At 67.7% G+C, this 57,008-nt stretch carries 49 protein-coding genes (1 of these 49 only partly in view); 39 read left to right on the plus strand and 10 right to left on the minus strand.

Annotated features, from left to right (window positions below; all coding sequences use genetic code 11):
* Positions 1-160: 160 nt before the first annotated feature.
* The 5 genes from cls (at position 161) to AC5P57_RS11390 (ending at position 6,280) form a co-directional block, all read left to right on the plus strand.
* The gene (gene cls / locus AC5P57_RS11370; protein ID WP_180880149.1) at positions 161-1,579 is read left to right on the plus strand and encodes a cardiolipin synthase; all 1,419 of its coding nucleotides are present in this window, start codon (positions 161-163) and stop codon (positions 1,577-1,579) included.
* A 45-nt stretch (positions 1,580-1,624) separates the two neighbouring features.
* Entirely contained in the window at positions 1,625-3,046 is a 1,422-nt protein-coding gene (locus tag AC5P57_RS11375) for an FAD/NAD(P)-binding protein (RefSeq protein WP_262235548.1), read from the plus strand.
* A gap of 9 nt (positions 3,047-3,055) precedes the next feature.
* A complete protein-coding gene (uvrD, locus tag AC5P57_RS11380) occupies positions 3,056-5,248 on the plus strand; it encodes a DNA helicase II (RefSeq protein WP_099551787.1) in 2,193 nt (730 codons plus the stop codon).
* A 66-nt stretch (positions 5,249-5,314) separates the two neighbouring features.
* Complete coding sequence (locus AC5P57_RS11385; RefSeq protein ID WP_099551786.1) at positions 5,315-5,641, plus strand: low molecular weight protein tyrosine phosphatase family protein; 327 nt, start codon at positions 5,315-5,317, stop codon at positions 5,639-5,641.
* A gap of 84 nt (positions 5,642-5,725) precedes the next feature.
* On the plus strand, positions 5,726-6,280 hold the full coding sequence (locus tag AC5P57_RS11390) for a hypothetical protein (RefSeq protein ID WP_099551785.1): 555 nt from the start codon (positions 5,726-5,728) through the stop codon (positions 6,278-6,280).
* Between the two features lie 119 nt (positions 6,281-6,399).
* Here the strand turns inward: AC5P57_RS11390 and AC5P57_RS11395 are convergent, their stop codons facing one another.
* Positions 6,400-6,732 carry a hypothetical protein gene (locus AC5P57_RS11395; protein ID WP_262235547.1) on the minus strand — a complete coding sequence of 111 codons (333 nt, stop codon included), beginning with the start codon at positions 6,730-6,732 and terminating at the stop codon, positions 6,400-6,402.
* On the opposite strand from AC5P57_RS11395, the gene AC5P57_RS11400 reads away from it, so the two are divergent.
* The 3 genes from AC5P57_RS11400 (at position 6,731) to AC5P57_RS11410 (ending at position 14,747) form a co-directional block, all read left to right on the plus strand.
* Positions 6,731-7,177, plus strand: coding sequence for a universal stress protein (locus AC5P57_RS11400; RefSeq protein WP_005411629.1), 447 nt, complete (start codon positions 6,731-6,733; stop codon positions 7,175-7,177). The genes AC5P57_RS11395 and AC5P57_RS11400 overlap by 2 nt on opposite strands.
* Positions 7,178-7,547: 370 nt before the next feature.
* Complete coding sequence (locus AC5P57_RS11405) at positions 7,548-9,206, plus strand: ShlB/FhaC/HecB family hemolysin secretion/activation protein (protein ID WP_428999717.1); 1,659 nt, start codon at positions 7,548-7,550, stop codon at positions 9,204-9,206.
* Between the two features lie 9 nt (positions 9,207-9,215).
* A complete protein-coding gene (locus AC5P57_RS11410) occupies positions 9,216-14,747 on the plus strand; it encodes a two-partner secretion domain-containing protein (RefSeq protein ID WP_262235546.1) in 5,532 nt (1,843 codons plus the stop codon).
* A 53-nt stretch (positions 14,748-14,800) separates the two neighbouring features.
* Here AC5P57_RS11410 and AC5P57_RS11415 read toward each other — a convergent pair whose 3' ends face one another.
* Entirely contained in the window at positions 14,801-15,085 is a 285-nt protein-coding gene (locus AC5P57_RS11415; protein WP_005411628.1) for a DUF2782 domain-containing protein, read from the minus strand.
* A 98-nt stretch (positions 15,086-15,183) separates the two neighbouring features.
* Here AC5P57_RS11415 and polA point away from each other — a divergent pair, with 98 nt between their 5' ends.
* Complete coding sequence (polA, locus tag AC5P57_RS11420) at positions 15,184-17,958, plus strand: DNA polymerase I (protein ID WP_262235545.1); 2,775 nt, start codon at positions 15,184-15,186, stop codon at positions 17,956-17,958.
* A gap of 328 nt (positions 17,959-18,286) precedes the next feature.
* Positions 18,287-18,766 (plus strand): DUF421 domain-containing protein, encoded by a 480-nt coding sequence (locus AC5P57_RS11425; RefSeq protein WP_099551782.1) that lies wholly within the window; start codon positions 18,287-18,289, stop codon positions 18,764-18,766.
* Between the two features lie 57 nt (positions 18,767-18,823).
* On the opposite strand, the gene AC5P57_RS11430 is transcribed toward AC5P57_RS11425, so the two are convergent.
* The 8 genes from AC5P57_RS11430 to AC5P57_RS11465 all read right to left on the minus strand — a co-directional run bounded on the left by AC5P57_RS11430 (position 18,824) and on the right by AC5P57_RS11465 (position 28,994).
* Positions 18,824-20,344: a hypothetical protein gene (locus AC5P57_RS11430; RefSeq protein ID WP_262235544.1), complete on the minus strand. Its 1,521-nt coding sequence runs from the start codon at positions 20,342-20,344 to the stop codon at positions 18,824-18,826.
* Between the two features lie 96 nt (positions 20,345-20,440).
* Positions 20,441-21,337 carry an oxygen-dependent coproporphyrinogen oxidase gene (gene hemF / locus AC5P57_RS11435; RefSeq protein ID WP_262235543.1) on the minus strand — a complete coding sequence of 299 codons (897 nt, stop codon included), beginning with the start codon at positions 21,335-21,337 and terminating at the stop codon, positions 20,441-20,443.
* A 74-nt stretch (positions 21,338-21,411) separates the two neighbouring features.
* A complete protein-coding gene (locus AC5P57_RS11440) occupies positions 21,412-22,374 on the minus strand; it encodes a hypothetical protein (RefSeq protein ID WP_143567572.1) in 963 nt (320 codons plus the stop codon).
* Positions 22,375-22,809: 435 nt separating this feature from the next.
* The gene (locus AC5P57_RS11445) at positions 22,810-24,426 is read right to left on the minus strand and encodes a hypothetical protein (protein WP_099551778.1); all 1,617 of its coding nucleotides are present in this window, start codon (positions 24,424-24,426) and stop codon (positions 22,810-22,812) included.
* A gap of 37 nt (positions 24,427-24,463) precedes the next feature.
* Positions 24,464-25,585: a hypothetical protein gene (locus AC5P57_RS11450; RefSeq protein ID WP_099551777.1), complete on the minus strand. Its 1,122-nt coding sequence runs from the start codon at positions 25,583-25,585 to the stop codon at positions 24,464-24,466.
* A 35-nt stretch (positions 25,586-25,620) separates the two neighbouring features.
* Positions 25,621-26,178, minus strand: coding sequence for a hypothetical protein (locus AC5P57_RS11455; RefSeq protein ID WP_099551776.1), 558 nt, complete (start codon positions 26,176-26,178; stop codon positions 25,621-25,623).
* 30 nt (positions 26,179-26,208) lie between these two features.
* A complete protein-coding gene (locus AC5P57_RS11460) occupies positions 26,209-26,628 on the minus strand; it encodes an NUDIX hydrolase (RefSeq protein ID WP_099551775.1) in 420 nt (139 codons plus the stop codon).
* The gene (locus tag AC5P57_RS11465; protein WP_099551774.1) at positions 26,625-28,994 is read right to left on the minus strand and encodes a S9 family peptidase; all 2,370 of its coding nucleotides are present in this window, start codon (positions 28,992-28,994) and stop codon (positions 26,625-26,627) included. The genes AC5P57_RS11460 and AC5P57_RS11465 overlap by 4 nt, the downstream gene beginning before the upstream one ends.
* Before the next feature lie 167 nt (positions 28,995-29,161).
* On the opposite strand from AC5P57_RS11465, the gene AC5P57_RS11470 reads away from it, so the two are divergent.
* The 29 genes from AC5P57_RS11470 to AC5P57_RS11610 form a co-directional block, all read left to right on the plus strand.
* Positions 29,162-29,491, plus strand: coding sequence for a hypothetical protein (locus AC5P57_RS11470; protein ID WP_099551773.1), 330 nt, complete (start codon positions 29,162-29,164; stop codon positions 29,489-29,491).
* A 37-nt stretch (positions 29,492-29,528) separates the two neighbouring features.
* Entirely contained in the window at positions 29,529-30,182 is a 654-nt protein-coding gene (locus AC5P57_RS11475; protein ID WP_262235542.1) for an RNA polymerase sigma factor, read from the plus strand.
* Positions 30,179-30,394 (plus strand): hypothetical protein, encoded by a 216-nt coding sequence (locus AC5P57_RS11480; RefSeq protein WP_099551771.1) that lies wholly within the window; start codon positions 30,179-30,181, stop codon positions 30,392-30,394. The genes AC5P57_RS11475 and AC5P57_RS11480 overlap by 4 nt, the downstream gene beginning before the upstream one ends.
* A gap of 314 nt (positions 30,395-30,708) precedes the next feature.
* On the plus strand, positions 30,709-32,004 hold the full coding sequence (locus AC5P57_RS11485) for an ABC transporter permease (RefSeq protein ID WP_239503691.1): 1,296 nt from the start codon (positions 30,709-30,711) through the stop codon (positions 32,002-32,004).
* 1 nt (position 32,005) lies between these two features.
* The gene (locus AC5P57_RS11490; RefSeq protein ID WP_495219581.1) at positions 32,006-33,205 is read left to right on the plus strand and encodes an ABC transporter permease; all 1,200 of its coding nucleotides are present in this window, start codon (positions 32,006-32,008) and stop codon (positions 33,203-33,205) included.
* A 129-nt stretch (positions 33,206-33,334) separates the two neighbouring features.
* Positions 33,335-34,732: a cytochrome ubiquinol oxidase subunit I gene (locus AC5P57_RS11495; protein WP_099551768.1), complete on the plus strand. Its 1,398-nt coding sequence runs from the start codon at positions 33,335-33,337 to the stop codon at positions 34,730-34,732.
* Position 34,733: 1 nt separating this feature from the next.
* Positions 34,734-35,747: a cytochrome d ubiquinol oxidase subunit II gene (gene cydB / locus AC5P57_RS11500; protein WP_262235538.1), complete on the plus strand. Its 1,014-nt coding sequence runs from the start codon at positions 34,734-34,736 to the stop codon at positions 35,745-35,747.
* Positions 35,748-35,963: 216 nt separating this feature from the next.
* Positions 35,964-36,707, plus strand: a complete 744-nt coding sequence (locus tag AC5P57_RS11505) for a beta-ketoacyl synthase chain length factor (RefSeq protein ID WP_262235536.1) — start codon at positions 35,964-35,966, stop codon at positions 36,705-36,707.
* A complete protein-coding gene (locus tag AC5P57_RS11510) occupies positions 36,700-37,497 on the plus strand; it encodes a lysophospholipid acyltransferase family protein (RefSeq protein WP_099551766.1) in 798 nt (265 codons plus the stop codon). The genes AC5P57_RS11505 and AC5P57_RS11510 overlap by 8 nt, the downstream gene beginning before the upstream one ends.
* Positions 37,484-37,741: a phosphopantetheine-binding protein gene (locus AC5P57_RS11515; protein WP_005411610.1), complete on the plus strand. Its 258-nt coding sequence runs from the start codon at positions 37,484-37,486 to the stop codon at positions 37,739-37,741. The genes AC5P57_RS11510 and AC5P57_RS11515 overlap by 14 nt, the downstream gene beginning before the upstream one ends.
* A gap of 17 nt (positions 37,742-37,758) precedes the next feature.
* A complete protein-coding gene (locus AC5P57_RS11520) occupies positions 37,759-38,016 on the plus strand; it encodes an acyl carrier protein (protein WP_005411609.1) in 258 nt (85 codons plus the stop codon).
* A 22-nt stretch (positions 38,017-38,038) separates the two neighbouring features.
* A complete protein-coding gene (locus tag AC5P57_RS11525; protein ID WP_049431675.1) occupies positions 38,039-38,590 on the plus strand; it encodes a COG4648 family protein in 552 nt (183 codons plus the stop codon).
* The gene (locus tag AC5P57_RS11530; RefSeq protein ID WP_262235535.1) at positions 38,583-40,268 is read left to right on the plus strand and encodes an ApeI family dehydratase; all 1,686 of its coding nucleotides are present in this window, start codon (positions 38,583-38,585) and stop codon (positions 40,266-40,268) included. The genes AC5P57_RS11525 and AC5P57_RS11530 overlap by 8 nt, the downstream gene beginning before the upstream one ends.
* Positions 40,258-41,028, plus strand: coding sequence for a glycosyltransferase family 2 protein (locus AC5P57_RS11535; protein WP_262235534.1), 771 nt, complete (start codon positions 40,258-40,260; stop codon positions 41,026-41,028). The genes AC5P57_RS11530 and AC5P57_RS11535 overlap by 11 nt, the downstream gene beginning before the upstream one ends.
* A gap of 1 nt (position 41,029) precedes the next feature.
* Positions 41,030-41,971: a lysophospholipid acyltransferase family protein gene (locus tag AC5P57_RS11540; RefSeq protein ID WP_262235533.1), complete on the plus strand. Its 942-nt coding sequence runs from the start codon at positions 41,030-41,032 to the stop codon at positions 41,969-41,971.
* Positions 41,961-43,511, plus strand: coding sequence for an HAL/PAL/TAL family ammonia-lyase (locus tag AC5P57_RS11545; protein WP_262235532.1), 1,551 nt, complete (start codon positions 41,961-41,963; stop codon positions 43,509-43,511). Before AC5P57_RS11540 ends, AC5P57_RS11545 begins: the two co-directional genes overlap by 11 nt.
* A complete protein-coding gene (locus AC5P57_RS11550) occupies positions 43,498-43,929 on the plus strand; it encodes an acyl-CoA thioesterase (RefSeq protein WP_019336783.1) in 432 nt (143 codons plus the stop codon). Before AC5P57_RS11545 ends, AC5P57_RS11550 begins: the two co-directional genes overlap by 14 nt.
* A gap of 2 nt (positions 43,930-43,931) precedes the next feature.
* Entirely contained in the window at positions 43,932-44,555 is a 624-nt protein-coding gene (locus tag AC5P57_RS11555; RefSeq protein WP_197577831.1) for a LolA family protein, read from the plus strand.
* Entirely contained in the window at positions 44,527-46,902 is a 2,376-nt protein-coding gene (locus AC5P57_RS11560) for an MMPL family transporter (RefSeq protein ID WP_262235531.1), read from the plus strand. The genes AC5P57_RS11555 and AC5P57_RS11560 overlap by 29 nt, the downstream gene beginning before the upstream one ends.
* Before the next feature lie 53 nt (positions 46,903-46,955).
* Positions 46,956-48,206 (plus strand): NAD(P)/FAD-dependent oxidoreductase, encoded by a 1,251-nt coding sequence (locus AC5P57_RS11565; protein ID WP_099551759.1) that lies wholly within the window; start codon positions 46,956-46,958, stop codon positions 48,204-48,206.
* A complete protein-coding gene (locus AC5P57_RS11570) occupies positions 48,194-48,751 on the plus strand; it encodes a DUF3261 domain-containing protein (protein ID WP_099551758.1) in 558 nt (185 codons plus the stop codon). Before AC5P57_RS11565 ends, AC5P57_RS11570 begins: the two co-directional genes overlap by 13 nt.
* Entirely contained in the window at positions 48,748-49,932 is a 1,185-nt protein-coding gene (locus tag AC5P57_RS11575) for a beta-ketoacyl-[acyl-carrier-protein] synthase family protein (protein WP_262235530.1), read from the plus strand. Before AC5P57_RS11570 ends, AC5P57_RS11575 begins: the two co-directional genes overlap by 4 nt.
* Positions 49,929-50,384 carry a hotdog family protein gene (locus tag AC5P57_RS11580; protein ID WP_262235529.1) on the plus strand — a complete coding sequence of 152 codons (456 nt, stop codon included), beginning with the start codon at positions 49,929-49,931 and terminating at the stop codon, positions 50,382-50,384. Before AC5P57_RS11575 ends, AC5P57_RS11580 begins: the two co-directional genes overlap by 4 nt.
* Complete coding sequence (locus tag AC5P57_RS11585; protein WP_099551755.1) at positions 50,381-51,112, plus strand: 3-ketoacyl-ACP reductase FabG2; 732 nt, start codon at positions 50,381-50,383, stop codon at positions 51,110-51,112. Before AC5P57_RS11580 ends, AC5P57_RS11585 begins: the two co-directional genes overlap by 4 nt.
* Entirely contained in the window at positions 51,112-52,350 is a 1,239-nt protein-coding gene (locus AC5P57_RS11590) for a beta-ketoacyl-ACP synthase (protein ID WP_099551754.1), read from the plus strand. The genes AC5P57_RS11585 and AC5P57_RS11590 overlap by 1 nt, the downstream gene beginning before the upstream one ends.
* A gap of 62 nt (positions 52,351-52,412) precedes the next feature.
* Positions 52,413-52,853: an excinuclease ATPase subunit gene (locus AC5P57_RS11595; protein WP_099551753.1), complete on the plus strand. Its 441-nt coding sequence runs from the start codon at positions 52,413-52,415 to the stop codon at positions 52,851-52,853.
* A gap of 63 nt (positions 52,854-52,916) precedes the next feature.
* Positions 52,917-53,420, plus strand: a complete 504-nt coding sequence (locus tag AC5P57_RS11600; RefSeq protein WP_262235528.1) for a hypothetical protein — start codon at positions 52,917-52,919, stop codon at positions 53,418-53,420.
* 150 nt (positions 53,421-53,570) lie between these two features.
* Entirely contained in the window at positions 53,571-53,831 is a 261-nt protein-coding gene (locus tag AC5P57_RS11605) for a YcgL domain-containing protein (protein ID WP_049431711.1), read from the plus strand.
* A protein-coding gene (locus AC5P57_RS11610; protein WP_495219582.1) for an ankyrin repeat domain-containing protein crosses the window boundary here: on the plus strand, positions 53,824-57,008 show its 5' portion. It continues 154 nt past the right edge of the window; only the first 3,185 of its 3,339 coding nucleotides appear in the window; the start codon lies at positions 53,824-53,826; its stop codon lies beyond the right edge, outside the window. The genes AC5P57_RS11605 and AC5P57_RS11610 overlap by 8 nt, the downstream gene beginning before the upstream one ends.

Raw genomic sequence — 57,008 nt, forward strand, 5'->3', positions numbered from 1 at the left:
CTCCGCCATTGCCGTGGTGGGTGCTGACCGTTGGTCGGCACGCTGTCCGCCCGGTACGTATCGACCTTGGTCGACACGCTGGTTCAAGGCAGTCGAGCGCGGCTCGACTCTACACACCCCGCTGGGCAGAATGGCCCATCACCTCCCGACGGGCGACACGATGCTGTTCGAGTGGTTGCTGGGTTCCTACCTGCTGCTGATCGACTGGCTGATCCGGCTGGTCGCGCTGTGCTGGATCCCCACCCGCACCACGCCGGGTGCGGCGCGCAGCTGGCTGCTGCTGGTCGGCTTCGTGCCCCTGCTGGGCCTGCCGCTGTACCTGCTGTTCGGCCACCCGTGGCTGTCGCGCGAGCGTATTCGCCGCCAGGCCGAGGCCTCGCAGGTCATCCGCGAGGAACAGGCGCTGCAGCATCGCCTGCGCTGGACCCCGCAGCCGGACACCGCCAGCGCCGAGATCGTGCCGCTGGTGCAGCGCCAGGGCGACTTCATGCCGGTGCACGGCAACGCCGTCGATCTGCTGACCGATTACGACGAATCGCTGCATACGCTGATCGCCGACATCGACCAGGCCGAAGACCGCGTGCACCTGCTGTACTACCTGATGTTCGACGACGCGGTGGGCGAGGCCATTGTCGAGGCACTGCAGCGTGCGGCTGCACGGGGCGTGCAGTGCCGCGTGCTGCTCGACGCGGTAGGTGCCAAGCGCGGCCTGCGCGCCTACCGCAAGCGCCTGCAAGCACGCGACATCGAAGTGCGCGCGATGCTGCCGGGTGGCCTGCGCTGGCGCCGCAGCGGGCGCATGGACCTGCGCAACCATCGAAAGATCGCGGTGATCGACAACGAAGTGGCCTATGTCGGTTCGCAGAACCTGGCCGGCCCGCAGTTCGTGCCTGGCCACCCGAACCGCGAACTGGTGGCGCGCGTGCGCGGCCCGGCGGTGGCGCATCTGGAGGCGGTGTTCGCCAGCGACTGGTACATGGAGACCGGCCAGCGCCTGGACGTGATCGCCGATGTGCCCGAGTGCAGCGACGACATCGCCACCCAGCTGCTGCCCAGCGGCCCGGCCTATCCGTACAGCAACGCGCGCGACGCGGTGGCGGCGCTGATCCACCTCGCACGACGCCGGCTGGTGATGGTCACCCCGTACTTCGTGCCTGACGAAGCCACGCTCAGCGCGCTGCGCATCGCGGCGTTGTCCGGCGTGGAAGTGCAGCTGATCCTGTCGGCCAGCAACAACCAGCGGCTGACCTCGTGGGCACAGGAGGCCTACTACGACGAGCTGCTGCGCTGTGGCGTGCGCATCGCGCTGTACGAGCCGCAGTTCCTGCACGCCAAGCACATGAGCGTGGATGAGGACATCGCCGTGCTCGGTTCGATCAACATGGATATCCGCTCGTTCGCGCTGAATGCCGAAATCGGCCTGATCTGCTACGACCGCGCGCTGGTGCAGCAGCTGTGCGCGATCGAGGATGGCTACCTGCGCGAGTCGCGGCAGCTGGATCTGCAGCAGTGGCGCAGCCGCCCCACGTGGCGGCGCAGCCGCGAGGGCATCGCACGGCTGGCCGACGCGTTGATGTAAGGCAATGCCGGCCGCCCATTTCGGCAATCCGGCCTGTCATCGCCGATGGCCTACAATCGGCACATGACTGATTCACCGCGTAATGGCGAACTGGACCTGGCAATCATCGGTGGTGGTGCGGCCGGGGTGCTGGTGGCGATCCAGGTATTGCGCCAGGCGAAGGCGCCGCTGGCGCTGGCCATTTTCGAACCGGCCTCGCAGCTGGCCCAGGGCATCGCCTATGCCACGCCGTGGCCGGAGCACCTGCTGAACGTGCCGGCGGCGAAGATGAGTGCGTTTGCCGACCAGCCCGGCGATTTCCTCGATTACCTGATGGCCACCAACGCCTACCCGGGCGAGGCGCGCGAGGTGCTGGGCGAGCGTTACGTGTGCCGCCACTACTTTGCGGCTTATCTGCAGCAGCGCCTGCAGGAGGCCGCCGCCGCCAGCCCGGCGCAGCTGCAGGTGATCGCACAGCCGGTGCTGGGCCTGCAGCCGGACGACCACGGCTACCAGCTGGCACTCGGCGATGGCCACACGCTGCACGCCGCGCAGGCGGTGCTGGCCACTGGCAACAGCATGCGCCCGCTGCCGGTGGCCGGCGCCGATGCGCTGCCCGCCGATGACGTGATCGAGGCCTGGGACTACGACGGTGTGCGCACCCTTGCCGGCGAACAGGCCGTGGCCATCGTCGGCTCCGGCCTGAGCATGGCCGACACCGTGCTGGCGCTGGTTGCCGCCGGCCACACCGGCCCGCTGCATGTGATCTCGCGCCACGGCCTGCTGCCGCTGCCGCACGCACACGGGGGCCTACCCACGTTCGACCCGGCCACGCTGCTGCCGATGAACCTGCGTCAGCGCCTGCGCGCGTTGCGCGGGTTCGCTCGCCAGGCACAGGCCGACGGCCTGCCATGGCAGGGCGTGATGGACCGCATCCGCCCGCACGGGCAGGCGCTGTGGTGCAGCCTCGATGAGGCCGACCAGCGCCGCTTCCTGCGCCATGCGGTGCGCTACTGGGATGTGCATCGCCACCGCATCGCCGAAGAGGTGGATGTTCAGCTGCAGGCGTTGATCGACAGCGGCCAGCTGCGCGTCCACCGCGCCCGCCTGCAACGCACCTGGCGTGATGGCGATGCCGTGCAGTTGTCCGGCCGGGATGCCTCGGGCGAGGAACAGCAGTGGATGATCGGCGGCGTGATCAACGCCACCGGCGTCGAAACCCGCGCCAGTGCGCTGCGCAATCCGTTGCTGCAACAGCTGCAGGCCGATGGGCTGGCGCGCCCCGGCCCGCATGGGCTGGGCCTGGACAGCTCGGTGCCGGGCGATCGCCTGTGTGCCTCCGGTGGCCAGCCGCAGGCACGGCTGGGCGTGCTGGGCAGCCTGCGCATCGGCAGCCTGTGGGAAAGCCTGGCGGTGCCTGAACTGCGTCAGCAGGCGCACGCACTGGCCACCCAGGTGGTCGCAGGAGCCGCGACGGCGATGCCGTAAAATGGGGGCATGGATGTCTCCCACCTGCTTGATGGCCTGAACCCGGCCCAGCGCGAAGCCGTCTCCGCTCCCCCCGGCCACCACCTGGTGCTGGCCGGTGCCGGTTCCGGCAAGACCCGCGTACTTACCCACCGCATTGCCTGGCTGCATGAAGTCGATGGCGTGCCGACCCACGGCATTTTCGCGGTGACCTTCACCAACAAGGCGGCCGGCGAGATGCGCCACCGCATCGACGCACAGCTGCCCAATGGCAGCCGTGGCATGTGGATCGGTACCTTCCACGGCCTGGCCAACCGCCTGCTGCGCCTGCACTGGCAGGACGCGAAGCTGCCCGAAGGCTTCCAGGTGATGGACTCGGACGATCAACTGCGGCTGGTCAAGCGCGTGGTGCAGGCGCTGGAACTGGACGACGGCAAATACCCGGCCAAGCAGATCGCGTGGTGGATCAACGCGCAGAAGGACGAAGGCCGCCGCCCGCAGCACATCCAGCCCGAACCGCACGACGCGTGGCTGGAAACCATGCGCCAGGCCTACATCGAGTACCAGGCGCGCTGCGACCGCGCCGGCCTGGTCGACTTCGCCGAACTGCTGCTGCGCGCGCACGAACTGCTGCGTGACAACCCGGCCCTGCTGGCGCACTACCGCGCGCGCTTCCGCGAAATCCTGGTGGACGAGTTCCAGGACACCAATGCCATCCAGTACGCCTTCGTGCGCGTGCTGGCCGGCGATTCCGGCCACGTGTTCGTGGTTGGCGACGATGACCAGGCCATCTACGGTTGGCGCGGTGCCAAGGTCGAGAACGTGCAGGGCTTCCTGCGCGACTTCCCGGGCGCGCAGACCATCCGCCTGGAACAGAACTACCGCTCCACCGCCAACATCCTCGGTGCCGCCAATGCGGTGATCGCGCACAACCCGGATCGCATCGGCAAGCAGCTGTGGACCGACAGCGGCGACGGCGAGCCGATCGACCTGTACGCCGCGTACAACGAGATGGACGAGGCGCGCTACATCGTCGAGCGTGCCCGCCAATGGGTGCGCGATGGTGGCAGCTACACCGAAGTGGCCGTGCTCTACCGCAGCAACGCGCAGTCGCGCGCGCTGGAAGAAGCGCTGCTGAGCGAACAGGTGCCGTACCGCGTGTACGGTGGCATGCGCTTCTTCGAGCGTGCCGAAATCAAGGACGCACTGGCCTACCTGCGCCTGCTGTCCAACCGCAACGATGACGCCGCCTTCGAGCGCGCGGTCAACACGCCCACCCGTGGCATCGGCGACCGCACGCTGGACGAAGTGCGCCGCGAGGCACGCGCGCAGGGCATCTCGCTGTGGGAAGCGACCATGCTGGTCACCCAGGGCAGCGCGCTGGCCGCACGTGCGCGCAATGCACTGGCCGGCTTCCTGGTGCTGGTCAACGAGCTGCAGGCGCAGACCCTGCACATGACCCTGGCCGAGCGCGTGGACCACGTGCTGGCGCGCTCGCAGCTGCGCGAGCACTGGAGCAAGGAAAGCCGCAACGCGCTGGATTCGGAATCGCGTACCGACAACCTCGACGAACTGGTCTCGGTGGCATCGCGCTTCGTGCGCCGCGCCGACGACATCGAGGAAGTGGGCGAGGACATGGACGAGCTGGTCGCATTCCTGGCCTACGCCGCGCTGGAGGCCGGCGAGGGCCAGGCGCAGGCGGGCGAGGACGGCGTGCAGCTGATGACCCTGCACTCGGCCAAGGGCCTGGAGTTTCCGCTGGTGTTCCTGGCCGGCCTGGAAGAAGGCCTGTTCCCCAGTGCGCGCTCGCTGGAGGAAAGCGGGCGGCTTGAAGAAGAGCGCCGCCTGGCCTACGTCGGCATCACCCGCGCGCGCCAGAAGCTGGTGCTGAGCTATGCCGAGTCGCGCCGCATCCACGGCCAGGACAACTACAGCCTGCCGTCGCGCTTCCTGCGCGAAATCCCGCGCGAACTGCTGCACGAAGTGCGCCCGAAGGTGCAGGTCTCGCGGCCGGCATCGCTGGGCAGCAGCCGGGTGATGGGCCATGCCTCCATCGAGGCACCGCCGCTGAAGCTGGGCGCGCTGGTCACCCATCCCAAGTTCGGCGAAGGCATGGTGACCGACTACGAAGGCAGCGGCGCCCATGCCCGCGTGCAGGTCGAGTTCGCCGACGCCGGCAGCAAGTGGCTGGTGATGGCGTACGCCAACCTGACGGTGATCTGATCACCGTTCAGGGGTCGGATCCCTTTTCCGTTGGAAAAGGGATCCGACCCCGATTAGGCTGCGCTCATGACCCGCAACGTGCTCTTCCTCTGCAGTCAGAACCGCCTGCGCAGCCCGACGGCCGAGCAGGTGTTCGCCGAGTGGCCGGGCATCGAAACCGCATCGGCCGGGTTGCTGGCCGACGCGGATGAAGTGCTCAGCCCGGAGCTGCTGCAGTGGGCGGACCTGGTGTTCGTGATGGAGAAGGCGCACCGCAACCGGTTATCCAGCCGCTACAAGGCATGGCTGAACGGCAAGCGGGTGATCTGCCTGGATATCCCCGATGACTACGACTACATGGACCCGGTGCTGGTGGAGCTGCTGAAGCGCAAGGTCACGCCATTCCTGCGTTGACAGGCTGTTGTAGAGCCGAGGGCAGCGGCTCCTGCCGCTACCTTCGACTCTACAATGGGGCCTGACTTCTTCCAGGAACGCCCCATGACCGAACCCACGCTGCACGTCACCGTGAAGTTGAACGCCCGGCTGCAGCCGGAGCATCGCCACGAACTGTTCGAGGATCCGCTCGACGCATTGATGCAGGCCGCCGAGATCGGCGAGATCGTCGGCGGCGGTACCGCGATCTCCGATCTGGGCGAGGTCGAATACGGCGATATCGAAGTGGCGCTGGTCGATGCCGATGGCGTGCCGAAGCTGATCGACCTGCTGGAACAGCTGGGTGCGCCGAAGGGTTCGCAGTTGCAGGGGGCGGGCGAGGCCGACCGCAGCTTCGGCGTCACCGAGGGCCTGGGCATCTACCTGGATGGCCTGACCCTGCCGGACGAAGTCTACGAGCAGTGCGATTCCAACCACGTGTTCGAGCAGCTGTCCGAGAACATCGACGGCCTGGGCGAGATCTGCAGCTGGTGGCAGGGCCCGACCGAAACCGCGCTGTACATGTATGGCGAATCGTTCGAGGCGATGCGCGATGCGATCGCCGGGTTCGTGGCCAGTTATCCGCTGTGCCAGAACGCACGCGTGGTGCAGATCGCCTGAGAGCAGGCCTGATGTGGAGCCGAAGGTAGCGGCAGGAGCCGCTGCCAACGTCGCTTGCGATGGCCCGAAGGGTGCCGGTCAGGACGACCGGCATCGCAATGCTCGGCTACAGGAGCAGGTTATCGGCCGGCTGCCTGCCGCGCGTTGTCGCGCAGCGCCATGTCCTTGCCGACCTGGTAGCCGCCGAAAAGCACAGCCAAGGCGACGATCACGGCGACCAGGATGGATTTCCGGGAACTCCAGACGGGCGGTTTGTTGTCCTGCATGTCGGTCATCGTTGAGCGCGGCGGTGCGCCCCCGCCGAGCATGCGCCGCAGTGTCCGGGTACGCAAGCCGACGGTGCGCACACGCCGCTGCGCGGCGCCGGATTGATCCTGCTCAAGGCGCGGCCTGCACATCCGGTGTGCAATGGTGTCGTTCCCATCTGGCAGATCGCTACGGAGCCCCACCATGTACAAGCGCATCCTGATTGCCACCGACGGGTCCGAGCTGGCCGACAAGGGCCTGGCCAAGGGCCTGGAGCTGGCCAAGGACCTCAATGCCGAGGTTGATATCGTGACCGTTTCCGAGCCGTGGGCCGTCGGCATGTACGACGCCATGGGCTGGAGCGTGGGCTACATGAACAGCCCGGAGTACAAGGCAGACCGCGAGGAAGGCGCGCAGAAGGTCCTTCAGCCCGCGCTGGCCAAGGCCGCCGAGCAGGGCATTACCGCCAATCCGGTGCATGTGCTGGACCGCTATGCGGCCGATGGCATCATCGAGACGGCGGGCGAGCGCAACAGCGACCTGATCGTGATGACCTCGCACGGCCGCCGTGGCGTGACCCGCGTGCTGCTGGGCAGCCAGACCGCGGAAGTGCTGGCGCGCAGCACCCTGCCGGTGCTGGTCATCCGCTGATCCACACCCACTGATTCAAGCGTTCCCGGGGAGGGGACCCGACGCCGGCCGCAGGATGCGCGCCGGCGTCATCTTTTGTGGGCCCTGAGCGGCGCACATGCATTCAGATCGATCCATGTGCCGAAGCCATCGGCCATGCACAGATACGTCCGACGAACGGTTACGAACGGCACGCGTGGCCGTTCATTCTTTGTGGCATCCTCCGCGCGGGGTTGTTGAGGTGCACGCATGTCTGGGCAGTGGGCGAATCGCCTGCTGGATGCCAGCGCGTCCTGCTGCGCCTGTCTCTTTCATGCGCTCCGCCCGGGGACTGGCGGGTGCTGTCCATTGTCTTGGACATCCGTCGTCATTGGAGGACACATTCGTGCCATTGAATCGATCGTCGTTCGCACTGCTGCTGTCTGCGGCCCTGCCAGTAGTCGCTGCCGCGCAGCAGGCCGATGCGCCATCCACGGTTGACCTGCCCGGCATGGCCGCGCGCACCGGCAGCCAAACCCTGCAGGTACGCGGTTTCCGCGCCAGCGACGTCGGGGACCATCCGCAACGTGGTATCACGCCTGCACAGGTACAGGCAGTGCTGGATGCCTACTTCGCCAGTCTGGCGCACGGCGCGGACGTGATCTCGCTGGACTTCGCCCAGTTGCAGGGGGCGGCGGATGCAGTGACGGCGGCCTATCGCAAGGCAGGCTTCCTGGTCAGCGTTGCCTATCTGCCTCCGCAGAAACTCGATGCCGAAGGACGCATCGAAGTGCGCGTGCTGGAAGGTCGCATCGGCAAGGTGGTGGTGCAAGGGAACCAGCGCTATCGCACGCATGTGCTCAGCAACGTCGCCGAGCGCCTGCGCGGGCAACCGCTGCGCCAGGCCGACATCGACAGCGCGTTGCTGTATGCACGTGACCTGCCCGGTGTATCCGTGTCCTCGGTGCTGCAGCCTGGCGAGAACGTAGGGGAAACCGATCTTGTACTGGTCGCACGCGAAAGCGGCCGGCCGTACGAAATCAGTACGAGCGTGGACAACCACGGCACCGAGCTGACCGGTCGCGGGCGCGCCCAGTTGGGCGTCACCTGGAACAGTCCGCTGGGACTGGGCGATGTATTTGCGGCCAGTGGCACGTATGCGTTCGATCCGCAGGCCAGTCGCGCTGGCGCGCTGTCCTACAGCGTGCCGTTGCAGGTGGTGCAGGGGCTGTCGGTGCTGGCCGGTGCCAACCGCAGTGAACTGGAGGTGGACGACGGCATCCTGCGTGGCTTCAAGCTCAAGGGCCCCGCCTCGCAGGCCTATGCCGGTGCCGACTGGAAGTTCATCAACCGTCCCGACCTGCAGATGACCAGCTCGATGCGCTACATCCGCGAGAGCTCACGCTTTGAAGCGCTGGGCCTGGTGCTGTCCAAACAGAAGTACGACGTGGCCGAAGTGGGCGCGAGCCTGCGCCACAACGATGCGCGCCTGCATGGCATCAACCTGGCGCAGTTGAGCGTGCGCCAGTCGCTGCATGATCGCTCGGCCGACTTCGATGCGATCAACCCGACCCGCGACAGCCGCTTCACCGTAGTGCGCCTGGGCCTGCTGCGGCTGCAGTATCTCAGCCGCAGCCAGCGCCTGCTGTTCAAGTTCAATGGCCAGTACAGCAACAACTCGCTGCCGGCGCTGGAGCAGTTCCAGGTGGGTGGCAACGACAGCGTGCGGGGTTATGCGCAGGGCGAGACGCTGGGCGATCGTGGCTGGTACGGAGCGCTGGAGTACCACGTCGATGCGCCGGGTTTCGGCGACGTGGTCTCGCCGTTCCGCGGGGTGCCGTGGCGCGAAGTGCTGGAGCTGGACGTGTTCGCTGACCAGGCGCGCGTGTTCGATATCGATGGTGTGGAGGCACCGGCCGATCTGGCATCGGTGGGCATGGGCGCGACTTTCCGCCTGCGCCAGTGGAAGAACCTCGAACTGCGTGTGGCGGCGGCCAAGCCGACCAGCGCCCTGCGACCGGGTGACGGCCGCGATGTCCGCGTGTATGCGCGGCTTGGCCTGACCTTCTGAGGAGCGACCATGAACCGTATCTACCGACTCGTCTTCAATCCTTCGCTGGGCCAGGTGCAGGTCGCCGCAGAACTCGCACGCGGGCCGCGCCGCTGTGCGCCACAACGCACGTGCCGCACGCTGTGGCTGGCGCCGCTGACGGCGGCGCTGCTGCTGACCGGCAGCCTGCCTGCCATGGCGCAGGTTGTCCTGCCACAGAACGGCAGCATCATCGCAGGCTCCGGGGCGATCAACACCAACGGCAACGTGATGACCGTCACCCAGGCCAGCCAGTCCGCGCTCATCCAGTGGAGCAGCTTCAGCATCGGCACCGGCGATGTAGTGCAGTTCAACATGCAACAGGGCTCGCAATCGACGGCCATCAACCTGGTCACCGGCAGTTCGGCCAGCATCATCAGTGGCCAGCTGCTGTCATCCGGCCAGGTGTTCCTGATCAACCCGGCGGGCATCACCTTCACCGGCACTGCCAGCGTCAATGTTGGCGGACTGCTGGCCAGTACCCTGATGCCGGGTACGCCGGGACTGCCGATGGATGGTGGTCCGCTGCCGGCCGCCTTCCAGCTGGCTGGCGGTGGCAGTACTGGCGTGGTCAGCAATCTGGGTGGCACGCTGCGCGCTGCGGCCGGTGGCATCAGCCTGATTGGTGGCGCGGTCTCCAACAGCGGGTCCATCTACGCGGCCAACGGCAATATCGATCTGGTGGCCGCCGGTGCAGCCACGGTGGTGAGCGGCGTGTCCCCGGACGGCATGTCGCGCCTGGCATTTGCCGCCACTGCACCCAGCACCGTGGCCGGTACCGGCGTCAGCAATGTCGGCGTCCTCGATGCACGCAGCATCAGCATGACCGCGTTGATGGGCCCGGGTTTGTCCAGCACAGGCATCAATGCTGGCGGTACGATCACCGCCAATGCGATCGACGCCGGTGATGGCAGTCTCACCATCCACAGCACGGCCCCGGTGGTGACCAGCAATGCCGCCATCACCGCCGATACGGTGGCGGTGGTCGGCAACGCAGTCGGCGGCCCCGTTGCGATCCAGATCGATGGTGGCCGTCTCCAGGCCGGCTCCGTCGCGCTCAATGGCGGAGCCAACGGTGACGTCATGCTGAACGGTGACGTCAAGGCCGACTCGATCAACGTTGCAGCGAACAATGTCGTGCAGGCCAGCGGCGCGCTGGAGGGGGCACTGACCCTGGCCCTCCAGGGCGGCGCAACCCTGGGGCAGAGCAGCAACCGCATCGGAAGCATCGGCGGCAGCGTGGGCTCCGACCTGACGCTGGCCACGTCCATCGGTCTGTCCAACGGCGATGCCTTGTCGGTCGGCGGCTTCACCGCGCTTGACGCCGGCACCGGCAACATCACCTTGACCCATTCCGGAAACAGCTTCGGCAACCGGGTCAGTGCCAATGGCGGTGGTATCGCGCTGGTCAGCAGCGGCACACTCGGGTTGGGCAACATCAACGCCCGCAGCCTGGCCGCGCAGGGCAGCACCATCGACCTGAGCGGCACGATCATCACCACCGGTGATCAGACCTATCAGTCACCGGTGATACTGCGGGGCAACTCGACGCTGCAGGGCAGTACGGTCCAGTTCGATGGCAGTGTCGATGGCAGCTACCATCTGGCGGTTGAATCCAGCGGGCTGACGACCTTCTCCCGTGCCATCGGTGGCAACACCGCTCTGCAGAGCCTGTCCGTCACCACCGGTACCGGCGCTCGCCTGTTCGGCGATGTCAGTGCCACCGGCATGCTCGCTTTCGATGGTCCGGTGCAGGTGTTCGGTTCGCGCAACCTGTCATCCGTGGGTGGCAGCCTGCGCTTCGGTGGCACACTCGATGGCGATGGCGGCTCGCTGAACCTGAGCGCTCGCCAGCTCACGCTGGGTGGCGCAGTGGGGACCCGCGGCGCATTCGATCGCATCTACGGCGGTGCCGACACCCTCACACTGGGCAGCCGCATCGTCGCCAATGGTGAAATCCTGCTGCAGGGTGACGTGCGCCTGGCCGGCGCTACCCAACTGGTCAGCACCGGTGGCGGCACCATCACCACCGACGGCATCTCCAGCAATGTCAGCGGCGGCTACAACCTGGCGCTGAGTACCTCCGGCCGGGTCCAGGTCAACGGCAACATCAGTGCCGCCGATGTCAGCATCACCGGACAGCTCTTCAACGGTCGCGGCATCATCAGCAAGGGCAATCTCGACATCGATTCCGTGGCGAGCCTGGTCCAGCTGGGCAGCTACCAGGTCGATGGCCGCGCGCGGTTCAAGAGCCTGGGCGACATCAACCTGGTTGACGGAGGAAACCGCTTCAGCGGCGAGGTCAGCCTCCTGGGCAGGAAAGCCGAACTGCGTGCGGGCAATCTGCAGCTGGGCAACACCATCCTGTCGGACAACCTGCGGCTGAATCTGGGTGGATCGCTCCAGCAGACCGCCGGTAGTGCGCTGGATATCGGTGGGACCACCCACATCGACGCCAGTGGTTCGGTCCTTCTGAACCAGGTGGACAGCATGGGCAGGCCGGTCAACCAGTTTGCCGGCGCGGTGTCGCTGAAGGGCGATACCAGCTACCTCTATGCCAAAGGCACGCTGGCAATTTCCGGTTTCGACGTGGCCAGCCTGTGGACGATCGCCGATGTCGTGCAGCTTCCCGCCAGTGGCAGGAGCATCGGCCTGCAGTACTTCCAGGGCGATGCCGTGCTCACCGGCGACAGCACGCTGAACAGCCAGCTCGGCCAGATCAACTTCCGCGGCCGTATCGATGGGTCGCATGCGTTGACGCTCACGAGCGGACTCGACGTGGTGTTTGCCGGTGACGTGGGCAGTCGCCAGGCGCTTGCCAGCCTGGGCATCAACAGTGCCGGTCCGCTCCAGCTCGGCGGCAGCATCACGACCGACGGCGCGATCCAACTGGGCAACGTCAACCTGGCCGCGAGCACGCCGCGCTGGCTCAGCATCCGCAGCAACAATGGCAATGTGGTGGTCGGTCGCGTCGACGGCAGCGGTGACGGGCTGAGCAGCCTGGCGCTCAACGCGCACGGCACGCTTGAACTGCAATCGGGAGCAGGGACCACCGCTGGCGCCTGGTTGACCGATCTGGAGCTGAAGGGCTCGAGCGTGACCACCAAGGCGATCCGGACGACAGGTCGGCTTGACGTCACCAGCAGCTCCGGCTTCACCCAGGGCGGTGCGTTCACTGTTGGTGGCGACGCCAGCTTCAGCGCAGGCCCCGCCGGCAATCTGGTACTCGATGCCTATCCCAACATCTTCGGCGGCAAGGTTTCCCTGAAGGGCAACCAGGCGCGCATCCAGGCGCTGTCGGGGCTGGCGTTGGACGGCATCGATACCACCACGCTGGACGCCTACAGTGGCGGTGCGATGTCGCTGGCCAATGCCAATGTCGCTGCAGCTGCCAGTCTCAACGCTACATCGCTGCTGTTCGACGGCGCATCCATGGGGGGGCTGCTGCAGGCCACCGCGCGCACTGGTGACATCCGCCAGGGCAGCGGCACCCTGACCTTCGGCAGTAACAGCGATTTGCGGGCCAGCACCGATATCTTGCTGGGCAATACCGGCAACCGGCTGGGCAGTGCACTGCAGGTACAGGGCCGTGACATCACACTGACCAGCAGTACGGCGCTGGACCTGCAGAACCTGCAGGCCATGCGTGACGTGCAGCTCGGTGGCAACGGCGTGCGGTTGGGTGCCACCTCGGTGCTGGGTGCGCTGCAGGTGAACAGCAGCGGTGCGATCACCCAGTCCGATGCGCTGCAGGTCGCAGGCAACAGCCGCTTCCAGGCAGGTTCGGCCATCACCCTGGACCAGTCCGGCAACCGCTTCGACGGCGCGCTCGACCTGGCTGGCGGCGATATCGACGTGGTGGCTGCTTCGCTGTTGCTGGGCAGCGTGAGTGCAGGGGGCAGACTGGCGCTGGCCAGCGCAGGAGGCATCCGCCAGCAGGGCGGCGTGCAGGTGGCAGGCACCACTCGCCTGAACGCCGGCGGTGCCATTGATCTGCAGGCAGGTGGCAACCGTTTCGGCGACGCTGTCACGGTGCAGGGGCGGCAGGTGGCACTGGCCGCCGATGGCAGCCTGCAGCTTCAACGCGTGACAGCGGACAGCCTGGTTGCGCGAAGTGGTGGGCGTTTGGCCCTGGGCACGGTGGACATCGTTGGCAACGTGGTGCTGGACGGACAGCAGCTGCATCTGGGTACGACCCACGTCGGTGGCAACCTGCAGGCCGAGGGCCGCGATGGCATCGATCAGAGTGGCGCACTGCGTGTGGATGGAAGCGCTGACCTGCGCAGCGACGCGGGCATCGCATTGGCACGTTCGGACAATGACCTGCGTGGTGCGGTTGCACTGACCGGCGTCGGCATCGACCTGGCCGCCGCGGGTGACCTGCGCGTGGCCTCACTCGGCAACCGCAATGCGACGGTACGCCTGCAGGCGGGTGGAGCACTGCAGCTGCCCGGCACCCGGATCGATACCGGCAGCGGTGACCTGCAATTGCTCGCGGTCGGTGCCCTGCAGCTTCCGGCGGCACTCCGCGGCAACAACATCACGCTGCACAGCGGCCAGGACCTGCAGCTCGCCCACGATGTGCTGGCGACAGGCGTACTGCAGCTTGGCAGCGCGGCTGCGCTGACCCAGAGCGGTGGCGTGCTGGCCGCACAACGCCTGCAGGGCAGCGCGGGTGGCAACGCCCGCCTGCGCGGCGACAACCGCATTGCGACGCTCGGCGATTTCAGCAGCCAGGGCCTGGAACTGCAGACCCAGCAGGGGCTGCAGGTGACCGGCACTGTGCAGGCCGGCGCACAGGGCCTGCTCGACGTGCGTGGCGGGGATCTGCAGATCGATGGCAGCCTGCAGGCGGGCAGACTCCGGCTGCAGTCGGCCGGTGCGATCCGTTCCAGCGCCAGTGGCCGCCTGTTCGCCGACCAGCTCAGCGGTCGCGCGGTCGGTCCAACGACGCTGGGCAATGCGTCGTTGTTCGTGGCCAATGCCATCGGCAACCTGGGCGATTTCCAGTCGCCTGCGGGCTTCAGCCTGACCAACACCGGCAACCTGACCCTGGCCACCGTCAACGGCAGCGCATTCAGCGTCGACGCCGGCAGCAGTGCGTTCTACCTGAAGGTCCAGGAGGGTGACATCCGCCAGCTGGGCACCACGCCGGTGCTGGCCGGCAGCAGTCGTTGGTGGTCCAGCGGCGGTATCGGCACCCAGCCTGCGCCGATCCATCTGACCAGCACGAGCAGTACTTACGAGGTCGATTTCGTCGGCCGGCCGCCGGCCTATTTCCATGCCGTGGGCGCAGATGGCCGCCCTCTGACAATGGGCGGTGGACCTGATCCTGGCCCTGATCCTGCTGCGATGGGCCCCGGCGTGCGTGCGCAGGGCGCGGTGCTGCCGCGGGCGGTCTACGTCGATGCGGCTGCGGCCACCATCGAGCCGCGTGCGATCGGCATCACGCACCCCGGGATCCGGTTGCCGACGGGGCTGGCGCGAGCCTGTGACGGTGACGCGGCGGGTTGCGTGCAATGACCCGTTGAACCGGGCGGAGCGTGGCCACTCCGCCCGGTTCGATGCCGGTCACATCACCAGCTGTACAGCTTCCAGTACACCGGCGACACACCATCCTTGTCGTTGTCGAAACGGCCATCGCCGTTCTTGTCGTACATGTAGAACGGGGCGCCGCGCGACGGGGTCACCTTGACCATGCGCAGCTGGCCGGACACGCGGTATTCCTCGATGACATCGCCGTTGTCCATGGTGCGCTTGGACACATCCGCGCCCTTGACGTCCACCGGGGGAGCGCCCGCGCCACCCATGCTGGCGCAGCCAGCGAGCAGGAGCAGGGAAGCCAGCATCAGGGTCTTCATCGGCGGGGGCCTTTGCCTGGAATGAGCCTTGATTATGCCCCATCGCCGGGCACCTGCCGTGTCGCCGCGGTGCAGGCACGGGCGCGTAGAATCGACCCATGAGCAGATTAGTCCTGATCGACGGGTCCAGTTACCTGTACCGCGCGTTCCACGCGCTGCCGCCCCTGTCCAATGCACAGGGCGAACCCACCGGCGCGCTGTTCGGCGTGGTCAACATGCTGCGCTCGACACTGAAGGAGCGCCCGGCCTACGTGGCGTTCGTGGTCGATGCGCCAGGCAAGACCTTCCGCGATGACCTGTACGACCAGTACAAGGCCAACCGCCCGCCGATGCCCGATGAACTGCGCAGCCAGGTCGAGCCGATGTGCCGCATCGTCGAAGCACTGGGCATCAGCATCCTGCGCATTCCCGGCGTGGAAGCCGACGATGTGATCGGCACGCTGGCCCTGCAGGGCGTGGCGCAGGACCTGAAGGTGACCATTTCCACCGGCGACAAGGACTTCGCCCAGCTGGTGCGCCCGGGCATCGAGCTGGTCAACACCATGACTGGCAGCCGCATGGATTCGGACGCCGCGGTGATGGAGAAGTTCGGCGTGCGCGCCGACCAGATCATCGACCTGCTGGCGCTGATGGGCGACACCGTCGACAACGTGCCGGGCGTGGAGAAGTGCGGGCCGAAGACCGCCGCCAAGTGGCTGGCCGAGTACCAGCACCTGGACGGCGTGATGGCCGCTGCGCCGACCATGAAGGGCAAGATCGGCGAGAACCTGCGCGCGGCGCTGGAGCGTCTGCCGCTGAACCGCGAACTGGTGACCATCCGCACCGATGTGGAGCTGGATGCCAGCCCGACCACGCTGGCCCTGCGCGAGCAGGACGTGCCGGAGCTGACCGAGCTGTATGCGCGCTACGGCTTCACCCAGGCGCTGAAGGAGCTGGGTGCGCCGCTGCCGGCGCCGACGGCCGCCAGCGAAGCGACGCCGAGCCTGCGCGGTACCGCGGCTGGCTTTGCCCGCGGCAGCGCCGAGGCGCCGGCCGCCGGCACGCTGGATCCGGCGCTGGCGGTACCGGGTGACTACGAGACCGTGTTGACCACCGAACAGCTGCAGGCCTGGGTTGAGCACCTGCAGCAGGCGGACCTGATCAGTTTCGATACCGAGACAGACGCGCTGGACGCGATGCGCGCGCGCCTGGTCGGTGTCAGCCTGGCGGTCGAGCCGGGCAAGGCCGCCTACATCCCGGTTGGCCACGACTATCCTGGCGCACCGGCGCAGCTGCCGCTGCAGCAGGTGCTGGATGCACTGCGCCCGGCGCTGCAGGACCCAGCGAAGAAGAAGCTGGGCCAGCACGGCAAGTACGACCTGCACGTGCTGCGCCGCCATGGCGTGGAGGTGCAGGGCTACCACGACGACACCATGCTTGAGAGCTTCGTGCTCAACTCCACCGCCACCCGCCACGACATGGATTCACTGGCCCTGCGTTACCTGGGCTACAACACCATCAAGTTCGAGGACGTGGCCGGCAAGGGCGCCAAGCAGATTCCGTTCTCGCAGGTGGGCATCGACGAAGCCAGCCGCTATGCGGCCGAGGACGCCGACATCACCCTGCGCCTGCACCACGCGCTGCAGCCGCAGCTGCTGGCCGAGCCGGCGCTGGACAGCGTGTACCGCGACATCGAGATGCCGCTGGTGCCGGTGCTGACCACGATCGAAGCCAACGGCGTGCGGATCGACACCGACGAACTGCGCCGGCAGAGCCAGGACCTGTCCTCGCGCATGCTGGCCGCGCAGCAGAAGGCCACCGAACTGGCCGGGCGCAGCTTCAACCTGGATTCGCCCAAGCAGCTGCAGGCGGTGCTGTTCGATGAGTTGAAGCTGCCGGCGGTGGTGAAGACCCCCAAAGGCCAGCCCAGCACCAATGAAGAGGCGCTGGAGGCGATTGCCGACCAGCACGAGCTGCCGCGGGTGATCCTCGACTACCGCGGCCTGGCCAAGCTGCGCAGCACCTACACCGACAAGCTGCCGGAGATGGTCAACCCGGACACCGGCCGCGTGCATACCAGCTACCACCAGTCCGGTGCCGCCACCGGGCGCCTGTCCTCGTCGGACCCGAACCTGCAGAACATCCCGATCCGCACCGAGGATGGCCGTCGCATCCGCCGCGCGTTCATCGCCCCGGACGGCTTCCAGCTGCTGGCCGCCGACTACTCCCAGATCGAGCTGCGGATCATGGCCCACCTGTCCGGGGACCCGGGCCTGGTGCGTGCCTTCGAGCAGGGCGCCGACGTGCACCGTGCCACCGCTGCCGAGGTGTTCGGGCGTACGCTGGAGGAAGTGACCCCGAACGAGCGCCGCGCTGCCAAGGCGATCAACTTCGGCCTGATGTACGGCATGAGCGCCTTCGGCCTGGCCCGCAACCTGGGCATCGACCGGGGCCAGGCGCAGGACTACGTGGCGCTGTACTTCAGCCGCTACCCGGGCGTGCGCGACTTCATGGAGCGGATGCGCCAGCAGGCCCGCGACCAGGGCTATGTGGAAACCCTGTTCGGCCGCCGCCTGTACCTGAACGACATTCATGCACGTAACCAGGGCCTGCGCGCCGGTGCCGAACGTGCCGCGATCAACGCACCGATGCAGGGGACGGCGGCGGACATCATCAAGCGGGCGATGGTGGACGTGGATCGGTGGCTGCGTGACAGCGGCGCACCGGCGCGGATGATCCTGCAGGTGCACGATGAACTGGTGTTCGAAACCGAAAGCAGTTTCGTCGAGGAGTTGCGTTTGCAGGTGGTCGAGCGCATGTCGCAAGCGGCCAAACTGCGGGTGCCGCTGGTGGTCGATACCGGCATCGGCAACAACTGGGACGAAGCGCACTGAGGGGGGTTCAGGCCGAAAACGACGTGAATTCGTTCATTCGCCAAAGGTTTCTGACTCGATCATGAATGTTGCCCTGAGCGAGGTTCATTAAATTGGGTCCCTTCACGAACCGTTAGTGTTCGGAGTGCTTCTATAACTCTCGACAGGCGCAACGCCTGTTGTGGATCTCTCCCATCCCCTGGAGCAGATCTCGGAACGGGGACTCCTCCCCAAGTGCCCGTTCCCCGGCCCCGTTGACCTCCCCCTGGTCAGCGGGGCTTTTTATTTGTGCCGTTGCCAGACGCCATGGCCTGCGCCACGCTGGGCCACCGCTCCGCAGGGGAAGACAATGCCCGACCTGTTCGCACTGGCAATGCCGTGGTGGGAGTTCATCCTGCGCGCGGTGGTGGTCTACGTGGTGGTGCTGGGCATGGTCCGGCTCAGCGGAAAACGTCCGCTGGGGCAGATCACGCCCTTCGACGTGCTGCTGGTGGTGTTGCTGGGCAACGCGGTACAGAACGCGCTACTGGGTACCGACACCTCCCTGGGGGGCGGCCTGTTGCTGGCGGCGACCCTGATCCTGCTCAACTACGGGGTGGGCTGGGTGAGTACCCGCAGCCGGCGGATCGAGCGCCTGGTGGAAGGAGAACCCGTGGTGATCGCGCGGGATGGGCGCCTGTTCGATGCCGTTCTGCGCCGCGAGCAGGTCACCCGTGCTGATTTCGAGGCCGCCATGCGCCAGCAGGGCTGCCTGGGCGTGGGGGATGTCGAGCTGGCCCTGCTGGAGATCAACGGGCACATCACGATCATCCCCAGGAAGAGCACCTGACCCTGTAGCCGAGCCCATGCTCGGCTGCCTTGCGCCCGGCTCCATGGGTGCCGGGCGTCAGGGGGTGGCTTCGGCCTTCAGTGCCGGCCAGTTGCGGGTGGCGTCCACATCACAGGCCACGTGCGTGCCCTTGCCATCCTTCGCGCAGATCGCCGCCATGGCCTGCGGGATCTTCGGGTCTGCGGTGTGCGAATACACCGCTGCCAATGCCAGGCACCCTTCGCGCACGCCCGCGCCGCACAGCGTCTCGAAGTAGGGCAGCGACGCGGCCCATTTTTCGGACTCGAACAGCGCTTCGCCGGCGACCTTGCAGCCCAGCAGCTTGCCATCGGTGCAGCAGGCCTTTGCGCCGTCCTTGCGGGCCAGGGTCGGGCAATCCAGCGGCAGCGGGATCTCCACGAAGGCCACCGGCGGCGTGCAGGTGGCATTGCCTGTGGCGGGCTTGCGCTCGTAATAGGCAAAGCGGTTGCCGCCGTCGACGCTGGCCAGGTTTCCGTTCTTCAGCGGCTGCAGTACGAAGTCGCTGCCGACATCGCGACGGATGAAGATGCGGCCGTCCTGCAGGCGCGCGCGCAGGCGCTGGTCGCGGCCCTCGGCCTCAACCAGGCCGCCATCGAGGAAGCGCAGCTGCGAGAGCACGCTGTACTCGGCTTCAAAGCTGCCACAGGGCAGCGCGGTGGCCGGCACCGGGGCCAGTGCAGCGGCCGGTGCAGCGGCCAGGCTGGCAAGTGCCTGGGCGCGGCCGCAGGCCACGCCGTCCACGCGCTGCGCGCACGACAGCTGCAGCGCTTCGTGGGCCTGCGAAAGGCGCCCGCCGCTCCACAGCACCTCGGCAACGTCGGCGCAGAAGGTCTCGCCGTGCTGCTGCCGGCACAGTGCGGCCAGCTCATCGAGCTGCGCGGGCAGCAACGCAGGCTCGACCGAATGCTGCAGCCCGAGCAGCGACTTGCCGATCATCTCCAGGCCGATCACCTCGGCGATCGCCCGGCAGCCCTCGGCGTTGAAGGACGCGGAATCCTCCTTGCAGATCTCCGGCTTCGGCGGCTCGGCCCGTGCAGGCGCCGGGGCTGCGTCCTTGGCCTGCTGCTGGTAGGTCTCCAGCAGTCGCATGCAGGCTGCGCCCACGCCCTCGGCACACCAGGCGTGCAGTTTCACGGGTGCGGCCTCGGGCAGCGCCTCCAGGCACTCGGAGGTGTTCATCACGCAACCGTCCTCGACGGGCTCCGGCATCGTCTTGCAGGCGGCGGCGTGCTCACGGGTGAACTCGCGATAGGGCGTGCTGATCGTGCGGTCGTTGTCCGAGAAGTACCAGTTTTCCAGCTGGCCCGTGGACAGGTTGCCGGTACCGAGCACGTCTTCCTGGCGGGCGATGCGCAGCTCCTCGGTGGCCTGGTAGGGGCCGGACAGGAAGCCGTGGCCGTCGCTCTCCAGGGTCAGCGTGGTGTTGCCGCTGCTGTCCTTGTAGGTGCCGCAGGCCATCGACTGCGCGGCGGCCGGCAGGCTGGCCGAGGCCAATGCAAGCAACAGCAGGGCGCGCCAGCCCGCAGCGCGGGGGCGGAGGGAAACAGCAGCAGACATGGGGTCATCCTTGAGGGAAGTGGGGCAGGGCCTGTCCGGCGCGCGGCGCACCACAGGCAGGAGAAAGTGCCACGGGTCAGGCGTGGCGCCGGAAGATCAGAGCCAGTCGCGCGGCACCAGATAGTCGGCCAGGCGCGCCTCGGCGCTGCCCGCTTCCGGACTGAAGCCGTACTCCCAGCGCACCCGCGGCGGCAGGCTCATGAGGATGCTTTCGCTGCGGCCACCGCTCTGCAGACCGAACAGCGTGCCGCGGTCATAGACCAGGTTGAACTCCACATAGCGGCCGCGACGGTACAGCTGGAACTCGCGTTCGCGCTCTCCATAGGCGGCGTTCTTGCGCTGCTGCACGATCGGCAGGTAGGCATCGAGGAAGCCATCACCGACCGCGCGCAGGTAATCGAAATCGTGCTCGAAGTCGCCGTGCAGGTCGTCGAAGAACAGACCGCCGACACCGCGCGTTTCATTGCGGTGGCGCAGGAAGAAGTACTCGTCGCACCAGCGCTTGTGTGCGGCATAGCGTTCTTCGCCGAACGGCATGCACAGGTCGCGCGCAACCCGGTGCCAGTGCTGCACGTCCTCGTCGAACGGATAGAACGGGGTCAGGTCGAAGCCGCCGCCGAACCAGCTGGCCACTACTTCGCCGTCGCGCTGTGCCTGGAAGAAGCGCACGTTGGCATGGGTGGTCGGCACGTAGGGGTTGAGCGGGTGGAACACCAGCGACACGCCGGTGGCGCGCCAGGAGGCGCCGGCCAGTTCCGGGCGGTTGGCCGAAGCCGACGGCGGCAGGCGGCTGCCGGACACATCGGAAAAGCCGATACCGGCCTGCTCGAACACTGCACCATCGCGCAGCACGCGGGTGCGCCCGCCACCGCCCTCGGCCCGCTGCCACAGGTCTTCCTGGAAGCGGGCATGGCCATCGACGGCCTCGATCGCCGCACAGATGCGGTCCTGCAGGTCGGTGAGGTAGGCGCGCACGCGCTCGAATTCGTTCATGGCGCGTACTTTACCGCAACGGCCACGCACCGCCGGAAGGCCCCGTCCCTTGGAGACGTGGCCATCAGCCCCTCCTACTCGGTCGCCCTGAAGTAGTCGAATCCAACGTGCTGTCCGATGCCGAGCAGATCTCCGTTGAGCAGCGGCTGGAAGATCAGCTCTCCAACCCTTGCATGCTTGAGATGGATCCGGTCATTTTCCAGCCGGGCCTGCAGCTGGCCGAAGGGCGCGGAGACACTGCCGTCTTCCGTGAAGGTCAGGAAGCTTATGATCCCGCCCGACGAGACGAACGTTCCTTGCGGAAGCTCCACGCCCTTGGCTGGCTGCAGGTCCGGGCCCAGTCCCCGGAGTGGTTTCAGCAATGCGCAGTCGAGGCTCCGACCACCGGTGCATGCCAGTTCCAGGGCCTCTGTTGCCCGTCCAAGGTCGCCTGCCGAAGCATGCAGATCGGCAACTTTGTGGCAGAACGCACCATCAGGCGTCTTCGTGCAGAAGTCATGCAACGTTTCCCTGTGATCCTTTGGAAGGGTGGCGGTGGCCACAGTGGCTGCATGCAGCCCCAAAGAAGCGGCGACAATCGCGTTCCTGAATGAACTCAATAGCTCGGGTTCTTCCTCGAGCTGAGCCAGACACGCTTGCCCTGAGGTGGTGCTGTCGGGATCCAGGCACTCGGCGGGCAGCGGCATCGCGGCCAGCTGCCTCTCCAGCGTCGCCCGCATTCTGGTGGCCAGTTCCCCCGGCGGAGCAATGGTGCCGGTATCGATCAGACGCTCGATGTACTTCTCCGGCAATGCCATGCACATGTAGGGCACGCCTTCCGCACATGCACTCTCAAGAGCGGTGGTTTCCATGGAATGCCGCATGTCCAAGCATCGCTTGGGATCTGCGAGACAGCTGTCTGCGGGATGCCTAAGTGCGGCCGAGCACTGCGACGGTTCGATCAGCGAGTAGTGCGTTCCATCGTCGTGAAGAGCCTGTCCGCTCTGATCTGCACCCACGGAGCGGGCATAGCCGGTGCTGAGGTTGACGATGATCATGTCGTCCCCGGATTGTTGCAGCGCGAATCGGGAATGACTTCCATCGTGGGAGATTGCATGTCCTCTATCCGGTGCCTCGACAACAAGCTTCGAGCTTCCGTACTCGTTACTGAAGACGCCGCACGCGACCCCGGATGCCAAGGTTGGAAAGGAAAGGAACAGCAGAAGGGCGCCGGTCAGGGGCGACCAGGCAAGCAAGCGCGGAGCAACTAGCGGCATTTCGCCTTCTCGGTACGAATGGAGATGCTGGAGTGCGCATTGGGCGATGACCTGAGCACGCCCGCCAGTTCCAGTGAAATCCATGATAGGGAGCCGCTCGGACGCAGCAGTGATTTCCGTCGGAAACCCTTGCAGGCTGGTGGGAGCAAGTGGACCCGGGTATGTCGATCACGACAATCAGGGCCCGCCCGAAGCTGCGGACAGGCCCTGGCGGGCTCAGCGCTTGCGGTTGGAATTGCGTGGCGCCGGAGCGTCGTCCACGGTCGCCCCGTCAACCGCCTTCTGCAGGGCACCGCCCAGTGTGATCAGCTCCCAGTTCTGGGTTCCGAGCACGTCGCAGGCCACATGCAGGCCGCTGCGGTCGGCCTTGCACAGCTGCTCCAGGAGTGCTCGTGCGCTCACTTCGGCACCGTTGCCCTGCGCGGTGACCAGGTTCTCGCACCCTTCGCGGACGCCGGCACGGCAGACCGTGGTGTAGTGCTCGACGGCCTGCATCCAGTTTCCGGACAGCGCGAGACGGTTGCCAAGAATGTTGCAGCCCTGCAGCTTGCCCTGCGCGCAGCAGGCTTCGGCTCCGTCCTCGTTGGCCAGCGCCAGCGGGCAGTCCTGTGGCAGTGGCAGCACCTTGAACTGCTTCGGTGCACTGCACCGGGTCGGGCCCTCCCCGGTCGGGGCGAACACCTGGAAGCGGGTCCAGTTATCCAGGCCCAGCAACTGGCCGCCGGGCAGCGGGCGCAGCACGAAGTCGCCGTCCCGGTCGTGGCGGATGCGGATGTCGCCTTTTTCGACGCGCGCGCGAAGATGGCTGCTCCAGCCCACACCGACCAGACCGGCGTCACCGAAATCCAGCGTGTCCATCAGGCCGCCGTCGGACCGGTAATTGCCGCAGGGCAGGACCGTTGCCGGCAGCGGTTGCAGCGATGCACCCACCGCCTGCAGCGCCGGAAGGCGGCCGCAGGTGGCGGTGTCATTGCCGGGGGGGCAGGCCGCAGCCAGGGCCTGCACCGCCTGCTGGGGGTCTCCCGCCTCCCAGGACAGCTCAGCCACGCGGGTGCAGAAGCCGCCGTGCGGTACTTCGCGGCACAGCCGCAACAGCTGTTGCCGCCGCTCAGCCGGAATGATCACCGGCACGGTCGGCGCCGTCATCGTCACCATGGCTTCGGTCATGGCTGCCGTCATCGCCGCCTTGACCAGCTGCTCCTGCACTGCGGGATCGGCCTCGAGTGCGGCGGCACACGCCGGGGTTCCCTGTTCGAAGCCACCGTCGTCACAGGCGGCGGGGAGCTTGATGCCGGACAGAGCGGCGTCCAGCGCTGCCTTTGCCAGGGCGGGATCGGCCTCGACCGTGGGTTTGGCCTCCTCGTGCCAACGATCAGCCAGTTGCAGGCACATACCGGGCACGCCTTCCCGGCACCCTGCTTCCAGCGCGGCCGGGCTCGTTTCACGACGGTTGTCCAGGCACGCCGCCGCGTCGGCCAGGCAGCTGCCTTCAGCCGGCGTGGCTGCTGCGGCGCACTGTGCGGGGGCCTGCAAGATGTAGACCGTGCCATCCACCTCGACCGTGCGGCCACGATCGCGCACCTGCAGTGCGCTGGGCAGGCCGTACTCCAGGTTCACCAGTTGCAGCTTTCCGTCGATCTGCTGGAACGCGACCGGAGACGGCGCACTGCCGAAGTGCTTCTGCTCGCCGCGGTTCGGTGAGCTGATGCGCAGCGTGCCGCTGCCTTCGTCGGCCTTGAACAGGCCGCATTGCGGTGACTGTGCGGCGGCCATCGGCGCGGCCAGCAGCAGCGCCCAGGCCAGCCAGGGGCGGCGCGGTGCGGGTGAATGCATGTCGTCTCCTTGACGATCGAACGGGAAACTCCAGGCGCTACGGCGAACCATCGCCCTCGCGCGGGGGCGTGCATTGTGCCGTGCCGGGCACGGGCTGGTAACGCTGATAGCCGGTCTGCGCATCCATGCCAAGCAGGTCGCCATTGCCGAGCCGGCGCAGCACACGGGTTTCGCTGTTCTGCTGCAGATGGATGGCACCGTCATGCAGGCGGGCCCGGCCGCCATCGCCGAAGTCGAGCATGTCGATCACGCCATCGGCGGCCTGGTAGCGGCCGCACGGCACCTGTTGGGCCGGAACCAGGCGCAGGTCAGCACCGAGTGCCTGCAACGGCGCGGTACGTTGGCAGGCACTGATGCGGCCTGAGTCGCAGACCACCTGCAGCGCCTGCACCGCCAACGCAGGGTCCCGTGCGATCAACTGCTGTTCGGCCACTTCGGTGCAGAAGCGGCCATTGCGATGCTGCAGGCACAGCTGCTGCAGATGATTGCGTGCAGCGGCCGGAAGCGACGATTCCAGCGTGTCTTCGTCTTCCCTTTGCAGGCGTTCATCCACCAACTGCATCGCGGCGCCCAGCGCATCGTCAGTCAGCGCTTCGCAGGCCTGCAGGTCATGCCCGGGTGTGTGTTCGCGGCAGACAGGCGGGCGTTCGAAGCGCACGGCGTCGGTGTCATCGCTTCCGCCCGCAGCTACGCCATCGCGCAGTTGCCGCAGCAGTGAAGAGCAGCCCGCGCCGACGCCTTCGCTGCACGCGCGCTGGGCGTGGCCGGGTGAGGCCGTGGGCAGCCGCGCAATGCAGTGGCTGCCGGCGGCGCGACAGCTGCCGTCCATCGCGCTGGGCTCGACGGCGCAGGCACGGGATTGGCGCAGGGTGTAGACCACGACGCCCTCGTCCTCGATGCGCTGGCCATCGGCACTGATCCGGATCGGCTCCGCCACGCCATCGTCGAGCATGACCAGGCGCGTCTGCGCCGCACTGCGATCAACCCACAGCGGCTGCGGCTCGCTGCCGTCGTCGTGGCGGTAGCCGGTGCTGGGGGTGGTGAACACCAGCGCCATGTCGCCATCGGTGCTGCGGTATTCGCCGCAGTGCAACGCGCCGGCGGCAACAGGCAGCGCGGCGAACAGCAGCAGTGCGGGGAGAAGGCTCAGCAAGCGCATGCGACGGTCCTTGTCGTGCGGAAAATGGATGTTGCTCAGTGGAAGCGCAAGCGGATGTCCGGCCGCAGCAGGCGCCAGGCCAGCCAGCCCTGCAGGCCGAGGAACAGGACCGACGTGCCGAGCAGGGTGAAGGTCATCATCCAGCGCCGCGGCTGCAGCGATTGCTCCATGCCCGGATCGTCGGCGAGCAGCACGATCACGTCGCGCATGAACACGTCCAGCCACCAGGTGATCGCGAAATTGGCAAGCGCGCTCAACAGCAGCATCACCACAAAGCTCCACAGGCCCCAGCGGCGCTCGCGCAGCAGGCCCCAGCTGGCCACGGCCGAGGCCAGGCAGAGCAATGCAGCGATCATCGAGGCACCCACCGGGTGCGCCAGCAGCCAGGTCAGGCTGTGCACCTGCCGATGCTGTGCTTCATCGGCCAGCAGTTGCCAGAGTGGAACGTCGTGCAGCGGCCACACCAGCAGCCCCTGCAGTACGAAGTAGCCGGTCAGCAGCGCGGACAGCCAGAAGGAGGCCTGGACCAGTGGTCGAATCCACGCATGGTAGGGCGAGGGCTGCAATGAGGGCGGCGGGAGCGGCACTGACATCCGGTGTCCTTGCATTCGGTGCCCGCGCGGTCAGCGGGCCGTCACCCGTGTGGCGACGGCCGGCAGGATATGGTGTTCGCTCAACGGTGCCAAGGGCTGGCCGTGCGGCGGCTGCAGCGGCACCCAGGCCAGTTCGGCGATCTCGGCACGCGCCTGTGGCGCGCCGTCCACCCGCACCCACCACGCCTGTGCCTGCACGCGATGGCCGGGCTCGTTCACCGCCCAGTCCTCGAACGTGCCCAGCGCGATGGCGGTTTCGGCGCACAGCTGCACACCGAGTTCTTCGTCCAGTTCGCGGGTCAGCGCCTGCAGCGGCGCTTCACCGGGTTCGGGCTTGCCGCCCGGCTGGATGAAGCGGCTGGCGCCGTGCTTGCGCACCACCAGCGCCCGGCCGCGGTCATCCAGGATGACCGCAGCCACGATGCGGATCGTGGCTGCGGCGTTGCTCACTTCAGGTTCTGCTCGAACAGCTTGAGGATGCGCTTGTACTGGTCCAGCCAGGAATCGGCGCGCACATAGCCGTGGCGCTCCAGCGGGTACGGTGCGATCGACCAGTTGTCCTTGTGCAGTTCGATCAGGCGCTGGGTCAGGTTCACCGAGTCCTGGAAGAACACGTTGTCATCCATCATGCCGTGGGCGATCAGCAGGTTGTCCTGCAGGTTCTGCGCGTACTCGATCGGCGAGGACACGCGGTACGCCTCCGGATCGATGTCCGGGGTGTTGAGGATGTTGCTGGTGTAGCCGTGGTTGTACTGGTGCCAGTCGACCACCGGGCGCAGCGCGGCGCCGGCCTTGAACGTGCCCGGCGAGCGGAACAGCGCCATGAAGGTCATGAAGCCGCCGTAGGAACCGCCGTAGATGCCGGCGTGGTCGCGGTCACCCTGCTGGGTGTCGACCAGCCAGTCCAGGCCGTCCTTGTAGTCTTCCAGTTCCGGGTGGCCCATGTTGCGGTAGATCGCCGTACGCCAGTCGCGGCCGTAGCCCTCGCTGCCGCGGTAATCCATGTCCAGCACGATGTAGCCCTTCTGCACCAGCAGGTTGTGGAACATCTGCTCGCGGAAGTAGGCCGGGTAGCGCTGGTGCACGTTCTGCAGGTAGCCGGCGCCGTGCACGAACATCACGATCGGGTACTTCTTCCCCGGTTCCTTGTTTTCCGGCTCGTAGTACTTGGCCCAGACCACGCCGGCACCGTGCTTGGACGGTACCGCCACCAGCTTCGGCTGGATCCACTGGCGTGCCTTGTAGTCGGCGGTGCGGGTGTCGGTCAGTACGCGCGCCTGGCCACCGGCACTGGGCAGCACGGCCAGCTGCGGCGGCAGGTAGGCACCGGAGTAGCGCACCAGCAGCTGCTGGCCGTCCGGCGACAGTGAGAAGTCTTCCACGCCGTTGAGGCTGGTCAGCTCGCGCACCTGGCGGCTGCCGGTATCGACCGCGCAGACTTCATAGTCATGCGGGGCCTGCTGGTTGCACAGGAAATAGAAGCCCTTGCCATCGGCCGACGGCACCGGCGCCGAGGTTTCCCACTTGCCGCTGGTCAGCGCCTGCGGCTTGGCAGTGCCGGCCTGGGTGTACAGGTGCGAGAAGCCCGATTCCTCGGACAGCAGCCACAGCGTGCGGCCATCGGCCATCCAGCCGAAATCGTTGAAGCCCCAGTTGATCCAGGCGTTGTCGGTCAGGCGATGGCGGTTCTGCACGCGGCCGTCGGCGGCGTTGACGCTGATGATCCAGCGGTCCTTGTTGTCGTTGGCACGCAGCATCACTGCGGCCTGCTGGCCGTCGGCGCTCCAGCGGATGCCGCCGCCCATGAAGTCGCTCATCACCTGCACGCTGCGTTCGCCCTTCAGCGCGTCCTTGCCGGCCTTGCGGCGCAGTTCGGCCAGCGGGTCGGTGCTGATGCCCGGCAGGCCAGCCAGCGAGACCTTCTCGGCCTTGCCGGTGCGCACGTCCACGTACCACAGGGTGTGCGGTTCGAAGCCGTTGCGGCCGACGCGGGTGCGGGTGTCCTCGGTTTCCTCGTAGCCCGACTCGGTCACGTACAGCGGCATCTTGCCGCCGCGGCCATCATCGAAGTCCTTCGGCTTGGTCACCACGATCAGGTGGGTCAGGTCGGGCGACAGCACGCTGTCGGCGATCTCCACGTCGGCGCCCAGGTACACCGGGCCCGGTGCGCGGGTCGGGTCGGCCTGGCGCCAGCGCTGGTCCTGGTCCTTCAGTGCTTCGCGCTGGTCGCGGTCGCGGCGCAGGGTTTCCAGCGTGCGCAGCTGCTGGTCGCGCAGCACGTCGGCCTTCGGCGCCGTGCGCGGGTCCTTCTCGGCCTTGAGGCTGGCCACCTGCTGCACGCCGCTGGCGGCGGTCCAGTGGAACCAGTTCTGGCCGACGCGCCAGATCACGCCGTTGTCGGCGGCGAAGTTCACGTTGCCCGCGCGCTCGTTGCTGCGGGTCAGCTGGGTCAGCGCGCCACTGCGCAGGTCGCGCACGAACACATCGCCATTGCGGACGAAGGCGCTGCGGCTGCGGCTGCGGTCGTAGACCGGCTCGGCCACGTCCAGGGTGCCGCGCTGGTCATCGGCCACCTGCGCGGCCACGCCACCGGCCACCGGCTGGCGGAAGGTATCGCGCACCGGGCTGCCGTTGCGCTTGAGCTGGTACTCCACCTGCTGGCTGTTCCACGACCACCAGGCCTTCTCGACCGGCGGGCCGATCCAGTCCGGGTCGGCCATGGCCTGTTCGATGGTGATCGGCGTGGGCGCAGCATGCGCGGCCGGTGCGGCCAGCACGGCCGACAGCAGGAGGGACAGGGGCAGCACTCGGGACATGGGCGGACGGCACCGGAAGGGGAAACCGGGCAAGGGTAGCAGCCGTCCGGGCCCGGGGCAGGGGCCACAGGTCATGGCAGCGGAATCGGCAAAATGCTGCAACCGGTTGCCGTGGCCACGCATCCATTCTCCTGAACCCGCATCATCCACCGAACAGGAGCCCGACCATGCAGGAACTGATCCCGATCACCCTCTTCATCTGCATCGCCTACGCGATCCATGCCATTGCCGATGCCCGCGCGCGCAGCAAGCTGGTGGCCCCGCACGTGCCGGAGGAGGTGATCCGCTCGCTGGCGGTGCTGGAAGAGGAGCGCCGCCGCCAGGGAGCGCTGCGCTGGGGCATCAGCCTGGTCTGCCTGGCCTTGGCCATGGCCCTGCTGGAAGCCATCGGTGCCCGTGACCTGACCTTTGGTGCCGCTGCCGCGCTGGTCGGCAGTGCCGGCCTCGGCCAGCTGCTGGCTTGGCACCTCACCCGTCCTGCCGCACGCAAGGGCTGAGTCAGGACATGCCACGGGCACAGGGGGCGCCCCGCGGATGAGCCTGCTCGGCGAAGCGTTGTCGGCACTGCGGGGCCGTCGCCGCCACGATGCAGCGGCGACGGCAGCCCCCGCCGAACCGCTGGACGCGGACCAGGCCCTGGTGCGGGCCATCATCGATGGCTCGCAGTCGGCCTTCGTGCAGCTGGTGGAGACCCACCAGCGCACCTGCGCGCATGTGATCGGACGCATGGTGGGCGACCGCGATCAGGTCGCTGACCTGCTGCAGGAAACCTTCCTGGCCGTGTTCCGCCAGCTGCACCGGTTCCGTTTTGAATCCTCGCTGCGCACCTGGGTTTCCCGGGTCGCCTACACCACTGCACTGCAGCACCTGCGCCGGCGGCGGTTGGAGGCGCAATGGATGGTGGCGGTGGAGGTGCCGGAGGAACTGGGGATCGGCGATGAAGGCCCCGGACCGGCCGAGTTGAGCGAGGCGCTGCAGGCCGGTCGTCAGCTCGGCGCGGCACTGGAACGGCTGAGTGCACCGCAGCGCCTGATCGTCGGCCTGCACTACCTGGAGGATTTCGATCTGGCCGAGATCGAACAGGTGACCGGGCTGGCACGCGGTACCATCAAGAGCCACCTGCACCGCGCGCGCCAGGTCCTGAAGCAGGAACTGACGCGGCATGCCACCGCCGGAGAGCTGCTGTGAACCCACCGACCGACCCTCGCGATGCGGAAAAGCGCGCGCTGGTGCAGGCGTTGCGTGAGCAGGCGCAGCAGGAAGAAACGCCGGATGTGAGCGAGGCGCTGCAGAAGCGCATTACCGCTGAGTCGAGCGACAGTGGCGTGGGCTATGTGGTGGTGCAGGTGGTGTTGCTGGGAGCGTTGGTGGCGGGGGCTGTCTGGTACTTCTGGGTCTAGGAGAACATTGACGTCTGCACCTGCTTTGGGACGCTTCTTCCTCCAACTCCCGATCAGATCTCCAGGCATCGGGCGTTGTCTCCACGTCGGTAGTTGGCCTTTTCCGTCAGATTCCGTCACGTCGATCTGGTCATCAGTGGCGGTCGCTCTATCCAGGACCCAGGAGCTACGTGTGCTTCCTGAGGAAAGTTGCAAATTCCATGTCTCCGCTTGAGGCGGAGTTTCACAATCAGAGACTCTCAGCTTCCACGGATATGGAGTGAGAATCACATGGACAGGTGCGACAGTAAGCCAACGCCGGATGCAGTTGGATGATGCTCTACTACATCCAGCTTTCGCTTGCCCGATTCAAGCAACGAATCGGCACTCATCTGACAATCGCTCTCATGCTGGGTGCAGGGGTAGGGATCACGACCGTGATGCTCTCCATTGTTCTCCAGGCATCGTCGGATCCCGCGCCAGGCCGGAGCTCGGCATTGTTCCGCCCGTACCTTGACGCGCGTCCAGATGCACTGCGCAGGGGTTCGCCGGATCCGGGCCAGGCACTGACCTGGCCAGACGCGAAGGTGCTTCTGAACCAGGGCCGGACGTGGAAGCAGGCAGCAATGGCGGGGGGGGCGGTGACGCTCTCCCGGCCGGGAGAGTTCAGCGCAAGGCTGCGTGCGAGGTTCGCCACGTCTGAAGTCTTCAGTGTCCTTGGCATTGCCGTTGTTCAAGGGCGGGCATGGACCGCTGAGGAGGGGCATGCTGCGAGTCGGATAGTGGTCCTGTCGCGTGCGCTCGCCGAGCGCGAGTGTGCGCAGGACTGCGTTGGCCATCCGTTGGAACTGGGCAGACGCACCTATACCGTTGTGGGTGTCGCGGAGGATTGGCATCCGGTGCCGATGTTTCAGGGAGATCTCACACGCCGGCCGTTTGTGGAACCTGACGAGATCTACCTGCCGGTTGAAACCGCAATCGCAGACAAGCTGACTGTTGTGGACGGTACGGCGATCTGGGGGGGGGACCAGGACACGGATCTTGCAGGGGCAAACGTTTCATGGCTTCAACTTTGGGCGTGGCTGCCCACCGCAGATGATGTCGCCGCCTACCGCGCGAGTCTGAATGCCTATGCGCAGGCAAAGGGCCTTCGGATCGAACCAGGCACCCAGCAGGTGGCACTCTGGCCGTTGATGGATTGGCTGGACAGGCTGGGATTGGTTCCGGAGCGGGCCAGGATGCAGCTTCGGCTGTCACTGATCCTTCTCGGTGTGTGCATCGTCAACGCGGCGGCGCTGCTGAGCTTCAGCCTGGGGCGCCGTCGGCGGGAGCTCGCGATACGACGTGCACTGGGTGCGCGACGCCGGGACGTGTTCATCCAGCTCATGTGGGAATCCATCGCGGCAGGAGCCGCAAGCAGTGCGCTCGCTGTCGTCACCTATACGCTGGGAATCCGGTTGGTTGCTGCGGGAGACGTTCTGCCCAGCGCGATAACGGCGATGCATGCTGGGGCAATGCTGATGGCCGCTGGCCTGGGAGTCGTCACGACGTTGCTCTGTTCATTGGTCCCATCGTTTGAAATCTGCAGGGTCAGCTCCCTGTCGAGTGCCTTCGCGAAGGGGGCTGCCTGAAATGTTCGACTCGATGAGGGAGACCCGACGACACTTGGGAAGTGCCGCACTGCTTGCAGTCCAGGCAGCGCTTGCAGGCCTGGCATGTGCGTTCGCACTGCAATCCGCGCTGGACAGCTTCGCCAGATTGAACACCGGGAGCATCCGGGAGGCAGGGTCGATTGGTGTGGTCAGGGTCTCGGATGTCGAAGACGGCGCGGATGCAGCAGTGCTGCGGGCAGACCTGTCTGCGATCCGGCTGCCCGGTGTTCAGGACACGGTTGTGAGCGACGCTGTTCCGTTCGGGGGAAGAGCCCATCGATACGGCGTATGCACCAGTGAGTCAGCCATGGCGTACTCGATGAACGCGGGCACGACAGACGTAGCTGGATGTGATCGCATTCCCGTGGCAACTGCAAGCTCTGGCTTGCTGGCGATGTTGGGCGCGGGAATCGTCCTGGGACGGGATGCCACAGAGGACGACATGGCTGAAGGTGTTCCGGTAGTGCTGATCAGCGAAGCGCTGGCTGCTCGTCTGTTCGGAACGGAGAGTGCTGTTGGCCGGCACCTGTATTTCGGCCCCGGCAGCAGCCGGGTCATCGTGGGCGTATTTGCGTCTGTTGCTGGACCGGCACCAGGAGGCAATGAGCGGGACTCGCAGTGGGCGCTGCTTCCAGGCCTTCCCATGGGCGCCAGTCGCTATTATCTGGTGAAGTGGAGGTCGGAGGTTGATCGTTCTTCGCTTGATCGCATTGGCGATGCGCTGCAGCGCCCTTATCGGATCGTGAATCCAGCCGGTGTCGAGACGCTGGCGGGATATCGCGACGCCTACGTCAAAGCTGATCGCTTCGCTACGACCGTGCTCGCGGTCATGACGGCCGTTGTTCTCGGTGTGCTGATGGCCGGAGTTTCCGGAGTTGTAGGTGCATGGCTTGATCAGCGCCGGCACTCCATTGGGGTTCGACGGACATTGGGTGCTCGCGGATCCGTGATCTTTGCCGAAATCATGTTCGAGGTTTCAGTGTTCACCACGCTGGGTACCCTGCTCGGCGCGTTGTCGTTGCAGTGGGTAGGGTCGCCGCAGGACGGCATCACAGGTTCACCGTGGTTCTCGATATCGAGCGCTGTCGTGCTGGTGATGGCGGCCTGCTTGACCGCACTGGTACCCCGGGCCCTGCGAATCGCCAGGGAGCCGCCCTTGACCTTGCTGAAGCCCCTGTAGCCCATTCATCCTGTCACCCTGCTTCACCTGCGACAAAGTGAAGCAGCGCGTCACCCGGTCGCATCCCACCTTAACGAAATCATCCTAAAGTGGTCCGGTATCCCACCGGTCACAGGCAGGAGGCGTCCCTTGGACGCGTTGTTGTTGTCCCGGATCCAGTTCGGATTCGTCATCAGTTTCCACGTGTTGTTCCCTGCCTTCACCATCGGTACGGCCAGCTGGCTGGCCTTCATCGAATGGCGCTGGCTGCGCACGAAGCTGCCCGTGTGGCGCGAGCTGTATTTCTTCTGGCAGAAGATCTTCGCGGTGTCGTTCGGCATGGGCGTGGTCAGCGGCATCGTCATGGCCTTCCAGTTCGGAACCAACTGGCCACGGCTGAGCGAGGTGGCCGGCACGGTCATCGGCCCGCTGCTGACCTATGAGGTGCTGACCGCGTTCTTCCTGGAAGCCAGTTTCCTCGGCGTGATGATGTTCGGCTGGGGCCGGGTCTCGCCGCGCCTGCACTTCTTCTCCACCTGCATGGTGGCGCTGGGCACGCTGTTCTCCACGTTCTGGATCCTGTCGTCCAACAGCTGGCTGCATACACCGGCCGGCTACGAGATGGTCAACGGCATCGTGCATCCGGTGGACTGGTGGCAGGTGGTGTTCAACCCTTCGTTCCCCTATCGCCTGGCGCACATGGCGCTGGGCTCGTTCATCACCACCTGTTTCGTGATCGGTGGCGTGGGCGCGTGGTACCTGCGCAAGGGCACGCACGTGGAAGCGGGGCGTCGCATGCTGGTCGCGGCGGTGGCGTTCGCCGCACTGACCGTGCCGGTGCAGATCTTTGTCGGCGACATGCACGGCCTGAACACGCTCAAGCATCAGCCGATGAAGATCGCGGCGATGGAAGCGCATTGGCATGAAACCAGGGAAGGCGAGGGCGTGCCGCTGGTGGTGTTCGCGCTGCCGAACGAGAAGGAAGAGCGCAACGATTTCGAAGTTGCCATCCCGAAGCTGGGCAGCGTGATTCTCACCCACAGCCTGGACGGCACCTTCGATCCTCTTACCTCGGTGCCCGCCAGCGAGCGGCCGCCGGTGACGCCGGTGTTCTTCGCCTTCCGCATCATGGTCGGGCTGGGCACGCTGATGCTGCTGCTGGCCTGGGTGTCGGCCTTCCAGTTGTGGCGGAGGAAGCTGCTGGATTCGCCGTGGCTGCTGCGTGGCTGGAACTGGATGCTGCCCAGCGGTTTCATCGCGCTGCTGTCGGGTTGGTTCGTTACCGAAATGGGGCGCCAGCCGTGGGTGGTGTACGGCGTGCTGCGCACCGCTGATGCGGTGGGCCCGCAGAGCGCGTGGATGACGGCGCTGTCGCTGGGCGTCTATGTGGTCGGCTACGCGTTCGTGTTCGGCTGGGGTATCTGGTACCTGGTGAAGATCCTGCGCCATGGACCGCAGCCGTATGCCGAAGGGCCATCGCTGGACCACGGCAGCCACACCCCGGCACGACCACTGTCGGCCGCCGACGAACCGCTGGAGGAGCGCTGACATGGACCTGATGACCTGGCTGCCGGTGGCATGGTTCGCGGTGATCGGCTTCGGCGTGCTGATGTACGTGGTGCTGGACGGCTTCGTGCTCGGCATCGGCATCCTCGCCCCGTTTGCCGAGGACGAGGAACAGCTGGACCTGATGATGAACACCGCCGCGCCGATCTGGGACGGCAACGAGACCTGGCTGGTGCTCGGTGGCGCCGGCCTGCTGGCGGCGTTCCCGAAGGCCTATGCGGTGCTGCTGTCGGCGCTGTACCTGCCGGTGCTGCTGCTGGTGGTGGCGCTGGTGTTCCGCGGCGTGGCGTTCGAGTTCCGCTTCAAGGCGCATCGTTCGCGCCGGTTGTGGAGCGTGGCGTTCGGCCTCGGTTCGCTGCTGGCGACCTTCGCCCAGGGCGTGATCCTCGGCACCCTGGTGCAGGGCATCCCGCTGGTGGACGGTGTCTATCAGGGGGGCCCGTTCGCCTGGTTCAGCCCGTTCGCGATGTTGACCGGTGCCGCGCTGGTGGCCGGCTATGCGCTGCTGGGCAGCACCTGGCTGATCCTGAAGACCGAAGGGCGCGTGCAGGCGCTGGCGCGGCAGATGACCCGCCCGCTGGTGGTGGCGGTGATCGCGGCGATGGGCCTGGTCAGCAGCTGGCTGCCGTTCCTCGATTCGCGGCTGATGGCGCGCTGGTTCAGCGACGGCAACTTCTGGTGGCTCTCGCCGGTGCCGCTGCTGACCCTGGCGGTGGCTGCCGCGCTGTGGCGCAGTGCCACCCACCCGCGCCGTGACCTGCCGCCGTTCCTGCTCAGCCTGGCCCTGTTCGTGCTCGGCTTCGTCGGCCTGGTGCTGGGCATGTGGCCGTACCTGCTGCCACCGTCGATGACCCTGTGGCAGGCCGCCGCGCCTGCGTCGTCGCTGGGCTTCACGCTGGTTGGGCTGGTCATTCTGTTGCCGGTCATCCTCGGCTATACGGCCTGGTCCTATCGGGTATTCCGCGGCAAGGTGCACGCCGACACCGGTTACCACTGATCGATTGAAGACGGGGCCGGCTGTTGCCAGGCCCCGCGTTGGGGAATGTGAAACCTGCACACCCTGCGCGGGACGTGCTAGCGTGCGCTCCTTTCCGGCGGCCAGGGGGGCAGCCGGCGACGTCCTGGACGGACGCACGGCTGCAGGAATGGGGGCCGCCGCGCGTCGCCGTAATGGCTCGTGCCTATCGTTCTCCCGTTGAAGCACCAACGCTAAATGATTGAATTCTCCATCGTCGACTGGGCTGCGTGGGCGCCCGGCCTGAGCGAGCGTAGCCAGTGGCTGGGCTGGGCCGATGCGCCGTACCTGCCGCATGGCGGGGATACGCCGGCACTGGCGGAGGTTCCGGCAATGCAGCGACGGCGCATCGAGCGGTTGGGCCGCATGGCGATCCAGGCCGCGTGCTGGTGCGAGGACGGGAAGGGTGCCGACAGTGACGTGCCGCTGGTGTTCGCCAGCCGCCACGGCGACGTGGCCCGTTCGATGGACCTGCTGGGCGCGCTGGTCAGCGACCAGCCGTTGTCGCCGACCGGATTCGGCCTGTCCGTGCACAACGCGATCGCCGCGCTGTACTCCATCGCCCGCGGCCACCGCGGCAACTACCTGGCATTGGCTGCCGGCCAGGCCACGGTCGAGGCCGCGTGCCTGGAGGCTGTCGGCCTGCTGGCCGATGGCGCCCGCGAGGTGCGGGTGGTGGTCTACGAATCTCCGCTTCCTGAAATTTACGCGACGTTCGCCGACGAACCCGACCCGTTCTTTGCATGGTGCTGGCGCATGACCGCCCCGGCAGAGGGCCGGCCGACGCTGTCGCTGCAGTGGCAGCCGGCCGCCGGCCAGGCCAGCACGGCGCCCGGCCTGCTGCCGCATGCGCTGGACCTGCACCGGTTCCTGTTGTCCGGCGCGCCGGCAGTGGAACACGTGGCCCACGGCCAGCGCTGGTGCTGGAGACGCCGTGGCTGAGCTGCTGCGCCGCCTCGACCATGCCTGGCGGGTGTTTGGCACCGGTCTCAGTTTCGTCGCATTTGGCCTGGGCGGGCTGCTGCTCGGCGTTCTGGTGATGCCGGTACTGCTGCTGATGCGCGACCCGGTGGCGCGTCGCCGGCGCGCCCGGCGCGTGGTCCAGGCCGCCTTTGCCAGCCATGTCCGGCTGATGTGCCGGCTGGGGGTGATGACCCTGCAGATCGAAGGCCGGGAACGCCTGCAGCGCGACGGTTTGCTGGTTCTGGCCAATCACCCCACCCTGATCGACGTGGTCTGCCTGATTTCGTTGCTGCCCAACGCCGATTGCGTGGTCAAGCGGGCCGTGGCCTGCAACCCGTTCATGCGTGGTCCGGTGCGGGCGGCCGGCTACATCTCCAACGATGATGGCGCTGGCCTGGTGGACGACTGCGTAGCAGCGGTGCAGGCCGGCGGCACCCTGGTCATCTTCCCGGAAGGCACCCGCAGCGTGCCCGGACAGCCGCCGCGTCTGCAGCGGGGCGCGGCCAACATCGCCGTGCGCGGCCGCCTGGACATCACCCCGGTGCGGATCACCTGCACCCCGCCAACCCTGACCAAGGGGCAGAAGTGGTATCGTGTCCCCTCACGTCGCTTTCACGTTCGGCTGCAGATCGGCGAAGATATCCCGATCGCGCCTTTCTTGGCCGAAGACGACTCGCCAAGGGGGGATGCCTTGGCGGCACGCCGCGTTACCGAGCACCTTTCTCGTTATTTCGACCTGTCTGGAGAGCCGCCCCGTGCAAGCACTTGAGCACGAGATCAAGGAATTGATCATTTCCTCCCTTTCGCTGGAGGACATCACGCCGGAGGACATCGATCCGACCGCGCCGCTGTTCGTCGAGGGCCTCGGCCTGGATTCGATCGACGCGCTGGAGCTGGGCCTGGCGCTGCAGAAGAAGTACGGTGTCAGCCTCTCGGCCGATTCGGAAGAAACCCGTCGCCATTTCTCCAGCGTGCGCGCGCTCGGCGAGTTCGTCGCCGCCCGCCAGTCGTAACGGCGCCAGGAATTGCCATGACCAAGAATGAACTGTTCGAACGCATCGTCAGCATCCTGACCGACAGCTTCGAGATCGAAACCGCCCGGATCACCCCCGAGGCCCGCCTGTACGACGACCTGGACATCGACAGCATCGATGCGGTCGACCTGATCGTGCAGCTCAAGCCGCTGCTTGGCCGCAACCTGCAGCCGGAAGCGTTCAAGGCCGTGCGCACCGTACAGGACATCGTCGATGTCGTGCACGGGCTGCTGCCGGACCAGGCAGCCGCCTGACCGCAGCGCCGGCGGCTCCGCCATGGCACGCGCACGCACGTTCGTGGTGGCTGCGATCTCGCTGGCCTACCCGGTGCTGGTGTACTTGGCGATGGGCCGTTTCGAGCCACGCTGGCTGTCGCTGCTGCTGTTCACCCTGGCCCTGCTGCGTGCGCTGAGCACGCGCCAGCCGCTGTGGTGGGCCGCCGCCGCCGGTACCGGCCTGCTGGCCGTGCTGGCCACCGTGCTCAACCAGGCCCTGCCGCTGAAGCTGTACCCGGCGTTGGTCAACGTGGTGATGCTGGCGGTGTTCGGTACCAGCCTGCGCTTCGGCCCGCCGCTGGTGGAACGCCTGGCGCGGTTGCAGGAGCCGGACCTGCCAGCGTTCGCGGTGGCCTATACCCGCCGCGTCACCCAGGTGTGGTGTGGCTTCTTCGTTCTCAACGGCAGCCTGGCCCTGCTGACCGCGCTTTACGCGTCGGACCGGGTCTGGATGCTCTACAACGGATTGTTGGCGTACGTGATGATGGGCGTGTTGTTTGCAGGTGAGTGGCTGGTGCGGCGTCGGGTCAAGGCAGCGCACGCCCATGGCTGAGTGGATTGCCCTGGACCGGCTGCTGGTGGACCCGCAGCCGCAGCGCAGCATCGGCCTCTGCGATGGCGAGCTGATCGATCATGCCCGCTTCCGCCAGCGGGTGCTGGCCTGGCGTGCGGCCTTTGTTGCTGCCGATGGCCGCGACTGGGCCCTGTACTTCGATGATGCCGTGGCCTTCGCTGCGGCACTGTTCGGCGCCTGGCATGCCGGTAAGCGGGTGTTCCTGGCTGCCGACAACCTGCCGGCCACACTGCAGGCACTGCAGCCACAGGTGAGCGGTTTCGCCGGTGATGTTTCCGCCGACTACCGCCCGCTGGTTGCCCCCACTGTTGGCGTGGACGGCGAACTGCAGGTGCTGGACGAGCGTGCCTGCGAGCTGTGCGTGTTCACCTCCGGCAGCACCGGCCAACCCAGTGCGATCAACAAGCGCATGGACCAGCTGGCGCGCGAGGTGGATGCGCTGCAGGCTGCGTTCGGCGCGCAGCTGGAGGGGGTGCAGGTGCATGGCACGGTGTCCCACCAGCACATCTACGGCCTGCTGTTCCGCGTGCTGTGGCCGCTGGCCGCCGGCCGCCTGATCCATCCGCGCCGGTTCTTCCACGAAGACCTGGTGGGCGCGCTGGCCGGTACCGATACGGTGCTGGTGGCGACGCCAGCCCACCTCAAGCGCCTGCCTGAACAGCTCGACTGGGCCAGCCTGCACGGCCGCCTGCGCGCGGTGTTCTCCTCCGGTGGCCCACTGCCCGAAGAAGCCGCACGCCAGGTACGGCAGTGGCTGGGCGTGGCACCGACCGAGGTTTACGGCAGCAGCGAGACCGGTGGTATCGCCTGGCGCCGCTGGGACACCGACCTGCCGCCGTGGCAGCCGCTGCCGGGTGTGCGGTGGCGCATCGAGGATGGCTGCCTGGCCGTCGCCTCGGCGCATCTGGAAACCCTCGACTGGTGGCGCACCCAGGACCGCGTGGAAGCGTTGGCCGACGGCCGCTTCCGCCTGTTGGGCCGTGCCGACCGCATCGTCAAGATCGAAGAGCGCCGCGTTTCGCTGGATGCGCTGGAACGCGCGCTGCGCGAAGACGCCGAAGTGGACGACGTGCGCGTGCTGGTCCTGTCCGGCCAGCGCGAGCAGCTGGCAGCCGTGGTGGTACCGGCCGACCTGGCACTGCTGGAGGGCGGTGACGCCGCGCGCCGCGCTCTGGGCCAGCGCCTTGGTGCGCGCCTGGCACAGGCACATGACGCGGTCACCCGGCCGCGCCGCTGGCGCCTGGTGCCGGCGCTGCCGATCAACGCACAGGGCAAGGTCACCCAGGCGGCGCTGGCGGCGCTGTTCCAGCCGCTGATGCCGGTGCCAGCATGGGAGCACCGCGACGCTGCAAGCGCCACCCTGCGCATGACCCTCGACCCGGCGCTGCGGCCGTTCCAGGGCCATTTCCCGCAGGCGGCGATCCTGCCCGGCGTGGCGCAGCTGGACTGGGCCGTGCGTTTTGGCCGCCAGGCGTTCAGCATGCCGGCCCGATTCCTGCGCATGGATGCGGTGAAGTTCCAGCACGTGGCCCGCCCGGGTGATGAGCTGACACTGCAGCTGGACTGGGATGCCACGCGCAATGTGCTGGCCTTCCGCTACACCTCCAGCCACGGTGTGCACGCCAGCGGCAAGGTGGTTTTCGCCGATGCGGACTGACCCGGCCGTTGCCGGTGCCGCGTTCGCGCCACTGGTGGTGATCCCCGTCTACGACCACGAGCACGCCATCGCGGCGGTGGTCGACGGCGTGCAGGCCGCCGGCCTTCCGTGCCTGCTGGTCGATGATGGTTCGCATGAGGCGTGCGCGGCGGTGCTGCGCTCGCTGGCGCAGCGCCACGGCGTCGACCTGCTGCGCCTGGACGTCAACCAGGGCAAGGGTGGGGCGATGCTGGCCGGTTTCGCCGAAGCCGCTGCGCGTGGCTACAGCCACGTGCTGCAGATCGACGCCGACGGCCAGCACGATACCGCCGACCTGCCGCGCTTCATCGAGGCGGCGCGCGTGCACCCGGGTGCGGTGATCTGTGGCATTCCGGCCTACGACGCCAGTGTTCCGAAGGCGCGCCTGTACGGCCGCTACGCCACCCACATCTGGGTCTGGATCAACACGCTGTCGCTGCACCTGCGCGACACCATGTGCGGCTTCCGCGTGTATCCGCTGCCGCCGGTGCTGCGCCTGATCGGTGAAGAGACCATCGGCCGCCGCATGGATTTCGATACCGAAGTGATGGTGCGCCTGTACTGGCGGCAGCTGCCGGTCGAGCACCTGGCCACGCGCGTGACCTATCCCGCCGATGGCGTGTCGCACTTCGATGTGTGGCGCGACAACGTGCGCATCAGCCGCATGCATACCCGCCTGTTCTTCGGCATGCTCTGGCGCGCACCGCGCCTGCTGTGGCACCGCCTGCAGGGGCAGCGCTGAGATGGCGGCCGCGCAGGACGCCCCGCACTGGGCCGACATCGGCGAATCCACGTCGGTGGCCGGCGTGCTGTTCCTGTGCTGGGTGCACCGCTGGTTCGGGCGCTGGCCGTTCCGCCTGTGCGTGTGGCCGGTGGTGGCCTGCCATTGGCTGGGCAACCGCGTCGGTCGCCAGGCCTCGATGCAGTACCTGCAGCGCCTGCAGGCGCACAGCGGCGCGCTCGGCCGTGCGCCGACCCGGCGCGACAGCCTGCGCCACTTCTTCGCCTTCGCCGACACGATGCTGGACAAGATCCTCGGCCTGGGCGGGCGCTATCCGGCCGAGCGCATCCACCTGCATCGCGACCTGGTGCTTGAAAAGATCGCGCGCCGCGAAGGCGGGCTGATCCTGACCGCGCACATCGGCTGCCTGGAACTGTGCCAGGTGCTGGCCGAACAGGTGCCGGGGTTCCGCATCACCGTGCTGGTGCACACCGCGCATGCGCAGCGCTTCAACCGCCTGCTGCAGCGGTTGGACCCGCTGGCGGCGGTGGAACTGGTGCAGGTAACCGAAATGGGCCCGGCCACGGCGATGATGCTGGCCGAGCGCGTGGCGGCGGGTGGCTTCGTCGCCATCGTCGGCGACCGCACGCCGGTGCAGGGCGGCCGCAGCGTCACCGCCGATTTCCTTGGCCACCGCGCGCCGTTCCCGATCGGCGCCTATGTACTCGCTGCCGCGCTGGGTTGCCCGGTCTACACCATGGCCTGCCTGCACCAGGGCGAGGGCTATCGCGTGGCGTTTGAACAGTTCGCCGAACGCATCGTGCTGCCGCGTGGCTCACGCGACGCGGCACTGGCCGAACAGGCACAGCGCTTCGCGCGCTGGCTGGAACTCCAGGTCATCCAGTCCCCGTTGGACTGGTTCAATTTCTTCCCCTTCTGGGATCAGGCTCCGCATGACGACTGACGCCGTACCCGTGTGCCGCTTTGGCGATGCACCGTTGACCATCGAAGACGTGGTTGCCCTGGCCCAGCGCCAGTGCGAGGCCGCACTGAGCGACGCGCCGGCGTTCCGCGCGCACATCCAGCGCGGTGCCGACTTCCTCGACCGCCTGCTGCGCGAGGACGGCGTGATCTACGGTGTAACCACCGGCTACGGCGACTCGTGCACGGTGAATATTCCGCCGGCGCTGGTGGCCGAGCTGCCGCACCACCTGTACACCTACCACGGCTGCGGCCTGGGCCGTTACCTGGACCCGGTCGAGACCCGTGCGGTGCTGGCGGCGCGCCTGGCGTCGCTGGTGCGCGGCATGTCCGGCGTCAGCGTGCCGCTGCTGGAAGGCCTGGCCACGCTGCTGCAGCACGACGTGCTGCCGATGATTCCGGCCGAAGGCTCGGTGGGCGCCAGTGGCGACCTGACCCCGCTGTCGTACGTGGCCGCGGTGCTGTGCGGTGAGCGCGAGGTACTGTTCGAAGGCCAGGTGCAACCGGCCGGCCCGGTGCTGGCGAAGATCGGCATGACCCCGCTGAAGCTGCGGCCAAAGGAAGGCCTGGCGATCATGAACGGCACCGCGGTGATGACCGGCCTGGCCTGCCTGGCCTGGCAGCGCGCCGATTACCTGGCGCGCATGGCCACGCGCCTGACCGCGTTCAACGTGCTGGCCAGCGACGGCAACGCGCACCACTTCGACGAAACCCTGTTCGCGGCCAAGCCGCACCCGGGCCAGGGCCGCATCGCCGCGCGCCTGCGCAGCGACCTGCACAGCGAACGCCCGCCGCGCAACGAACAGCGCCTGCAGGACCGTTATTCGCTGCGCTGCGCACCGCACGTGATCGGCGTGCTGGAAGACAGCCTGCCGTTCCTGCGCCAGCTGATCGAGACCGAGCTGAACAGCGCCAACGACAATCCGCTGATCGACGCTGACGGCGAGCGCATCCTGCATGGTGGCCACTTCTACGGCGGCCACATCGCGTTGGCGATGGACACCCTGAAGAACACCGTGGCCAACGTCGCCGATCTGCTCGACCGCCAGCTGGCGCTGGTGGTCGATGCCCGCTACAGCCACGGCCTGCCGGCCAACCTGTCGGCGGCCACCGGCGCGCGCGCGGCCATCAACCATGGCCTGAAGGCGCTGCAGATCAGCGTGTCGGCCTGGACCGCCGAAGCGCTGAAGCAGACCATGCCGGCCAGCGTGTTCTCGCGTTCCACCGAATGCCACAACCAGGACAAGGTCAGCATGGGCACCATCGCCGCGCGCGACTGCCTGCGCGTGATCGAGCTGACCGAACAGGTGGTGGCGGCGATGCTGATCGCCGCGCGCCAGGGCCTGGCCCTGCGCGAGCGGGTTGGCATGAACGCGCAGCTGCATGGCAGTCTGGCCGACATGTACGCCGACCTGGGGCAGCGCATCGCCCTGGTTGAAGAAGACCGCGCGCTGGATCGCGAGCTGCGGGAACTGCTGGTGGAGATCCGCGCGCAACGTTGGGAGCTGTATGCCGGTGAATGAGGCTATCGAACGGGTTGGCGAGATTGCGTTGACCCCCGCCTTCCATGACTGCGATCCGATGAACGTGGTCTGGCATGGCAACTACTTCAAGTACTTCGAGATCGCGCGCTGCGCGCTGCTCGGCCGCTACGACTACGACTACCCACAGATGCTCGAATCGGGCTACCTGTGGCCGGTGGTCGATGCGCGGGTGAAGTATGTGCGCCCGCTGCTGTTCAACCAGGCGCTGCGCGTGATCGCGCGCATCGTGGAATGGGAGAACCGGCTGAAGATCGAGTACGAAATCCTTGATGCGGAAAGCGGCCAGGTGCTGACCCGTGCGATGACCATCCAGGTTGCGGTGGACGCGACCAGCAAGGAAATGCTGTACCAGTGCCCGCCGGTACTGTGGGAACGCCTGGGAGTGCCTGCGCCGTGACTATGCTTGCCCGTCTTCCGAGCGTGCTGCTGTGCGCGCTGATGCTTGTTGCCGCACCGCGCGTGCAGGCCGCCGACCCCGCCGTGGATGCGATCACCCAGACGGTGGCGCGGCCGGAGGTGCTGCGTGGCCAGTTCAGCCAGGAAAAGCAGGTCAGCGGCTTCAAGAATCCGCTGCGCTCGCAGGGCCGGTTCGTGGTCGCGCGCCAGCACGGCGTGATCTGGACCACGCTCAAGCCGTTCCCTTCCGAAGTGGTGGTCACCGCCGACCGCATCCTCAGCCGCCAGCGTGATGGCAGCACCCGCGTCGAACTGGACGCGCGGCAGCAGCCGGCGATGCGTTCGGTGAACGCGATCATGTTCGCGCTGATGAGTGGCGACGTGCAGGCGCTGTCCAGCCAGTTCAACGTGGCGGCCAGCCGTGAAGGACAGGGCTGGCGGCTGCGCCTGACGCCGAAGTCGGCGATGCTGGCCAAGGCTTTCGAATCACTGACCCTGCAGGGCGACCGCTACGTGCGCCAGGTCGAGATCGTCGAGGCCAACAAGGACCGCACGCAGATCCAGTTCAGCGCGTTGAGCGAAGCCCCGGCCACGCTCAATGCCGACGAGGCGCGCCGCTTTGAGTGAGGCCGTGGCATCGAACGCACCGGGCCGGTTGCGGCGCTGGTGGCACTGGCTGGGCATCGCCTGGCTGCTGGTGCTGCTGGTGATGGGCGCGCAGCAGTGGCGCCTGTGGAGCCAGCAATCGCGGATCGACACCGACATCCTCGCCCTGCTCCCGCAGGATGCGCATGACCGCCTGTTGAGTGACGTCACCCGGCGCATTGCCGACGGCAGTTCGCGGCAGGTGGTGGTGCTGCTCGGCAGCCAGGACGGCGCCGCCGCCAAGCGGGCGCAGGCCGCGTTCGCTGCGGCCATGGCTGCCGATGCCGACAGTGCATTGCTGGTGCCCAGCGGGTCCATCGAAGGCTGGTTCGACGAGGCGCGCGCGTTCTACGCGCCGTACCGCGACCGCCTGTTGACGCCGGCCCAGCGTGATCAGCTGCAGAGTACTGAAACCGGTGCGCTGGCCGAGCAGGCGCTGGCCGCGCTGTACGGCCCGATGGGTGCGCCGCGCCTGACCGACTGGCGGCAGGACCCGTTGTCGCTGTGGCCGCAATGGTGGCAGCAGCAGGCGCAGGGTTCGGGGTTGCGGCTGGGTGATGATGGCCTGCTTGAAGCCGAAGGCAAGCATTGGGCGGTGCTGCAGTTCGATACGCCGGGTTCGGCGTTCCAGCTCGATGGCGAGCGCCATCTTGATGGCCTGCTGGAGCGGGCCGGAGCAGCGGCCGAGGCCGCAGCGCCGGAGCTGGAAATCCTGCATGCCGGCGTGCCGCTGCATGCCGAGGCCGCCGCGGTGCAGGCCAACCAGGAAATCAACACGATCGGTTGGGGTTCACTGGCCGCGGTATTGTTGCTGGTGTGGCTGGCGTTCCGTTCGCTGCGCCCGATCCTGCTGGTGGCCGCCTCGCTGCTGATCGGCTGCGGCGTGGCACTGGCGGTGACCGTGCTGGTATTCGGCAAGGTGCACGTGCTGACCCTCGTGTTCGGCGCATCGCTGGTGGGCGTAGCGGAGGACTACGGCATCCACTGGTTTGCGTCGCGCCAGGCCGAACCGGCCGACCGTCGCTGGAAGCTGCTGCGGCATCTGCTGCCCGGCCTGTGGCTGGCCCTGCTGACCAGTGCGCTGGCCTACCTCGCGTTGGGCCTGGCCCCGTTCCCCGGCCTGCGCCAGATGGCGCTGTTCTCGGTGGTAGGCCTGGCCGCGGCGTTCCTCACGGTCATCTTCTGGTTCCCGTGGCTGGATGGCGGCGAGATCCGCCAGACCCGCTTCTCGCAGTGGCTGGGCAACACGCTGGAGCGCTTCCCGCGCCTGAATGGCCGCCGCGCGGTGACGATGTTCGTGGTGATCACGCTGGCACTGTCTGCCATCGGCATCGCGCGCCTGCAGAGCAACGACGACCTGCGCAGCCTGCAGTCCTCGCCCCCGGCATTGATGGCGCAGCAGATCCGCCTGAGCCAGCTGCTGGGCATGCCCAGCCCGGCGCAGTTCTACCTGGTGCAGGGTGCCGATGCCGCGCAGCTGCTGCAGCGTGAAGAGGCATTGACCGAACGCCTGCGTGCACTGGCCGATGACAAACGCATCGGCGGCTACCGCGCCATCAGCGATTGGCTGCCGTCACCGGCACGCCAGCAGGCCGATGCTGCGCTGACCGCGAAGGTGGAACCCGGCGTGCTGTCGGCCGTGTCCGAGGCCGTGGGCGAACCGCTGCAGCGACCGCAGTTCGCCGCAGCGCCGCTCACCGCCGAAGCCTTCCTGGCCTCGCCGGCCTCGCAGCCGTTCCGCCACCTGTGGGTGGGTGAGGTCGGTGGACAGATGATCAGCGTGGTGATGGTCGATGACCTGTCGCGCGCCGATGCCCTGGCCACGCTGGAAGGTGCCGCCGAAGGCCTGCCCGGCGTGCGCTGGGTCGACCGCACGTCAGATTTCTCCAAGCTGCTGGGCCACTACCGCAAGCTGATGGGCGGGCTGCTGCTGGTCGGCATCGCGCTGGTATTTGGTGCGCTGTGGCTGCGTTACCGCCGCCAGGCCTGGCGCGTGTTCGCCCCGACCCTGATCGCCGGCGCGCTCACCCTGGGTCTGCTGGGCCTGTTCGGCCAGCCGCTGCAGCTGTTCAACGTGCTGGCGTTGATGCTGCTGCTGGGCATGGGCATCGACTACGGCATCTTCCTGATCGAGCACCGCGGCGATGCCAGCGCCTGGCTGGCGGTGTGCGTGGGCGCGGCCAGCACCTGGCTGTCGTTCGGCCTGCTGGGCCTGTCGCAGACCCCGGCGCTGCGCGCGTTCGGCCTGACCCTGCTGTTCGGCATCGGCCTGGTCTGGCTGATCTCGCCGTTGTTCCGGCCGCCGCCGCACGATCTGCCGCCAGCCTGAGCCTGTTTTCCGACTTCCTTCTTTCCACCTGATCGAGCAACAAGGACGCACCGATGAACACTGCTGTGGATGCTGTCGAACGTACTGAAATCCTGATCATCGGCGCCGGCCCGGCCGGTTCCGTGGCCGCGGCGATGCTGCGCCGGCAGGGCCGCCAGGTGCTGATGCTGGAGCGCCAGCAGTTCCCGCGCTTCTCCATCGGCGAAAGCCTGCTGCCGCAGAGCATGGAGTACATCGAGGCCGCCGGGCTGCTGCAGGACGTGGTCGAAGCAGGCTTCCAGCACAAGAACGGCGCTGCCTTCGTGCATGGCGAGGCGCGCACCGCGTTCGACTTCAGGAAGAAGTTCTCGCCGGGCTGGGGCACCACCTACCAGGTGCAGCGCGCCGACTTCGACAACGTGCTGGCGCGGGGTGCCGAGCGCATGGGCACCACGCTGCGCTTTGGCGACGAAGTGCTGTCGGTCGAAGCGGGCGAGCAGCCGGCGGTGACCGTGCGGCGCCCGGATGGCAGCGAATACCGCATCGAGGCCGATTTCATCCTCGACGCATCGGGCTTCGCGCGCCTGCTGCCGCGCCTGCTGCAGCTGGAATCGCCGTCCAACTTCCCGGTGCGCGGTGCGATCTTCTGCCACGTGCGCGACAACATTCCGGCCGAAGCGGACTTCGATCGCAACAAGATCCTGATCACCACCCACCCCGAACACATCGACGTCTGGTACTGGACGATCCCGTTCTCCAACGGCTGCTGCTCGCTGGGCGTGGTCGCCGAGCCGTCGTTCTTCGAGCGCTATGAAGGAGACGACCTGCAGAAGCTGCAGGCCATCGTCGGCGAGGACCCCAACCTGACCCGCCTGCTGGCCAACGCCGAATGGGCAGTGCTGCCGGTGCGGCGCATCACCGGCTACTCGGCCAACGTCAGCTCTTTGTGGGGCCCGGGCTACGCGCTGCTGGGCAATGCCGGCGAGTTCCTCGACCCGGTGTTCTCCTCCGGCGTCACCATCGCCTTCAAGTCCGCGCAGCTGGCCAGCGAATGCCTGGCGCGCCGCTATGCCGGTGAAACCGTCGACTGGGAAGCCGAGTTCTCGATCCCGCTGCGCGCCGGCGTGAAGACTTTCCGCCGCTTTGTCGAAAGCTGGTACGAGGGCGGCTTCCAGAAGATCATTTACCACCCGCAGCAGCAGCCCGAAGTGCGCGACATGATCAGTTCCATCCTGGCCGGCTACGCCTGGGACACCAACAACCCGTATGTGGCCGACGAAAGCGGCCGCCGCATGCGCGTACTGGAGCAGCTGTGCAGCGCCTGATCGCCCGTACCACCGCACTGCTGCTGTGCCTGCTGCTGGCCGCCTGTGCCGGCCGCATGCCCAAGCCATTGGTGGAACTGCCGCCGCTGCGCCTGTCGCCGGCCAGCCTGCCGGCGACGTTGGCGCTGCAGCAGCAGCTGCATTTCCGCTTCGGCACACATGAGCGCGACCTCGACGCTCTGCTGGAAGCCGATGCGCAGCAGGTGCAGCTGGCGGTGCAGGCGATGGGCCAGACCGGCGTGCGCCTGCAATGGGACGGCCAGCAGCTGACCCAGCAGCGCGCGCCGTGGCTGCCGCCGCAGGTACGTGCCGAGCGTGTGCTGGATGACCTGCAGTTCGCGCTGTGGCCGACCGCGGCCATCGCCGCCGCGCTGCCGGCCGGCTGGGAGGTCAGCGACGACGGCCACCAGCGCCGCCTGTCGCGTGACGGCACGGTGTGGCTGCAGCTGCAGCGCCTGGACGATGGCAGCGTGCAGCTGGACAACCGTGCCGAAGGCTATGCGCTGCGCATCGAATCGATCGATATGGCCGGGCAGGACCGATGAGTGCACCGATCTACCTGAACGACCTGGGCGTGGTCTGCGCGCTCGGCGATGGCCGCGCCGCGGTCGCATCGGCGATGTTCGCCGATGTGCCGGGCGGGCTCAGCGACAACGACAGCCTGTTGCCGGGGCGCACCCTGGCGTTGGGAGAGGTACGCACGCCGTTGCCGGCGCTGGATGACCTGCCGGTGGCCCTGCGCGGGCGCAACAACGCCCTGCTGGACGTGGCGCTGGCGCAGATCGCACCGGCGGTGGCCGCGGCGATCGCCCGCCATGGTGCAGAGCGCGTGGCGGTGGTGCTGGGCACCAGCACCTCGGGCATTGGTGAATCCGAGCAGGCCCTGCGCAGCCACGCCGAACAGGGCCAGTGGCCGCAGGGCTTCGATTACGCCCAGCAGGAAATGGGTACTGCGGCGCAGTTCGTGCGCCAGCGCAGTGGCGCGCAGGGCCCGGCGTGGACCCTGTCCACGGCGTGTTCGTCCAGTGCCAAGGCACTGATGTCGGCCGCGCGCATGCTGCGCGCCGGCATCGTCGACGCCGTGATCGCAGGCGGCGCCGATTCGCTGTGCCGCTTCACCGTGGCCGGCTTCAGCGCGCTGGAATCGGTGTCGGCCCTGCGCTGCAACCCGTTCTCGCAGCACCGCGCCGGCATCAACATCGGCGAGGGTGCCGCGCTGTTCCTGCTTACCCGCGAGCCGGGCCCGGTGTGCCTGGCCGGGTGGGGCGAATCGGCCGACGCCCACCACATGTCCGCGCCGGACCCGCAGGGCCTGGGCGCCATCGATGCCCTGCAGCAGGCGCTGCAGCGCGCCGGCTGGGCTGCCGATGAAGTGGACTACGTGAACCTGCATGGCACCGCCACCGGGCACAACGATGCGATGGAAAGCCTGGCGGTGTCGCAGGTGCTGGGCAATGACGTTCCGGCCAGTTCGACCAAGCCGCTGACCGGCCATACGCTGGGCGCGTCAGGCGCGATCGAAGCCGCACTGTGCTGGATCCTGCTGGCCGAGAACCCGCAGCAGCAGCTGCCGCCCCACTGGTGGGATGGCGTGGCTGACCCCGCGCTGCCGATGCTGCCACTGGTCGCGCCCGCCACCCGCCTGGCAGAGCCACCGCGGCGGGTGCTGAGCAACTCGTTCGCCTTCGGCGGCAGCAATGCCGTGCTGGCGCTGGAGCGCCGATGAACATGCTGTATGCGATTGAAGAGGTGGTGCCGCACCGCCAGGACATGTGCCTGCTGGAGCGCATCACGCACTGGGACCAGGACGCCATCGAGGCCGAACTGGTGGTGCCGGAGGCCGGCCTGTTCGTGGAAAACCACCAGGTGCCGGCCTGGGTGGGCATCGAATACATGGCACAGGCCATCGCGGCCTGGGCCGGCTGCCGCGCGCGCGCGGCCGGCAAGCCGCCGCAGCTCGGTTTCCTGCTCGGCAGCCGCCGCTACAACAGCGCGCGCAGCAGCTTCCCCAGCGGCTCGCGGCTGCGCGTGCAGGCGCGCTGCGAGTTGTTGGGTGACAATGGATTGGGGATGTTCGCCTGCCGCATCCTGGCGGGCGAAGACGAATGGGCGACAGCCAACGTGGCGGTGTTCGAACCGGCCGATGCGATGGCCTATCTGGAGAGTGGACAGGCATGACAGGGAATCGAAGTGTGCTGGTGACCGGCGCCAGCCGGGGCATCGGCCGGGCCATTGCGCTGCGCATCGCGCGCGATGGCTTCGACGTGGTGGTGCATTGCCGCAGTCGCGTGGAAGAAGCGCAGGCCGTGGTGGCCGAGATCCAGGCACTGGGCCAGCAGGCTCGCGTGCTGGCGTTTGACGTGGCCGACCGCGAGGCCGCACGCGCCGCGCTGGAGGCCGATGTCGAGGCACATGGCGCGTACTACGGTGTGGTATGCAATGCCGGCATCGCCCGTGATGGTGCTTTCCCGGCACTGTCGGCGGACGATTGGGACCAGGTGATCCACACCAATCTGGATGGCTTCTACAACGTGCTGCATCCGCTGATCATGCCGATGGTGCGGCGGCGCAAACCCGGCCGCATCGTCACCCTGTCGTCGGTGTCCGGCCTGGCCGGCAACCGCGGGCAGGTCAACTACAGCGCTGCCAAGGCCGGCATCATTGGCGCCACCAAGGCCCTGGCGCTGGAACTGGCCAGCCGCCAGATCACCGTCAACTGCGTGGCCCCGGGCCTGATCGAGACCGAAATGCTCAACGACGAAGTGGTTGAACACGCGCTCAAGCTGATTCCCGCCGGCCGCGTCGGCCGTCCCGACGAAGTGGCGGCCACGGTGGCGTTCCTGCTGTCCGAACCGGCCGGCTACATCACCCGCCAGGTGATCTCGGTGAACGGAGGCATGCTCTGATGGCCGCCGATCGTCGCGTAGTGGTGACCGGCGCGTCCGCGATCAGTCCGCTCGGCCATGACTGGCCGACCATCGAGGCGCACCTGCGCAGCTGCCGCAACGCGGTGCGCGCGATGCCCGAGTGGAATGTCTATGCCGGGCTGAACACCAAGCTGGCCGCGCCGGCCCAGGACTTCGAGCTGCCGCCGAACTACAACCGCAAGACCACCCGCTCGATGGGCAAGGTCGCGATCATGTCGGTGCGCGCCACCGAAGTGGCGCTGCGCGAGGCGGGCCTGCACGAGCACCCGGTGCTGCGCAGCGGCCGCACCGGCGTGGCCTACGGTTCCTCGTCGGGCAGCCACGAAGCCACCGGCGAGTTCGGGCGCATGCTCAACGAGTTCACCACCGATGGCATCAGCGCCACCACCTACCTGAAGATGATGAGCCACACCGCGCCGGTCAACATCGGCGTGTTCTTCGGCCTGTCGGGGCGTGTCTACACCACCTCCAGTGCCTGCACCTCGGGCAGCCAGGGCGTGGGCGCGGCCTATGAAGCGATCCGCAGCGGCAAGCAGACGGTGATGGTTGCCGGTGGTGCCGAGCAGCTCGACGCCACCGCTGCGGCGGTGTTCGACACCCTGTTCGCCACCAGCGTGCGCAACGACGCGCCGCAGACCACGCCGCGCCCGTTCGATGCCGGCCGCGATGGCCTGGTGCTGGGCGAGGGTGCCTGCACGCTGATCCTGGAAGACCTGGAGCACGCGCAGGCACGCGGCGCCACCATCCTTGCCGAGGTGGTCGGCTACGGCACCAACAGCGATGGCCAGCACGTCACCCAGCCCAGTGCCGACACCATGGCCACCGCCATGCGCCTGGCGCTGGAAGATGCGGGCCTGGAGCCAGCGCAGATCGACTACGTCAATGCCCACGGCACCGCCACCGATCACGGCGACATCGCCGAGACCCAGGCCACAGCGCAGGTATTCGGCAGCCGCGTGCCGATCAGCTCGCTGAAGAGCTACGTCGGCCATATGCTCGGTGCCTGTGGTGCGTTCGAGGCCTGGCTGAGCATCGAGATGATGCGCGCCGGCTGGTTCGCCCCCACGCTGAACCTGGCCGAGGTTGACCCGCGCTGCGGCCAGCTCGACTTCATCACCGGGCAGGGCCGCGAACTGCAGGCCGAGTACGTGATGAGCAACAACTTCGCCTTCGGCGGCATCAACACCTCGCTGGTGTTCCGCCGCTGGAGCGAATGATCCGCCGTCCCATCCCGCCTTTTTCCGCAACCCACCCGCACCCTCGACAAGGAGATGTTCCGATGCGCCGCACCCTGATGATCGCCACGGCCACCGCACTGCTGGCCCTGACCTCCACCGCTTCCGCCCGCGATACCCGCCTCGAGCAGTCCCTGCAGGAACTGGTCAGCTCGCAGGCTGCCAGGGACGCCGGCATTGACGGCAGCGTGCGCTTCTACCTGGCTGGCCAGCCGGTCGGCGTGCAGCAGCGCCTGGGCGAAGACGTGACCAACAAGAAGACCAATGCCGCCAACAAGAGCGACGCCGAAGCCTGCCGCTGGGTTGCGCTGTCGGCGCTGCGCGCGCTGCAGGATGGCGCCAAGTCGCGCGGTGCCAACGCGGTGGTCGACATCGTCAGCTACTACAAGAAGAACGAGTTCAAGAGCAGCACCAACTACGAGTGCTGGGCCGGCACCTTCGTCGCCGGCGTGGCGCTGAAGGGCACCTACGCCAAGGTCAAGTAAGCCACCGTCATCCCCGCCCGCGGGCTGGGGATGCCGTCCACAGGCCGTCCACAGGGGGACTCCATGAAATCGATGCATGCTACGGCCCTGGCCGTGGCTTTCTGCTGCGTGCCCGCGCTGTCGGCGCACGCGACCGATGCAGCACCCATCCGCATTGCCGCCGAGGTACCGTACCGGGCCGAGGTCGGCGGTGAGCTGATCCGCCAGGAGTGCGCGTTCGGCCGCGATCTGAGCAGCAGCATCGTGCGCCATGCCGGTGGCAGGGTGGTGGTTGCCGCAGCCGGCGAAGACGCGGGACGCCGCCTGGACATCGTCGTGACCAAGGCCCACGCCGCAGGGGGGGGGGCCATTTCAGGACCGAAGTGGGGGCGCATCTATGGCGAACTGAAGGAAGACGGCCGCGTGGTCGGCAATTTCAGTTTCAAGCGCACCACCAGCCGGCCCTTCACCTTCCGCGCCTGCACCACCCTGAAGCTGGTGGCCGAGGCGCTGGGCGGCGATGTGGCCCGCTGGCTGGACAACCCCACGCTCGATCCGCTGATGACCGAAGAGATCGCGGCCAACTGAGCACGTGGCGTTGCCTGAACGCCGCCGCCACATTACTGAACCCCGCCGGGGAAACGCCGTCGATCGCGCCGCCATCGTCGGCTGACGGCTTTCCCCGGTGTCGGCTTTCCGACACAATCACGGCTCTTCCCGGGTTATCGTCCCGTGGACATGCACGCCTACGTCTATAAAAGCCAACTCAAGCCGGACACCTACGTCTACGTTCCCCGACGCGATGATTTCAGCGCGCTGCCTGCGCCGCTGCTCACCTCGCTGGGTGCGCTCACCTTCGTCCTGGACGTGGCACTGGATGCCCAGCGCCGCCTGGCCCAGGCCGACCCGGACAAGGTTCGCAGTGAAATGAGCGAGCGCGGGTTCTACCTGCAGGTGCCGCCGTCGGTGGCCAGCCTGATGCCGCGCCACTATGACTGATACGTCCCGTCCGCGCGCCCTGTCGATCGCCTTCGCCGTGGGCGCCGTGCTGGCGCTGGGCGCTGCCGTGGGCGGCGTTCCAGGCGCCATCCTTGCTGCGCTGGCACAGCCGGCGTTCGCGCTGGGCGTGTCGTGGTGGCGGCGCAGCCGCGCGCTGCTGCCGCTGAAGGTGGTTGCGCGCCAGGACCTGCCGGCATTGCTGGCGTTGTGGTCGGCCGCGCCGTTGTTGCTGGCGCTGCTGCTGGCCTGGCCACTGGCCGCACTGCGTGACAGCGGCAGCCTTGCGGCGGTGCTGGGCCTGAGCGTGCTGGTCAGTGCCGGCCTGCTCGCTGCCTGGCGCACCTGGCCGTTGTGGAACGATGTCGAACGGCTTGATGGCAGCCTGGCCCACCATTGGCAGGCGCTGGCCGGTCGCGACCTGACCGCCTGGCGCGGTCTCGGCGTGGCCGCGCTGGTGATCGCGCTGGCCGCGCTGGTGGTGCTGCCAGCCTGGCCGGGCCTGCTGCCGGAAAGTGCACGCTGGCCCGCCGCGCTGGCGGTGGTGCTGCTGTCACCACTGCTGCATCTGCTGCTGCAGCGGGTCAAGCCGGCGCCGCTGGTGGCGTTGCGCTCCAGCCCATTGGCGACGGCCAGCCACGAACACGAACCGATGTTCGCCGCCGCAGCCGAGACCGCGCCGCTGGAGGCGATGGCACCGCAGGAGCTGACCCCGGCACTGTATGAAGCCGCCCGCCATGGCCGCATCGACCGCGGCCTGCAGCTGCTGCAGGCCGGCGCCGATCCGTATGCGCTGCCCGACCCGAACTGGCGCGACCAGCGCAGCCTGGCGGTGCTGGCCGCGGTGCTGCCGGACCTGCGCCTGCTGCGCGAACTGATCGCCCGCGGCGTTGACGTGAACGTGCCGCACCGCGGCATGACGCCATTGCTGGCCGCCACGCGTGACAGCTGGCATGGCCGCCCCGAAGCGGTGATGACCCTGCTCGCCAATGGTGCCGACTCGCGTGCTACCGACAGCGATGGCAATACGCCGCTGCACCATGCCGCGCGCAGTTCCGACCCGGGCGTGGCCGCGCTGTTGCGCGATGCCGCCGCCGAAGTCGATGCATTGAACAACGAGGGCTGGTCGCCGCTGGCGGTGGCCTGCCAGGTCGGCAACTGGCGCCTGGCCCGCTTCCTGCTCGAACGCGGTGCGCGCAGCGAACCGGCCGAGGGCACGCCGGTGCTGTTGGCCGCTGCTGCCACCGAAGATGACGACCCGGCCGGGGTGCAGCTGCTGCTCAAGCACAAGGCGCGCGCCGACGCCCGCGATCGCCAGCGCCGCAGCGCGCTGCACGAGGCGGCGCTGGCCGGCCACGTGGAGATCATCGGCGTGCTGCTCGGCGCCGGAGCCAATCTGGAAGCGCGCGATGCCCTGGGCCGCACGCCATGGCTGGAAGCGGCCCGTGCCGGGCGCGCCGCGGTGGTCGAACACCTGCTGCCGCACAAGCCGGACCTGGTTGCCGTTGACGGCGAAGGCCGCAACGCGGTGCAGCTGGCGGCGATGGCCGAGGATGTCTCGCCGTTGCTGGTCAAGCGCCTGGTGGAGCTGGGCATCGCCGCCGACGCGACCGATCCGGTCGGTCGTCGCGCGGTGGATTACGCTGCCGAAGCCGGCCGCTGGGCGATCGTGGCCCTGCTGGACCCCTCCTACCCGTTGCCCGCCGCCGTCAGTGATGGCCTGGCCGAGCGTGGCGAGGCCGCCAGTGCCAGCGGCCTGCTGCCGGACCGCCCGCCGCTGACCCTGCTGCGCGAAGCGCTGGGCTTCGGCAACACCGAGGGCATGGCCGCGCTGGCCAAGCTGTGCCAGCCGGAAGAACTGGGTGGCCTGCTGCTCGACCCGGAGCTGGCGCTGGAGCCGCGTGCGGTTGATTGGCTGCTGGGCCACGGCGCCGATCCCTACGTGCGCGATGCCTGTTCCGACACGCCGATGTTCGCCCTGCTGTCGCGCGGCATCGATGCGGTGCCGGCGCTGCAGGTGATGCTGCAGCGTGGCCTGTCGCCGGCCGGCCGTGGCGGCCTCGCGCGCTTCCTTGCTGCCTGCGCCCAGCACGACCAGGCGGCGCGCGGCCTGGAACAGCTGGCGCTGGAACTGCTGGAGCGTGGCGCCGATCCGTTCGCAGCTTCGCCAGCCGGTGATCCGCCGCTGTCGCTGGCGGTGCGCCTGGGCTGGTTGCGCCTGCAGCAGGCCCTGCTGAAGGCAGGCGTCGATCGCGAAGCCCGCGACAGCCACGGCATGACCGCATTGCATCTGGCCACCGCGCTGGCCCGCGAAGGTGCGCTGAAGCTGCTGGTGCAGCATGGCGCCTCGCCGGAAGCACGCGCCGCCGATGGCCAGACGCCGCTGGGCGTGGCGCTGTCGATTGGTCGCCGCGATCTGGCCGACTGGCTGGACTGGCGGGTGTGGCCGTTGCCGCGCCGCACCCTGCGCGAAGCCGATCTGCCGGCCGCCGCAATGGCCGGTGACGTCGATGCGGTGCGCCGCCTGATCGATCTGGGCTTCGCCGTTGATGCGGTCGATGCGCAGGGCTGCACCGCACTGCTGCGCGCCGCCGGTGGTGGCCATCTGGCGGTGACCGACCTGCTGCTGGCGCGCGGCGCTGATCCGCAGCATGCGGCGGCAAGTGGTGCCACGCCGCTGTCGGCGGCGGTCAGCATGCGCCAGGTGGACATCGTCTCGGCCCTGCTCGACGCCGGCGCCAAGCTGGAACACCGCCTGCCGGGCGGCGTGACCGTGCTGATGCTCGCTTCGGCGCTGGGCCTGCCGGACATCGTCGCGCGCCTGCTCACCGCAGGTGCCGACGTGCATGCCGGTGATGCGCAACAGCTGGGCCCGCTGCACTGTGCCGCGCTGTATGGTTTCAGCGCCCGCGACCGTTCGCGCCTGCTCGCCCTGCTCGACACCCTGCTGCTGGCCGGTGCCGAACCGGACCAGGCCGCCGCCGGTTCGGTCACGCCGCTGCTGCTGCTGCTGGGTGCACGCGCCGAGCCCGGCACCGCCTGCGACGAACAGGTGGTGATGGCCGCGGTGGAACGCCTGCTGGACGAAGACGTGAGCCTTGAGGTGCGCGATCCGCGCGGCTTCGGTCCGCTGCACCTGGCCGCCCTGCATGGCCTGCCGCTGCTGGTGCAGCGCCTGTT

The sequence above is a fragment of the Stenotrophomonas sp. YJH_SMC_79 genome (assembly GCF_059367995.1).

Excerpts from the sequence above, each read along its gene's own strand:
- AC5P57_RS11470 (WP_099551773.1), top strand. The coding sequence starts at position 29,162 with ATGCAGGAACTGATCCCGATCACCCTCTTCATCTGCATCGCCTACGCG.
- uvrD (WP_099551787.1), top strand. The coding sequence starts at position 3,056 with ATGGATGTCTCCCACCTGCTTGATGGCCTGAACCCGGCCCAGCGCGAA.
- AC5P57_RS11395 (WP_262235547.1), bottom strand. The coding sequence starts at position 6,732 with ATGGTGGGGCTCCGTAGCGATCTGCCAGATGGGAACGACACCATTGCA.
- AC5P57_RS11590 (WP_099551754.1), top strand. The coding sequence starts at position 51,112 with ATGGCCGCCGATCGTCGCGTAGTGGTGACCGGCGCGTCCGCGATCAGT.
- AC5P57_RS11540 (WP_262235533.1), top strand. The coding sequence starts at position 41,030 with ATGGCGGCCGCGCAGGACGCCCCGCACTGGGCCGACATCGGCGAATCC.
- AC5P57_RS11545 (WP_262235532.1), top strand. The coding sequence starts at position 41,961 with ATGACGACTGACGCCGTACCCGTGTGCCGCTTTGGCGATGCACCGTTG.
- AC5P57_RS11415 (WP_005411628.1), bottom strand. The coding sequence starts at position 15,085 with ATGAAGACCCTGATGCTGGCTTCCCTGCTCCTGCTCGCTGGCTGCGCC.
- AC5P57_RS11390 (WP_099551785.1), top strand. The coding sequence starts at position 5,726 with ATGACCGAACCCACGCTGCACGTCACCGTGAAGTTGAACGCCCGGCTG.
- polA (WP_262235545.1), top strand. The coding sequence starts at position 15,184 with ATGAGCAGATTAGTCCTGATCGACGGGTCCAGTTACCTGTACCGCGCG.
- AC5P57_RS11450 (WP_099551777.1), bottom strand. The coding sequence starts at position 25,585 with ATGCGCTTGCTGAGCCTTCTCCCCGCACTGCTGCTGTTCGCCGCGCTG.
- AC5P57_RS11485 (WP_239503691.1), top strand. The coding sequence starts at position 30,709 with ATGCTCTACTACATCCAGCTTTCGCTTGCCCGATTCAAGCAACGAATC.
- AC5P57_RS11505 (WP_262235536.1), top strand. The coding sequence starts at position 35,964 with ATGATTGAATTCTCCATCGTCGACTGGGCTGCGTGGGCGCCCGGCCTG.
- AC5P57_RS11475 (WP_262235542.1), top strand. The coding sequence starts at position 29,529 with ATGAGCCTGCTCGGCGAAGCGTTGTCGGCACTGCGGGGCCGTCGCCGC.
- AC5P57_RS11520 (WP_005411609.1), top strand. The coding sequence starts at position 37,759 with ATGACCAAGAATGAACTGTTCGAACGCATCGTCAGCATCCTGACCGAC.
- AC5P57_RS11595 (WP_099551753.1), top strand. The coding sequence starts at position 52,413 with ATGCGCCGCACCCTGATGATCGCCACGGCCACCGCACTGCTGGCCCTG.
- AC5P57_RS11580 (WP_262235529.1), top strand. The coding sequence starts at position 49,929 with ATGAACATGCTGTATGCGATTGAAGAGGTGGTGCCGCACCGCCAGGAC.
- AC5P57_RS11600 (WP_262235528.1), top strand. The coding sequence starts at position 52,917 with ATGAAATCGATGCATGCTACGGCCCTGGCCGTGGCTTTCTGCTGCGTG.
- AC5P57_RS11385 (WP_099551786.1), top strand. The coding sequence starts at position 5,315 with ATGACCCGCAACGTGCTCTTCCTCTGCAGTCAGAACCGCCTGCGCAGC.
- cls (WP_180880149.1), top strand. The coding sequence starts at position 161 with ATGCTGTTCGAGTGGTTGCTGGGTTCCTACCTGCTGCTGATCGACTGG.
- AC5P57_RS11400 (WP_005411629.1), top strand. The coding sequence starts at position 6,731 with ATGTACAAGCGCATCCTGATTGCCACCGACGGGTCCGAGCTGGCCGAC.
- AC5P57_RS11560 (WP_262235531.1), top strand. The coding sequence starts at position 44,527 with ATGCCGACGAGGCGCGCCGCTTTGAGTGAGGCCGTGGCATCGAACGCA.
- AC5P57_RS11455 (WP_099551776.1), bottom strand. The coding sequence starts at position 26,178 with ATGTCAGTGCCGCTCCCGCCGCCCTCATTGCAGCCCTCGCCCTACCAT.
- AC5P57_RS11605 (WP_049431711.1), top strand. The coding sequence starts at position 53,571 with ATGCACGCCTACGTCTATAAAAGCCAACTCAAGCCGGACACCTACGTC.
- AC5P57_RS11585 (WP_099551755.1), top strand. The coding sequence starts at position 50,381 with ATGACAGGGAATCGAAGTGTGCTGGTGACCGGCGCCAGCCGGGGCATC.
- AC5P57_RS11440 (WP_143567572.1), bottom strand. The coding sequence starts at position 22,374 with ATGATCATCGTCAACCTCAGCACCGGCTATGCCCGCTCCGTGGGTGCA.
- AC5P57_RS11555 (WP_197577831.1), top strand. The coding sequence starts at position 43,932 with ATGCTTGCCCGTCTTCCGAGCGTGCTGCTGTGCGCGCTGATGCTTGTT.
- AC5P57_RS11530 (WP_262235535.1), top strand. The coding sequence starts at position 38,583 with ATGGCTGAGTGGATTGCCCTGGACCGGCTGCTGGTGGACCCGCAGCCG.
- hemF (WP_262235543.1), bottom strand. The coding sequence starts at position 21,337 with ATGAACGAATTCGAGCGCGTGCGCGCCTACCTCACCGACCTGCAGGAC.
- AC5P57_RS11535 (WP_262235534.1), top strand. The coding sequence starts at position 40,258 with ATGCGGACTGACCCGGCCGTTGCCGGTGCCGCGTTCGCGCCACTGGTG.
- AC5P57_RS11375 (WP_262235548.1), top strand. The coding sequence starts at position 1,625 with ATGGCCTACAATCGGCACATGACTGATTCACCGCGTAATGGCGAACTG.
- AC5P57_RS11525 (WP_049431675.1), top strand. The coding sequence starts at position 38,039 with ATGGCACGCGCACGCACGTTCGTGGTGGCTGCGATCTCGCTGGCCTAC.
- AC5P57_RS11550 (WP_019336783.1), top strand. The coding sequence starts at position 43,498 with ATGCCGGTGAATGAGGCTATCGAACGGGTTGGCGAGATTGCGTTGACC.
- AC5P57_RS11575 (WP_262235530.1), top strand. The coding sequence starts at position 48,748 with ATGAGTGCACCGATCTACCTGAACGACCTGGGCGTGGTCTGCGCGCTC.
- AC5P57_RS11445 (WP_099551778.1), bottom strand. The coding sequence starts at position 24,426 with ATGCATTCACCCGCACCGCGCCGCCCCTGGCTGGCCTGGGCGCTGCTG.
- AC5P57_RS11430 (WP_262235544.1), bottom strand. The coding sequence starts at position 20,344 with ATGTCTGCTGCTGTTTCCCTCCGCCCCCGCGCTGCGGGCTGGCGCGCC.
- AC5P57_RS11565 (WP_099551759.1), top strand. The coding sequence starts at position 46,956 with ATGAACACTGCTGTGGATGCTGTCGAACGTACTGAAATCCTGATCATC.
- AC5P57_RS11490 (WP_495219581.1), top strand. The coding sequence starts at position 32,006 with ATGTTCGACTCGATGAGGGAGACCCGACGACACTTGGGAAGTGCCGCA.
- AC5P57_RS11465 (WP_099551774.1), bottom strand. The coding sequence starts at position 28,994 with ATGTCCCGAGTGCTGCCCCTGTCCCTCCTGCTGTCGGCCGTGCTGGCC.
- cydB (WP_262235538.1), top strand. The coding sequence starts at position 34,734 with ATGGACCTGATGACCTGGCTGCCGGTGGCATGGTTCGCGGTGATCGGC.
- AC5P57_RS11410 (WP_262235546.1), top strand. The coding sequence starts at position 9,216 with ATGAACCGTATCTACCGACTCGTCTTCAATCCTTCGCTGGGCCAGGTG.
- AC5P57_RS11425 (WP_099551782.1), top strand. The coding sequence starts at position 18,287 with ATGCCCGACCTGTTCGCACTGGCAATGCCGTGGTGGGAGTTCATCCTG.